The 56,773-nt window shown below is 55.6% G+C and carries 58 protein-coding genes and 2 tRNA genes (1 of these 60 cut by a window edge); 16 read left to right on the forward strand and 44 right to left on the reverse strand.

Annotated elements, in window-relative coordinates:
* Positions 1 to 335: 335 nt before the first annotated feature.
* From INF37_RS03700 to dndB, 5 genes are read right to left on the reverse strand one after another with little or no spacing between them, the layout of a single operon-like run.
* Positions 336 to 1,472 carry a cysteine desulfurase family protein gene (locus INF37_RS03700; RefSeq protein ID WP_193536495.1) on the reverse strand — a complete coding sequence of 379 codons (1,137 nt, stop codon included), beginning with the start codon at positions 1,470 to 1,472 and terminating at the stop codon, positions 336 to 338.
* Entirely contained in the window at positions 1,472 to 1,861 is a 390-nt protein-coding gene (gene dndE, locus INF37_RS03705; protein ID WP_087216842.1) for a DNA sulfur modification protein DndE, read from the reverse strand. Before dndE ends, INF37_RS03700 begins: the two co-directional genes overlap by 1 nt.
* A 4-nt stretch (positions 1,862 to 1,865) precedes the next feature.
* Positions 1,866 to 3,848: a DNA sulfur modification protein DndD gene (gene dndD / locus INF37_RS03710; protein ID WP_193536497.1), complete on the reverse strand. Its 1,983-nt coding sequence runs from the start codon at positions 3,846 to 3,848 to the stop codon at positions 1,866 to 1,868.
* Positions 3,849 to 3,860: 12 nt separating this feature from the next.
* Positions 3,861 to 5,333 carry a DNA phosphorothioation system sulfurtransferase DndC gene (dndC, locus tag INF37_RS03715; protein ID WP_193536499.1) on the reverse strand — a complete coding sequence of 491 codons (1,473 nt, stop codon included), beginning with the start codon at positions 5,331 to 5,333 and terminating at the stop codon, positions 3,861 to 3,863.
* 1 nt (position 5,334) lies between these two features.
* Complete coding sequence (gene dndB / locus INF37_RS03720; protein WP_193536501.1) at positions 5,335 to 6,369, reverse strand: DNA sulfur modification protein DndB; 1,035 nt, start codon at positions 6,367 to 6,369, stop codon at positions 5,335 to 5,337.
* 278 nt (positions 6,370 to 6,647) lie between these two features.
* Between dndB and INF37_RS03725 the strand changes: the two genes are divergently transcribed.
* The 6 genes from INF37_RS03725 (at position 6,648) to INF37_RS03750 (ending at position 10,231) form a co-directional block, all read left to right on the forward strand.
* A complete protein-coding gene (locus tag INF37_RS03725; protein WP_193536503.1) occupies positions 6,648 to 7,043 on the forward strand; it encodes a (deoxy)nucleoside triphosphate pyrophosphohydrolase in 396 nt (131 codons plus the stop codon).
* 60 nt (positions 7,044 to 7,103) lie between these two features.
* Positions 7,104 to 7,637, forward strand: coding sequence for a GDSL-type esterase/lipase family protein (locus tag INF37_RS03730; RefSeq protein WP_193536505.1), 534 nt, complete (start codon positions 7,104 to 7,106; stop codon positions 7,635 to 7,637).
* Positions 7,634 to 8,014, forward strand: coding sequence for a rhodanese-like domain-containing protein (locus INF37_RS03735; protein ID WP_193536507.1), 381 nt, complete (start codon positions 7,634 to 7,636; stop codon positions 8,012 to 8,014). Before INF37_RS03730 ends, INF37_RS03735 begins: the two co-directional genes overlap by 4 nt.
* A 169-nt stretch (positions 8,015 to 8,183) precedes the next feature.
* A complete protein-coding gene (locus tag INF37_RS03740) occupies positions 8,184 to 8,894 on the forward strand; it encodes a tyrosine-type recombinase/integrase (protein ID WP_193536509.1) in 711 nt (236 codons plus the stop codon).
* A complete protein-coding gene (locus tag INF37_RS03745) occupies positions 8,891 to 9,859 on the forward strand; it encodes a tyrosine-type recombinase/integrase (protein WP_193536511.1) in 969 nt (322 codons plus the stop codon). The genes INF37_RS03740 and INF37_RS03745 overlap by 4 nt, the downstream gene beginning before the upstream one ends.
* Positions 9,860 to 9,913: 54 nt before the next feature.
* Positions 9,914 to 10,231, forward strand: a complete 318-nt coding sequence (locus tag INF37_RS03750) for a DUF6809 family protein (RefSeq protein WP_235964195.1) — start codon at positions 9,914 to 9,916, stop codon at positions 10,229 to 10,231.
* A gap of 199 nt (positions 10,232 to 10,430) precedes the next feature.
* Here INF37_RS03750 and INF37_RS03755 read toward each other — a convergent pair whose 3' ends face one another.
* Together INF37_RS03755 and INF37_RS03760 are read right to left on the reverse strand one after the other, a co-directional pair.
* Positions 10,431 to 11,300: a hypothetical protein gene (locus INF37_RS03755; RefSeq protein WP_193536513.1), complete on the reverse strand. Its 870-nt coding sequence runs from the start codon at positions 11,298 to 11,300 to the stop codon at positions 10,431 to 10,433.
* Positions 11,290 to 14,367 carry an RNA dependent RNA polymerase gene (locus INF37_RS03760; protein WP_235964196.1) on the reverse strand — a complete coding sequence of 1,026 codons (3,078 nt, stop codon included), beginning with the start codon at positions 14,365 to 14,367 and terminating at the stop codon, positions 11,290 to 11,292. The genes INF37_RS03755 and INF37_RS03760 overlap by 11 nt, the downstream gene beginning before the upstream one ends.
* A 215-nt stretch (positions 14,368 to 14,582) precedes the next feature.
* Here INF37_RS03760 and INF37_RS03765 point away from each other — a divergent pair, with 215 nt between their 5' ends.
* From INF37_RS03765 to INF37_RS03785, 5 genes are all read left to right on the forward strand, one after another.
* Entirely contained in the window at positions 14,583 to 15,170 is a 588-nt protein-coding gene (locus tag INF37_RS03765) for a helix-turn-helix domain-containing protein (RefSeq protein ID WP_235964198.1), read from the forward strand.
* Between the two features lie 180 nt (positions 15,171 to 15,350).
* Complete coding sequence (locus INF37_RS03770) at positions 15,351 to 15,785, forward strand: hypothetical protein (protein WP_193536515.1); 435 nt, start codon at positions 15,351 to 15,353, stop codon at positions 15,783 to 15,785.
* On the forward strand, positions 15,773 to 17,713 hold the full coding sequence (mobP3, locus tag INF37_RS03775; protein ID WP_193536517.1) for a MobP3 family relaxase: 1,941 nt from the start codon (positions 15,773 to 15,775) through the stop codon (positions 17,711 to 17,713). Before INF37_RS03770 ends, mobP3 begins: the two co-directional genes overlap by 13 nt.
* Before the next feature lie 69 nt (positions 17,714 to 17,782).
* A complete protein-coding gene (locus INF37_RS03780; protein WP_087188798.1) occupies positions 17,783 to 18,001 on the forward strand; it encodes a helix-turn-helix domain-containing protein in 219 nt (72 codons plus the stop codon).
* A gap of 119 nt (positions 18,002 to 18,120) precedes the next feature.
* Positions 18,121 to 19,350 carry a tyrosine-type recombinase/integrase gene (locus tag INF37_RS03785; protein WP_193536519.1) on the forward strand — a complete coding sequence of 410 codons (1,230 nt, stop codon included), beginning with the start codon at positions 18,121 to 18,123 and terminating at the stop codon, positions 19,348 to 19,350.
* 76 nt (positions 19,351 to 19,426) lie between these two features.
* Here INF37_RS03785 and INF37_RS03790 read toward each other — a convergent pair whose 3' ends face one another.
* Complete coding sequence (locus INF37_RS03790; protein WP_193536521.1) at positions 19,427 to 20,014, reverse strand: helix-turn-helix domain-containing protein; 588 nt, start codon at positions 20,012 to 20,014, stop codon at positions 19,427 to 19,429.
* A gap of 271 nt (positions 20,015 to 20,285) precedes the next feature.
* Between INF37_RS03790 and INF37_RS03795 the strand changes: the two genes are divergently transcribed.
* Positions 20,286 to 20,927 carry a hypothetical protein gene (locus INF37_RS03795; protein WP_193536523.1) on the forward strand — a complete coding sequence of 214 codons (642 nt, stop codon included), beginning with the start codon at positions 20,286 to 20,288 and terminating at the stop codon, positions 20,925 to 20,927.
* A 361-nt stretch (positions 20,928 to 21,288) separates the two neighbouring features.
* Here INF37_RS03795 and INF37_RS15970 read toward each other — a convergent pair whose 3' ends face one another.
* From INF37_RS15970 to INF37_RS03960, 34 genes are all read right to left on the reverse strand, one after another.
* Positions 21,289 to 21,627 (reverse strand): helix-turn-helix domain-containing protein, encoded by a 339-nt coding sequence (locus INF37_RS15970; protein WP_347559163.1) that lies wholly within the window; start codon positions 21,625 to 21,627, stop codon positions 21,289 to 21,291.
* A gap of 1,006 nt (positions 21,628 to 22,633) precedes the next feature.
* Positions 22,634 to 22,709 (reverse strand) — tRNA-Pro (locus INF37_RS03805).
* Between the two features lie 310 nt (positions 22,710 to 23,019).
* Positions 23,020 to 23,265 carry a leucine-rich repeat domain-containing protein gene (locus INF37_RS15975; RefSeq protein ID WP_193536831.1) on the reverse strand — a complete coding sequence of 82 codons (246 nt, stop codon included), beginning with the start codon at positions 23,263 to 23,265 and terminating at the stop codon, positions 23,020 to 23,022.
* A gap of 288 nt (positions 23,266 to 23,553) precedes the next feature.
* Entirely contained in the window at positions 23,554 to 23,751 is a 198-nt protein-coding gene (locus INF37_RS03815) for a hypothetical protein (protein WP_193536525.1), read from the reverse strand.
* 56 nt (positions 23,752 to 23,807) lie between these two features.
* Positions 23,808 to 24,098 carry a nucleoside phosphorylase-I family protein gene (locus tag INF37_RS03820; protein ID WP_193536527.1) on the reverse strand — a complete coding sequence of 97 codons (291 nt, stop codon included), beginning with the start codon at positions 24,096 to 24,098 and terminating at the stop codon, positions 23,808 to 23,810.
* Positions 24,088 to 24,312, reverse strand: coding sequence for a hypothetical protein (locus INF37_RS15645; RefSeq protein ID WP_235964200.1), 225 nt, complete (start codon positions 24,310 to 24,312; stop codon positions 24,088 to 24,090). The genes INF37_RS03820 and INF37_RS15645 overlap by 11 nt, the downstream gene beginning before the upstream one ends.
* Before the next feature lie 73 nt (positions 24,313 to 24,385).
* Entirely contained in the window at positions 24,386 to 24,658 is a 273-nt protein-coding gene (locus tag INF37_RS15650) for a hypothetical protein (RefSeq protein WP_235964201.1), read from the reverse strand.
* A 188-nt stretch (positions 24,659 to 24,846) separates the two neighbouring features.
* Positions 24,847 to 25,956, reverse strand: coding sequence for a hypothetical protein (locus INF37_RS03830; RefSeq protein WP_193536529.1), 1,110 nt, complete (start codon positions 25,954 to 25,956; stop codon positions 24,847 to 24,849).
* A gap of 19 nt (positions 25,957 to 25,975) precedes the next feature.
* Positions 25,976 to 26,839 carry a CbrC family protein gene (locus INF37_RS03835; protein WP_193536532.1) on the reverse strand — a complete coding sequence of 288 codons (864 nt, stop codon included), beginning with the start codon at positions 26,837 to 26,839 and terminating at the stop codon, positions 25,976 to 25,978.
* Between the two features lie 15 nt (positions 26,840 to 26,854).
* Positions 26,855 to 32,017 carry an immunity protein Imm33 domain-containing protein gene (locus INF37_RS03840; RefSeq protein ID WP_193536534.1) on the reverse strand — a complete coding sequence of 1,721 codons (5,163 nt, stop codon included), beginning with the start codon at positions 32,015 to 32,017 and terminating at the stop codon, positions 26,855 to 26,857.
* Positions 32,018 to 32,153: 136 nt separating this feature from the next.
* Entirely contained in the window at positions 32,154 to 32,612 is a 459-nt protein-coding gene (locus tag INF37_RS03845) for a C-GCAxxG-C-C family (seleno)protein (RefSeq protein ID WP_235964203.1), read from the reverse strand.
* Positions 32,600 to 33,469: an NADAR family protein gene (locus INF37_RS03850; protein ID WP_193536536.1), complete on the reverse strand. Its 870-nt coding sequence runs from the start codon at positions 33,467 to 33,469 to the stop codon at positions 32,600 to 32,602. The genes INF37_RS03845 and INF37_RS03850 overlap by 13 nt, the downstream gene beginning before the upstream one ends.
* Complete coding sequence (locus INF37_RS03855) at positions 33,453 to 33,731, reverse strand: hypothetical protein (protein ID WP_193536538.1); 279 nt, start codon at positions 33,729 to 33,731, stop codon at positions 33,453 to 33,455. Before INF37_RS03855 ends, INF37_RS03850 begins: the two co-directional genes overlap by 17 nt.
* Before the next feature lie 12 nt (positions 33,732 to 33,743).
* On the reverse strand, positions 33,744 to 35,225 hold the full coding sequence (locus INF37_RS03860) for a hypothetical protein (protein WP_193536540.1): 1,482 nt from the start codon (positions 35,223 to 35,225) through the stop codon (positions 33,744 to 33,746).
* A gap of 22 nt (positions 35,226 to 35,247) precedes the next feature.
* Positions 35,248 to 36,207 (reverse strand): NTF2 fold immunity protein, encoded by a 960-nt coding sequence (locus INF37_RS03865; RefSeq protein WP_193536542.1) that lies wholly within the window; start codon positions 36,205 to 36,207, stop codon positions 35,248 to 35,250.
* Between the two features lie 14 nt (positions 36,208 to 36,221).
* Positions 36,222 to 36,953, reverse strand: coding sequence for a DUF4241 domain-containing protein (locus INF37_RS03870; protein WP_193536544.1), 732 nt, complete (start codon positions 36,951 to 36,953; stop codon positions 36,222 to 36,224).
* Positions 36,954 to 37,163: 210 nt separating this feature from the next.
* Positions 37,164 to 37,490, reverse strand: coding sequence for a DUF5713 family protein (locus INF37_RS03875; protein ID WP_193536546.1), 327 nt, complete (start codon positions 37,488 to 37,490; stop codon positions 37,164 to 37,166).
* Between the two features lie 36 nt (positions 37,491 to 37,526).
* A complete protein-coding gene (locus INF37_RS03880; protein ID WP_193536548.1) occupies positions 37,527 to 38,030 on the reverse strand; it encodes a DUF2004 domain-containing protein in 504 nt (167 codons plus the stop codon).
* Between the two features lie 12 nt (positions 38,031 to 38,042).
* Positions 38,043 to 38,882, reverse strand: coding sequence for a DUF2262 domain-containing protein (locus INF37_RS03885; RefSeq protein ID WP_193536550.1), 840 nt, complete (start codon positions 38,880 to 38,882; stop codon positions 38,043 to 38,045).
* A 13-nt stretch (positions 38,883 to 38,895) separates the two neighbouring features.
* Entirely contained in the window at positions 38,896 to 39,489 is a 594-nt protein-coding gene (locus INF37_RS03890; RefSeq protein ID WP_193536553.1) for a hypothetical protein, read from the reverse strand.
* Between the two features lie 181 nt (positions 39,490 to 39,670).
* On the reverse strand, positions 39,671 to 40,750 hold the full coding sequence (locus tag INF37_RS03895; RefSeq protein ID WP_193536555.1) for an ankyrin repeat domain-containing protein: 1,080 nt from the start codon (positions 40,748 to 40,750) through the stop codon (positions 39,671 to 39,673).
* A 16-nt stretch (positions 40,751 to 40,766) separates the two neighbouring features.
* Positions 40,767 to 41,354, reverse strand: a complete 588-nt coding sequence (locus INF37_RS03900) for a hypothetical protein (RefSeq protein ID WP_193536557.1) — start codon at positions 41,352 to 41,354, stop codon at positions 40,767 to 40,769.
* Complete coding sequence (locus tag INF37_RS03905; protein ID WP_193536559.1) at positions 41,345 to 41,740, reverse strand: hypothetical protein; 396 nt, start codon at positions 41,738 to 41,740, stop codon at positions 41,345 to 41,347. The genes INF37_RS03900 and INF37_RS03905 overlap by 10 nt, the downstream gene beginning before the upstream one ends.
* Positions 41,737 to 41,949 (reverse strand): hypothetical protein, encoded by a 213-nt coding sequence (locus tag INF37_RS03910; RefSeq protein ID WP_193536561.1) that lies wholly within the window; start codon positions 41,947 to 41,949, stop codon positions 41,737 to 41,739. Before INF37_RS03910 ends, INF37_RS03905 begins: the two co-directional genes overlap by 4 nt.
* A gap of 13 nt (positions 41,950 to 41,962) precedes the next feature.
* Positions 41,963 to 42,196 carry an immunity 17 family protein gene (locus tag INF37_RS03915; protein ID WP_193536563.1) on the reverse strand — a complete coding sequence of 78 codons (234 nt, stop codon included), beginning with the start codon at positions 42,194 to 42,196 and terminating at the stop codon, positions 41,963 to 41,965.
* Between the two features lie 18 nt (positions 42,197 to 42,214).
* The gene (locus INF37_RS03920) at positions 42,215 to 43,057 is read right to left on the reverse strand and encodes a DUF2262 domain-containing protein (RefSeq protein WP_193536565.1); all 843 of its coding nucleotides are present in this window, start codon (positions 43,055 to 43,057) and stop codon (positions 42,215 to 42,217) included.
* Positions 43,058 to 43,067: 10 nt separating this feature from the next.
* A complete protein-coding gene (locus tag INF37_RS03925) occupies positions 43,068 to 44,450 on the reverse strand; it encodes a DUF6138 family protein (RefSeq protein WP_193536567.1) in 1,383 nt (460 codons plus the stop codon).
* 14 nt (positions 44,451 to 44,464) lie between these two features.
* The gene (locus INF37_RS03930; RefSeq protein WP_193536569.1) at positions 44,465 to 45,580 is read right to left on the reverse strand and encodes a hypothetical protein; all 1,116 of its coding nucleotides are present in this window, start codon (positions 45,578 to 45,580) and stop codon (positions 44,465 to 44,467) included.
* A 673-nt stretch (positions 45,581 to 46,253) separates the two neighbouring features.
* Positions 46,254 to 46,808 carry a cupin domain-containing protein gene (locus INF37_RS03935; protein WP_101693005.1) on the reverse strand — a complete coding sequence of 185 codons (555 nt, stop codon included), beginning with the start codon at positions 46,806 to 46,808 and terminating at the stop codon, positions 46,254 to 46,256.
* 123 nt (positions 46,809 to 46,931) lie between these two features.
* Entirely contained in the window at positions 46,932 to 48,254 is a 1,323-nt protein-coding gene (locus INF37_RS03940; RefSeq protein WP_328821019.1) for a GntP family permease, read from the reverse strand.
* Positions 48,255 to 48,288: 34 nt separating this feature from the next.
* On the reverse strand, positions 48,289 to 49,629 hold the full coding sequence (dsdA, locus tag INF37_RS03945; protein ID WP_193536571.1) for a D-serine ammonia-lyase: 1,341 nt from the start codon (positions 49,627 to 49,629) through the stop codon (positions 48,289 to 48,291).
* Positions 49,630 to 49,979: 350 nt separating this feature from the next.
* A tRNA-Thr gene (locus tag INF37_RS03950) sits at positions 49,980 to 50,055 on the reverse strand.
* Positions 50,056 to 50,184: 129 nt separating this feature from the next.
* The gene (locus INF37_RS03955) at positions 50,185 to 51,129 is read right to left on the reverse strand and encodes an L-lactate dehydrogenase (protein ID WP_101693008.1); all 945 of its coding nucleotides are present in this window, start codon (positions 51,127 to 51,129) and stop codon (positions 50,185 to 50,187) included.
* Between the two features lie 103 nt (positions 51,130 to 51,232).
* Positions 51,233 to 52,846, reverse strand: a complete 1,614-nt coding sequence (locus INF37_RS03960) for a potassium/proton antiporter (protein WP_101693009.1) — start codon at positions 52,844 to 52,846, stop codon at positions 51,233 to 51,235.
* A gap of 183 nt (positions 52,847 to 53,029) precedes the next feature.
* Between INF37_RS03960 and INF37_RS03965 the strand changes: the two genes are divergently transcribed.
* The 3 genes from INF37_RS03965 (at position 53,030) to trxA (ending at position 54,571) form a co-directional block, all read left to right on the forward strand.
* Complete coding sequence (locus INF37_RS03965; RefSeq protein ID WP_101693010.1) at positions 53,030 to 53,332, forward strand: ArsR/SmtB family transcription factor; 303 nt, start codon at positions 53,030 to 53,032, stop codon at positions 53,330 to 53,332.
* Complete coding sequence (locus INF37_RS03970; RefSeq protein ID WP_193536573.1) at positions 53,322 to 54,191, forward strand: NAD(P)/FAD-dependent oxidoreductase; 870 nt, start codon at positions 53,322 to 53,324, stop codon at positions 54,189 to 54,191. The genes INF37_RS03965 and INF37_RS03970 overlap by 11 nt, the downstream gene beginning before the upstream one ends.
* Positions 54,192 to 54,253: 62 nt before the next feature.
* Positions 54,254 to 54,571: a thioredoxin gene (gene trxA / locus INF37_RS03975; protein WP_101693012.1), complete on the forward strand. Its 318-nt coding sequence runs from the start codon at positions 54,254 to 54,256 to the stop codon at positions 54,569 to 54,571.
* Between the two features lie 57 nt (positions 54,572 to 54,628).
* On the opposite strand, the gene INF37_RS03980 is transcribed toward trxA, so the two are convergent.
* On the reverse strand, positions 54,629 to 54,958 hold the full coding sequence (locus INF37_RS03980) for a DUF4363 family protein (protein WP_328821020.1): 330 nt from the start codon (positions 54,956 to 54,958) through the stop codon (positions 54,629 to 54,631).
* Between the two features lie 42 nt (positions 54,959 to 55,000).
* Positions 55,001 to 55,684: a DUF421 domain-containing protein gene (locus tag INF37_RS03985; protein ID WP_101693014.1), complete on the reverse strand. Its 684-nt coding sequence runs from the start codon at positions 55,682 to 55,684 to the stop codon at positions 55,001 to 55,003.
* A 195-nt stretch (positions 55,685 to 55,879) separates the two neighbouring features.
* Between INF37_RS03985 and guaA the strand changes: the two genes are divergently transcribed.
* Positions 55,880 to 56,773: the 5' portion of a glutamine-hydrolyzing GMP synthase gene (gene guaA, locus INF37_RS03990; RefSeq protein WP_101693015.1), read on the forward strand. 648 nt of this gene lie beyond the right edge of the window; only the first 894 of its 1,542 coding nucleotides appear in the window; the start codon lies at positions 55,880 to 55,882; its stop codon lies beyond the right edge, outside the window.

Below are 56,773 nucleotides of genomic sequence, written 5' to 3' on the forward strand. Positions count from 1 at the left end.
TAGCTGTACAATCTTCTCGGACATGGTTTGCTGTCTCCTTTCGAATGGTGGTGTCGCAACTTCATTCTACCAGAGATCTGCAAACCATGTCTTTTTTTGTTTTTGCGAAACTTATTCTACCTGACCCAGAGATCTGCAAACCATGTCTTTTTTTGTTTTTGCGAAACTTATTCTACCTGACCGACCATGTGCCATTATAACTACTCAAAGAAGGATCTTGCAAAATATAAATATGACGGTAACAGAAAAAACGGTCCCCAAAAGCAACTCAAACTTTCTTTGGGACCGTTTTTGGTATATTTTTTTAAGAGGCTATTTTGCAACAGCCTTTTTAATTATAAATCAATTATAGACTTTACATAGTCCGTAAGGGCAGAGAAGTCAACCTTTGTATTATGGTTCCAGGAAAGACGGATAGCCTCACTTACTTGTGATTCATCCAGTCCCATGGACGTTAGTACATAGCTTGGAGCATGGCTGCCAGAGTTACAGGCTGAACCATTGGAGAACGCATAATCCTCCTTTACAGCAAGGAAGATACCCTCTGCATCAACACCGTGGAAACTAATGTTTACAGTGGACGGCAAACAGTATTCCTGGTCTCCGTTCAAAGTATAGTTCAGACCTTCCACAGCCTCCATGAATCTTTGCTTGATTGCTCTACAGCTTTCCATGTGGGCGGCAGATTCCTTGTCACTTAGCTGCGCTGCGAGAGCAAATCCTGCAACCAGGGCCACCGGTGTGGTTCCTGGACGATATCCGCGTTCCTGCTGACCACCGTACATGAGCGGTTTAACAGGCGGCCGCTTATATGTGCGGTCACGCTGCATGATAAATGCACCAATTCCCTGGGGACCGCTGATCTTGTGGGCGGTAATACTGAGCATATCATACTTTGTATTTCGCAAACTGTCGTTCAGCTTGCCAAAACCTTGTGTGGCATCAACATGAAAATAGGTTTTCGTTGCTGCCAATGCTGTACCAACTTCTTCAATAGGCTGTATCACGCCGGTTTCGCTGTTGACCTGCATCATGGAAACAAGCAGAGTTTTGTCCGTGACGAGGCTTAGAATTTGCTCCGGTTTGATTCGGCCAGACACATCGGGAGAAACAAAATCCACGACACAACCTTTTTCTTGCAGGTGTTTCATTGCTTCCAAAACAGACTTGTGCTCGATGGATGTGGTAATGAAGTGATTACGGCCACTCTCAAGAGCATAGTCGAGCAGTCCAAGAATCGCCATGTTATTACTCTCGGTGGAACCGCTGGTAAAGAAAACATCCGTACTATCCACGGCCAAGATCTCCGCAATGGATTTTCTTGCAGAGGAAACAATTTCTTTGGCTTCTGTGCCAAAGATGTGGGTTCTACTATCTGCGTTGCCATAGTGAGAGCGATATACTTCAATCATTCTCTCCAGAACCCTTTCATCTATTGGAGCAGAAGCGTTGTAGTCGAGATAAACAGCCATTATGCTTTCTCCTTCGGAAGAGCAGATTCGAGTAAATCTGAGCAGCTTTTCAAAACGTCTCTGGTGCTGTAATGGTTAATGCCACGATAAAGATGAAGTCGGAAGTACCGGATTAAAGTGTTAGGGTCATCTCCCAATCCATCATTCAAACAGCGCTGGCGTATAATTGCTTCATAGATTTCTGCATATTCGCCGGCAAAAGTGGTCCAATCCATTTCAACGTTACTGTCTGACTGTGGATCAATACTGCCTGGAATGGTAGGCTCTGAAAGCGACCAACATAATGCCCAACGGCAAAGAATATTCCAGTTTTGAACACCTGTCTTTGCTTTGATTCGAATGAGGCGCTCCTTCTCTGGCTGTGACAGTTTAAAATGCTTAATAATCATACTATCACACCCCCTCAAAATAGCCGTTGATGATAGAGGTGCATTGCTCACCTTCACGATAATGTAGAGTAAAGTAATTTACAACATTTTCTCGAATCATATCAAGATATCTGCCATAGATCTCTTCATCTGTGGAAAGAACCATAACCTGGGAGCTTGCAGACGGTAGATAGCTGGTAACAAAATTTGCCCGGTGGGAGGAGTCTAAGCGAGCCATGGGGGTATCAATGACTACGGGGGCCTTATACCCAGAGGTTCTGGCCAGTGCCCACACAATGGAAATAGCAAACATCTGCTGCTCTCCTGCGGAGAGTTGGTTCTTTAACAGCTCATGCCCATCTGGATCAAGTATGGTTACATCTAAGCTGTCCGTATCAATATGTATTTTACTCACAAGGGAATCTTTTTCAACCAGAGTCTGGAAGCATTCTGTGGCAGTGGCAGAAAGCTTGTCTATCTTTTCGCGCTGCAAACGAACTTTAAATTCATTAAGAACTTCGATAGACATCACAGAATATTTGATAATGCGGGAGTTATCATCATTCGTATTCTCTTTTTCTGCGATAGTCTTGATTAACTGCAAACGCTTAGAATGGAGAGCTTCTTTCTGGCGTTCCAAACTCTCGATTAAGCCCTGCTGCTTTTGATATTGGTCGTCAGCCAAAGCTTTTTTGCGCTCATGCTCTTTGAGCGTTTCATAGAGTTTCATGGCCATCGTCTTTTCGTCTGACTCACCAAGGTGTGCGTCCAAGCTCATTAGCTCATTTTCTTGCGCATCGACATGACTGATTAAGGTTTCAATTTTTTGATCAAGGGAATGGAATATCGTGACAATTAATTTGTCAAAGAGGAGCATGGTCGTGTGGGACATGTTAATGTGTTCCGCACCCTCGCCTGTTGAAGTGAATTTTCTGATCTCTTGTTTGACAATATCAGTAATGATTCTGAGCGTTCTGTCATCAAAATTACCCTGATTAAATCGCTCCAAAATATTTTTCTGAATACTTTCGACAATTGGGTCGGAAAGCTTCAGAGCCGCTTTTTTCTGTTCCTCAATCTCTGCATCATAAGCTTGTGTAACTAATTTGCGGCACATGAAGAGCGGAGTTGCTGGATCAGATACACGCAGCATAATTTCGTCACGAACTTCTTGCACATATGCCTTGATTTTCTCTTTTTCTTGTCTAATGGCCTCTCGGCTGAGTGTTAAGTCACCACCAGAAGCCCAAAACGCTTTTTCTTTGGTTTCTATAGCAATTGCAATACTCTCACAATTTGCCTTTAAGACGTCAGCCTCTCGATGAGCTGCTTCGATTTTGGAGTTGATCTCTTTGAGCTGCGCCTCTACCTCTTGGTAACCTTGGTTGACTTCGCTCTTTTCAAAGGCTTGCAGAGCATCTTTTTTTCGGCGAATTACTTCATCAATATGAGTAATTGCTTTTTCAATTGTAGAAACACCAATTGCCGATTTAATAGAAGTTTTAATTTGCTCAAATGAAGCGTCATCAGCCAGTTGAGCGATTTTTTCGTTATCAAAGAAGAAGAATCTTGCTATTCCAAAAGGTAAGATTTCTTCAATATAGTAACTCCAACTTTCGCCAAGGTACTTATCTATAGTTCCGTTTTTCTCAACGACAATCGCTTCATCGACTTTCTTGCCTTTTAACTTCCACTTCCGGCAGACACGCAAAGCGGTTCCATCATCCAAACCGAGTGATACAGCGACATAAGTAAGATCATCCGTCGCGTGCTTATTAATGTGCTCTATGAGCAACCGTTCATAGGAACGCGCGTTTTCCTGAACATACTTTAATGCTTGCTTTCCATATAATGCAAGCAAAATAGCATCAAGAAAGGTCGTCTTTCCGCGACCATTCAATCCACCGATGAGGGTAACATTGCGGTTGCCGATTTGGTCCGAAAGACACATTTCGTGATGGCCTTTGTAGATGCCAAAATTATGCAATTCGATTTTTGTAAAATACATGTTCTTGGCACCTCACTCCGTCCAATTTCCATCGTCAAAGGATTCTTGCATTCCTGTTATTTTTTTTGCACGTTCTTCTGCAATAAGGGCTGCATCATCCTTATCACGATAAAATGCTTTTTTTATCTCATGCTCAAAATTTTGAATTACATTTCTCTTGTTAGAGATGGCGGCTGCTTTAGCTTCTACATCTAATAGAGAGCGTTGCATTTCGTACATCAAAGTCTCATCTGGGCATACCGCTTGGCAAGCCTCGCGAAGAATTCTGGCTTCCGCTGGACCAAAATACTTATTTTTGCTAATAGATCCATCTTCATAGCGTTTTCCGGTAACAGATTCGTAGATTTCGGGCAACAAATCTTCAAACTCGTGTTTTTCATCTAACCATATTTGACGGATAAATCGAAGTTCGTCCATGGTAATCAAGGGAACATCCTTAATTTCCTCTGGTCCGATCTCATGCACAAGTTTCTCAACCTCTAACAGACGAGTTAAAAAGTACTTGCGGGTTTCCTGTGTATATGGTCCGTGTACCAGTCGCTCGTTATGCCACGTTAGGCGCCCATCCATACGGCGAAAATCTCTACGCTTTCTATCAATATCCCAAGTACCGGCAATTTCATTTCTGAATTCAAGCATGGGAAGCATCCACGCTTTCTCTTCGTCATTCTGGATCATGGCTGCCATGGACTTATCCTCGGAAACCATAGTACATACCCAACAACCGAAACGACTGTTGCCGCAACTGGGTGTAGATGTATCAAGCACCAACGGACACTCGCCATCCGCAGAGGCACCACTATACATTGCCAACAAGTCCTTATTTGAATGTCCCCAGGGGTTGGGGTATTGTACAAGATATTGCCAGACGTTGTCGTTGCTCCAGTTTTCAATAGGAGTAAAAACATAGGAGTTTGGAAACGAGCCATTGGGGCTAAGATGATCTCGGTATCGCTTTTTCTCATAACCTTCCATGACGGCTTTGCGGGTGGCACTCTCGGCTTTGCGTGTTCCAAGGACCAGGATTGCTTCGCTCTCTGCATCCAGAATTTTTTTAACAAAGCGATTTGAAGGGTCGATTTTCATACGGTCAGTACACCAACGAAAATCACGCCGAGGATATGGATAGCCCCGCCCTATGAGATTTACCCAGAAGGTGTTGGTGACCTCTGGAACAAGCCTATGTGGAATAATAGGTAATTTGTGTTCGGGGTTATTTGCAGCCTCTTTCATGTGCGCAATAGAGCGAGTGGCCCATAGTGCAACAACTGGGGATTCAACCAGAGTGTCTGTGCTAATAACATGAACGGGTTTGTGTAATTTATCCTTTGGAAGCTGGGAAAGTGCGATCCAAACAAGTTGTACGACGGCAGTGGAATCTTTGCCGCCACTGTATCCACAAATCCAGGGTATCTTATCTGCTAAATACACTTCCTGTATAGTGTTAAGTACAATACGAATATCTTCTTTTGTTAAATTAGCCATTTTATCCACCAATTTCTTCTGTCATAATATTCTCTATATATGTAGCCATGGCTCTTTGTGAAGCACGATTTGTAGTAACTTTTCCGTGAATAAAGACGAGATTTTCCCACACTGGGTTGGTTTTGCTCCAATCAATATGCGCCAGATGGCAAAGATGCCTCTCCCATGTATCTGGATATCTTTGAATAATTTGATTACCTCCAGCCCCGATGGCATTAAGGGTGATACTTAAGGTACAAATTGTGTTTTTTCGCACATCAGAGGACTTGGCCTGACCGTTCTTTACTGCTTTCCAAAAAGGAATGTACTGAGATACTTGTTCCCAAAAATGAATTGCTAAATTGCATTTCTCCTCCAAACCTAAGTCCAGATCTTTTAATAAGGCTTCCGTGCCGCTACAGATCGCACTCAATGTAAACAGTGCTTTAGAGCGATTGGATATGGAGGTATGTTCTTTTTCAGTAATATCCTGAAAAACATTAACCGTATTAATAACCCGCTTTGCAACAATGGAGGACTCTTCTCGCGAGTTAAAAAGAATGTTGATTGATTTTGTAGGACGAATTGCATAGCGGTTAAGATCCGAAAACATTTGCTGTGAATGGGCGAGACCTTCATCGCGATAGAAAACAACTGAGATATGCTCATTCTTTAGCTCGGGGTTCTTTTTTATTGCTTCCGCAATAGCGGCTTGCCGATGCTGCCCGTCATTTATGAGAAACTTGGCACTCATAGAAATTGTAATGTGACCGAGAAGGGGCTCGTCTTCATTTAATGGAATAAACTCCATGCCACCATCAACGGAAACTGTTATCGAAGAAAACACATAGTCATCGGGGTTCTCTAAAATGTAATCTCGAATTTCTGGAATCCTGGCACGGTTGAGAATACGCTGTGCCCGAATTTCTGGTGGTAGTTGTTCGTCAACAAACTGAAAGATTTTCGGGATCACCTCTAATGGAACCATCGAGGTAAAGTATTCCCTCTTTGCTTGGATACCCTTGACGGCAGGAAACACAAAAGAAGCGGAACTCAAGAATGGCACCCTCTCTATAACGTAATAGTTAACTATAGTACACAGCAAGCCCTGCTGAGGAGCGGTCATAACATATCACATTATAAAGCATCGCGGAAGTCATGTAAAGAGAGTGGAAGTCTCTTGTTTGTTTGTTTGTTCATTGCAAGATACAAACAACAACGAAAAAAGTTATACTTGTAGAGAATAGAGAAGGTCGCTATACTTGGTACATGGATTACTTATACCAACGATTATCCATGCGCAAATATCTATCAATCTGTAAAATGGGTGAGTAAATGACCGAAGTAGTTGCGGCCCTGATTTGGAATCAGGACAAGTTTATGATCTGTCAGCGCCCGGCCCACAAAGCCAGAGGGATGTTGTGGGAGTTTGTGGGCGGCAAGGTAGAGCCAGGCGAAACCAGGGAACAGGCGCTCATTCGGGAATGTCAGGAAGAATTGTCTATTACCCTGGATGTAGGAGAAGTGTTCATGGATGTGATTCATGAATACCCCGATCTGACGGTCCATCTGACACTGTTTCATGCCACTATCCGGGAGGGCGTCCCCCAGAAACTGGAGCATAATGACATCCGTTGGATCACAGTGGATGAGATTGATCAATTTGCGTTCTGTCCGGCGGATGAGGAGATTCTAATAAGGCTAAAGCAATCGAAGGGACGGAAAGATTAGGCAAAAGCTTCTTTCTCTACTTTGGAGAATGCGAACATACAGAGAAAGGAAATGCATAGCATGAACGTCATCTGCTTCGGCGACTCTAACACCTACGGCTATGATCCCCGGGGCTATTTCGGCGGGCGCTATGACGCGGACTGCCGGTGGGTGGATATTCTGGCTGCCGAAACTGGCTGGGATATCTCCAACATGGGACAGAACGGCCGGGAGATCCCCGTCGCAGCCCCGGCCGTTCCCGTTGACACCGACCTGCTGATCGTCATGCTTGGAACCAACGACCTGCTCCAGGGGCGAAGTCCAGAGCAGGCCGCCGAGCGGCTGGAGAGGTTTCTCTCCGGCATTTCCCTGAACTGCAACAAGATCCTGCTGATCGCACCGCCGCCAATGGCTATGGGCGAGTGGGTGCCCAACCCGCAGCTCATTGAGGACTCCCGCACCTTCGCCCGGCTCTGCCGGGCACTGGCAGAGCGCCTGAACATCCGCTTTGCCGACGCCGGGAAGTGGGACATCCCCCTGGCCTACGACGGCGTACACTTTACGGAGCAGGGCCACAAGGCCTTTGCTGCCGGACTTTTGGAGGAACTCAAATGAAACGAATGATCCCTTTCCTGCTTGCCCTTTTCCTGCTGACCGGGTGCGGTGGGACTGCCGCAGACGGCTCCTACCAGCAGATCACCCAAGAAGAGGCGAAAGAGATGATGGATACCCAGGAGGTCATCATCCTGGATGTGCGCGAGCAGGACGAGTACGACAGCGGCCACATCCCCGACGCAGTGCTGCTGCCGGTGGGTACCATTGACGAAACGACCGCCGCCGAGGTGATCCCTGAGAAGGATTCCACGGTGCTGGTCTACTGCCGCAGCGGAAACCGCAGTAAGACCGCCTCTTCCACGCTGGCCGAGTTGGGCTACACCAACATCTACGAATTCGGCGGCATCAACACCTGGCCCTATGAAACAGAGCCGTAAGACAGGCAGAGAACGCAAGCAGCACAAAATATGCGCCGCCTAAACAAGGAATACGGGACTGGCCGGTTCCGCAGCTTATAGGGATAGATATGACCTCTGCCGGGCGATAAAGTAGTAGCTATTTCCCTCTTTCTGTGGTATTGTTCGGTTGCCGAAAGGAGGCGACGATATGCAGAAAGAAAACAGCTGCACCGTGGGCCTATGGTGCGATCACTGGTTCTGCGAGAACCAGCGCAGATGGAGCGGCAGCACCGTGGGTGGATACCGCAACCTGATCTACCGCCACATTCTGCCCGGAATCGGGAGCATTCCGCTGGCGGAGCTGTCGGAAAACACTGTTGCTGGCTTTTATGACAGCCTGCGGAGCCAGGGGCTCAGCGCCAGAAGCGTCTGGTGCGTCCATCTGCTCCTGCGGCGCTGTATGGACGAAGCGGCCCGTGACCAGCTGATCCCCTATAACCCGGTGCGGCTCTGCCAGGAGCCGCAGGCAGAGGAATATAAAACGGCCCCCTTGCGCCTGGGGCAGCTCCAGCGGTATCTGAATGCAGCGGAACAGCTTGGTGTACTCCCGCTCATCTACACAGGACTCTCCAGCGGCCTGCGGCAATGTGAACTCATCACCTTGTCGTGGGCCGATTTTCATATCCGCTGCCGGTATATCCTCAAGGGACAGCGCCTGCTGGCCCTTAACCGCAAGGCGGAGCATCTTCTGGAAGGCATACCGAAAACCGACCGCCATGTGTTCCTCAACCCCAAGACCGGAGCGCCGTATCAGCTCCACGAGTTCTATTACCTCCACAAGCGGATACTCAAACAGGCGGGGCTTCCATGGGTGGCCTTCCGGAATCTGCAGCGCCAATGCATGGAGGTGGGGATATGACGCTGAAAGAGTATATCCTCCACTGGCAGGAGGTCTACGACAAGAACCAGAGCCGCCCGACTACCTACGCGGCCCATGGGTATCTCTTCAAGAACCACATCCTTCCCGGATTGGGCGAGATTCCGCTGGAGGAGCTGACTGTGGAGCAAGTGGGCGATTTTCTGGAGGAGCGAAAGCGGTTTGGCGGCCACCGCCCGGAAAGCCCCGAATATCCAGGATTGGGCGAACACACCATGCGGCACATCCACCGCCTGCTCCAGCAATGTCTGGACCAAGCCATTCGGGACGGCCTGATAACGGATAATCCCGCCCGTGCATTCCGCTATCCAAAGCCCAAGAAGGTCAGCGCCAATGTGCTGACGCCAACAGAGGTGGAGGACTATCTGGACGCAGCCGAGCGGCTGGGCTGCGTCCCCATGTTCCTGCTGGCGCTGACGGCGGGGCTTCGGCAAGGAGAGTTGATCGCACTGAAATGGAGCGACCTGGATGTTAAGATGCGGATGCTGACCATCTCGGAGAGCCGTTCGGTGGAGCGGCGGGAGCTGGTGGAGTACAAAGGCGGCACCAGGACCGTCAGCCTGACGGAGGAAGTCGTCGAGCTCCTGCGCACGGAACACGCCAGGCACCCCAGCAGTCCGCTCATGTTCATGCACCCGGCCACACAGAGGCCCTACTCGCCCCAGATGGTGCGCCGGATACACAATGAGATCATCAAGGAAGCTGGTCTGGACCACATCCGATTTGCAGACCTCCGGCACACCTGCGCCGTCCTCGCCCTGCAAAATGGGATGGACACCGGAGAGGTATCGCAGATGCTGGGCCATTTCCGCACTTCCATGACGTGGCAGAACTACGCCCCCTACCTGGCAGGCCCCGCCGCCAAAAGCGAAAGCACTCCCGGAGAAGCCTCCCAGGAGGAATTGCGGCAAGCGGCGGATCTTCTGGGAAACCTTCTGAAATTCTGATAGCTATTGTGCGGAAGGTGTGGTATGTGTTTGTGTCGCAAGGAGATGATGACGATGGAAAACAAACTGCTCAAAGAGCTGTATGATCACTTTTATGTCCGCCCAGAGCTGGACGAACAGGAGAATGAAGTGGAGGAGTGCCACAAAGCGTTAATCGCGGCCTTGGAAAAACCGGAGCGCAAGCTGGTGCTGCGGATTATCGACGCCCAGGACTCCATCAGAGAACAGACCTCCCTCGACAGCTTTATCGCCGGATTTGAGCTGGCGTGGAGGCTTTCGGCGGAAGTACACAACGACGAAAACGAGCGCTCATTCTCCTGTCGAGCCAGGAGAGCGGGCGCTCGTTTCGTATCTGATGAGGGATCAGAATGAAAAATAAATTGCCATAGAGGAGTTCTCTGATTCGGATCGTTATCGCTACTAAAAAAGAAAGTAGTGATAACGGCGGCAAAAAAGCCAATCAGAAAAATGCTTAATTGACAGAAACACATGATTTCATGACATTGCTTATTAATTCTCTTCCGTCTCCATACGTCGTCACGGGACTGGCCGCACTGGCCAGTCCCGTCGCTTATTTCGGCAGGTATTCCTCCCTGACCCGGTAGCGGCTGATGCCGAAACTGTTGTTTCGCTCGATGACCTCTTGGGGAAGCTGGTTCAGATATTTCCGGCCAAAGTTGGTGTTGCCGAAGTAACAGTCGAAGTTGGTCACAGGGAGCACCACCCAGTCGCTGTCCTCCGGGCGGTTGGCCAGATAGTAGGCCACCAGGGTGGGCAGGATATTGGAAGGCATTTTCTCAGGGCGTACCTGCTCAAGCCGTTCTGCCAGCTCCGCCGGCAGCTCCGGCTCCGTGCAGCGCAGGGGGCCAAGCTCCAGGGCGTCGGCGATCATATCGTCAAAGCGGATCGTCCACGCGCCCTCTGTCAGGGTGGAGAGGCTCTCCGTCTGATACTGAAGCACTTTGCTGCGCCACTCCTGGTCAAACAGCTTGTCCAGCTTCCCGGCGGATGCTGCATAGTTCTTATGCACCAAGTCCGGGTGCGCCAGAGCAAACCGCATGGCCCTGTGAAAGTGGCGGCTGAACCAGCCCCAGCCTTCCTCGTCCACCAGCTTTGGGAACTGCTCGTGGAGCGGCGCAAAATCGGTGCGGTGCTGCCACTCCTCATGGGGCGCACCGCGGCGCTCGGGAATACTGCACCAGGCGCACAGGCCGTCGTAAGCAAAACTGATCCGCTCCCTCGGATCGCCGGGCAACAGGGTGCCGTCCGGAGCGTGAAATAAAAGGCCGCGGGCCAGGATGGTCAGGATGCGGTTCATGCCGCTGAAGTCCCGCAGGGCCTCAAAGGTGAACCGCCCCAGCCAGGCGGTGTCCTTTTTGCCGGAAGCCTGGTACGCTACCGGCTCCGTATAGTCCAAAAACTCCTGCCATTCATTCAGCATGGCGCACCTCCAATACATTGGGCTCGAGTGCATCCAGCAGCAGATCCCACAGCAGGTTCCGCTTGCCCAGGGCTTCCACATAGCGCACCGCAGTCTGCGAACGAACGATCCTGTTCATCAGCTGGCGACACCGGGCGGATACCGCCTCCCGGTAATGCTGGGAATTCCGCTTGCTGAGATACGCATCCATCAGCTCATCAAATGTCGCCGAGTCTCCGGGGCGGTGCAGCTGCCGCTTTTTCTGCTGTTCATTCTCCTGCTGAATATCAAAGAGCAGGTCGCTCAAAACCCGATATCCACCACTACGGAAATCAGAAAACAGGTCGAAGAGCGATTCAAACTCCGGCAGCCAGGTGAGGAGGAACTGCATCCGTTCATCTTCCCGCAGAAACTGCCATCTGGCCTCATTCAGCGCCGTCCAGATCTCCGCCACCCGTTCGGGAGGCAGGCTTCCCAGCTGGGCGTACAGCTCATCCGTGTCCCAAAGCTCCTCCTGCCCCCGGGCAAAAAGGATGCGGGCGATGTCGCTCTTTCGTTTCTTTTCGCTGGGCTCCACCCGGTAGGCGCGGATGCGGGACAGGCAGGCTTCATAGTCCCGCAGCAGGGCAGAGATCTGCGCTAAAATTTCCCCGTCGAGATGTTCCTTCCAATCGGGCTGCTGGGCAAAGGTGAAGATCTCGTGATCCCTGGCGGGCCTGGTTCTGGCGGCCGGCGTGTGCTTTTTCAGCTGAAGCGCCAAATAGGGCAGGCGCTCCAGATTGGAGTCTACCTTGTCCCAGTCGATTTTTTTGAAAAAGGCTTTGATGCGCTGCTGGTGGGTCTCCTCATACCAGGCCCGGCGTGTCTCCTCAGCGTCATCCACCAGATTTTTATACTGGAGAAAAGGCGTCCGCCGCACCCGCCGCGTTTTCAGATACTCATCCAGATCCGGGCGGATGCCGCTCTTGGCCGAGTCGATCTCCAGCCCGGTCAGAATGGCCAGCACTTCGGTCTCGTCCTGAAGGCGTTTGCGCTCCTCTGCGTCTGAGTTTTCGTTGTAGGCGATGATGCTGCGATCCAGAGCGGCGTTGCAGATCTGCCCCACCCGGGAGGAGAAGGTACCGCGCACCACCTCAAACCGAGCTTCCCAATCCTCTGCGCTGCGGATCAGGGGTGTTGCGGATGGGATCATCAGCAGCGGGATGTTGGCCTCGTTGGAAAGCGCGTCGTCCGCGATACCGCGCGATGCCTCGTAGTTTCGGCGGACGCACTCGTTCAAAATGGGGTCGGCGATGGTCTTGACCATATCCCCGTCATAGTCCGCGCCGCCCAGCCGCTCCGCCGCCAGCATGGTGGAGTCCACCATGACCAGATCGGTGAGATGCCGGAAATAGAAATGCCGCATCTGCCGCTTTTCTTTCTTGGCATCGTAGGAGGAGAGCTGCAGTTCCTCATTTCTCGCAATATGGGGATTGCGCAGCAGGGTGCAGGTGTCTCCGTGCTGATAGGCCGCACCGGGAGCGTAGAAGGCGCTGGTTTTGAAGCGTAAACTTTTGGTCACATCATAAAAAGCCTTGTTCCGCTTCTTCTGTGGAAGCGTCTCCAGCAGATAGCTTAAAAAATCCATCAGATCGCCGGAGAGATAGCGGTTGTCCCCGGCTACGATCAGCCGCCCCAGCGAGTAGTTCTTCAAAATCTGTTTTGCCCTGCCGGCCAGCTCCTGCTGGTAGATCGGTTCGCCGATCATGCGCGGATTTTTGCGCAGGATCTCTCCCAGCAGATGCTCCCGGTTTTTGCGAAAGGGCAGAATGCCCCAGCGGTTCATCCGCTGCAGAAAGTATTCCTGCTGGAAGGTCTTGTTGGCGCAAAAATTGTAGTAGGCTACCTCGGTCTGCTTGGTGAGCCAGTTCCGCTCGTCCTCCTCCGGACTGTGATCCCAGCCGTCGGGCAGATTCCGGGGACGGAACTCCTCCTCCCGGATGGATACCGTGTTCAAAAACTGGTAGTTCAGTTCGGTGTGGGTCTCCGGTTTCACCTTGCTCACATTGGTGATGTACAAAGCGTGGCGGTAGCGCCGAAACGCGTCCCAATAGTCCGCCCAGGTCATCCCGCTGTCCTTCAGCCAGCCAAACCCCTTGAACATACTCTTGGTGAGAATGATGTCCACGTCCTTGACATGGTGCTCCTGCCCCCAGCTGTCCCGGATCACGGTCTGGCCGCACAGGTCCAGGATCTCCTGGAAGTCCACCTGATGCACCATCCCTTTGATGTAGGGCAGACGGATCTGAAAGGAAGTGTGGACGACAGCGCCGCAGAGCGCCCGGTCGATGACCTTGGCGTACTGCTTGGAGATGAGTCCTTCTCCGTCAAAGCAGGTGATGGGAATGTCCATCCGGCGCTCCACCCGGTGATACTTCCGGGTGCTGTTCTGGGTGCCGTCGTCTTCCACCGTGACGACCGGGACGCCCCTGGTCATCACCACCGGGTTATCCACCACGATGACGCGGTGGGGCTTGTCGATGTCGATCCCGTCCAGCCGTGTACCGCTGGAAAGCATCAGGCCGTTGTAGGCGTAGAGCTTGCTGAGCTGACAGTCGCCGATGGTCATGTCCATCTGGATGCGGCGGCGCACCTGGTCGTACACATCCTCCCGGAGAAAGGACAGCTTGCTCTGGCGGCTCATGCTGCCCGAGCGCTCGAAGGCGAGATAGCGGTGCATCCCCGATCCCAGATCCAGGCACACGCCCTCGGGGCGGAACATATCCCGGGCCTTCTCCTGACGGATCTGCTGGCGGGGCAGTGTGCTGCTGCGGTCAAAGATCCCGGAGAAGTCCATGTAAAAAATCACATCGGATAATCCTTCGATGGGCCGGTCGTCTGTCGGCTCGGAAAAGTCATCTCCCTGCACGACGCACATGATCTGAAAGAACAGCGCGTTGCCGTCCTGCTCATGAAGGGCGGAAACCCGCTTGCACTTTTCCGTCGCCGCCCGGTCAAGGGCAAAGTGCCACTGTTCGTTTTCCTGCGCGGCATAACTCATCACCGCCCGGGCGGACAGTTCAAAAATACGGTATTTGCTCTGGCCCATCTTCTCACCTCCGGATGGTCTCATTCTATCACAGAGAAGTGAAAAAAGAAATATAGACACTGCTCCCACAAATTTTGCGGGAGCGTTTTATTTTGTGTGAGAAAGGAGGATGGAAGCAATGAACACTTGAAGCTGTGTCGCTCTGCCGCTGCTCCACGCGGCGGCGCGCAAAGAGAAATCAGTTCCGCAGAGATGAAAAAGAAAGGTGGTGCAAAATGAAGTTTCAACAGTGGCCCAAACGCGATCCCCGCAAAAACTATTTTCTGGTTCCCAACGAAGTGTTTCACATCGGTCTCAATCACCCGGAGATCTCGATCTACTGCTACCTGCTGAGCATCGAGAACAGAAAAACCTATCAGTGCTGGCCCAGCTACAAGACCATCGGCAAAGCGCTGGGCATGTGCGAAAACACGGTCAGCAAATATGTGCGCAGCCTGGAGGAGAAAGGTCTCATCCACACCGAGCCGACCATGATACGAAGCAAGGACGGCAGGCCGCTCAATGGAAACCTGCTCTACACCATCTGCCCCATCCAGGCGGCGGTGGAATCGTTCTATGAGCGGCAGTTGCGGCAGCTGGAGGAGGATGCCGCCCGTCAGAGGGCGGCGGAGCGTCTGGCGGAATCCGCCCGCAGAAGCCCCCAGAACGCCCTGTGTGCGCCTTTGGGGGAGCCTGCGGGGCTGGATACCCCCTCGGGCGTGGAGAGCGGATTTGGGCCGCTTTCGGGGGCTTTTCCAGAGTTGCCGCCTGAATCGCTTCCGGGGGTGGAGGAAAAAGCGGGGACGAAGGAAAAAGCAGGATAAAACCCTGGCGCCGCAAGCGCCGCCCGGTCGGCCACTTCTGCCCGCAGTGCGGGCAGTTTCGGGGGTGCGAAAGCTGGCGTCTTTGACGGACAGAAAAAGGGCCGCTGGCGTCAGCTTTCCCACAAAGCCCTGTGTTGCAGGCTTTTTGCCGATGTCTGTTTGGATGAAAGGAGGATTTTTATGGGTAACGAAACAAAAGAGCGGCTCCCGCTGCGGATGAAGCCGGAGACCAGTCGCAGGCTGGAGCAGTGGTACGCCGCGGACAACTGCCGGAGCAAAAACGAGTTCGTGGAAAAGGCCGTCAACTTTTATGTGGACTATCTGGAGATGCAGGATGCGCAGTCTCTGCTGCCCACGGCGCTCCTGGCCGTGCTGGACGGCAGGCTGGGCCGGCTGGAGGATCTCATCGCCAGGCGGGAGTACACCCGGGAGGTGGAACTGGATATGGTCATCGGGATCATTGCGGATGCGATGGAGATTGACCGGGACGATCTGAAACGCAGACGTGCAGAGAGCGTCCACAACGTGAAAGCCACCAACGGTCTTATCTCGCTGGAGAAGCGGGCGCGCGCCGCCGAGGAGCCGAACTGGGATGGTGACCCATGGCAAGACTGATCTTGAAAAGCCCCTATATCAAAAGCACCGGCGGCGCGGCCGGGTACCTTCGCTACATCGCAACCCGGGAGCGGGTAGAAATTCTTCCGGATGACCGCCCGCCCACCCGCAAGCAGGAGCAGCTTATCGCCAAGCTGGTGAAGGACTTCCCGGACACCAAGACCCTCTATGAGTATGCGAGCTACCAGGCCAAGCCCACCAAGGCGGCGGCCTCTGCCTTCCTCACCCTGGCGCTGGAATCCAACTGGGACGCGCTCCGTCAGTCGGAGCAGTATCTGAAGTATATCGCCACCCGGCCCCGGGCGGAGCGGCTGGGTTCCCACGGTCTGTTCGGGGACAGCGACGGCGTGTCGCTGGAAAAAGCGATGGAGGAACTGGAGCAGTACACCGGAAATGTGTGGACGCACATCCTCTCCCTCAAGCGGGAGGACGCGGCGCGGCTGGGCTTCGACAACGCCGCGGCGTGGAGAAATCTCATCCGCGCCCACCGCAACGAGATCGCGGCGGCGATGAAAATACCGCCCGCAGACTTCCGCTGGTACGCAGCCTTCCACGACGAGGGGGAGCATCCGCACGTCCACATGATGGCCTGGTCGGCCAAACCTGGACAAGCCTATCTCACCAAAGAGGGCATCCGACAGATCAAGTCCAGGCTGACCAACGACATCTTCCGGGACGAGATGCTCCACCTCTACGAGCAGAAGTCGGCGTCCCGGGACGAACTGGTGCGGCAGGCGCGGCGGGCCATGCTGGAGCTGGTGCAGGCGATGCAGGGCGGTCTGTGCGACCACCCGGAGGCCGAGCGGCTCATGCAGGAGCTGGCAATGCAGCTGGGGACGGTCAAGGGCAAGAAGTCCTACGGCTACCTTCCCAAGCGGCTCAAAGGGCTGGTGGACGAGATCGTGGATCAGATGGAGCGGCTTCCCATCGTGCGCCAGTGCTATGATCAGTGGCTCCTGCTCCAGGGAAAGGTGGATGGCTACTACCACGACACGCCCCGGGAACGGCTCCCGTTCTCCAAAGAAAAGGAGTTCCGGCAGATCAAAAACGCCGTCATCCGGGAAGCGGAGCGGCTGCGGCTGGGACAAGTCACCTTCGAGGACCGGGACATGGGCCGGCGGGACGAGCCGGAGCAGTTCCAAAATGCGTCCTATGCGTACTGGACGTTGCAGGAGGTCATCCGGAATGAAGAACTGACGCTGGAGGAACGGAGCGGCGCGGTATCGGAACTGGAGATGCTGGCGAAAGGCGGCGACCGCTACTCCCAATACCTGCTGGGCAAGCTCTGGCGGGACGGCCCTCTGCTGATCCCCGATGGGGTGAACGCCCGGTATTGGTTCGAGCAGGCCGCCCGGCAGGGGCATCTGGCGGCGCAGTACGCGCTCGCCAAACTGTACCTCTCAGATGATCTGGAGGTGCGGGACACCGCGCGGGGCATAGACTGGCTGCGCACCGCTGCGGAAGGCGGAAACCGCTGTGCCATGTACCGCCTGGGCAAAGAGCTGCTCAAGGGACAGAACACGAAACAGGATGCGGCGGGCGCGGTGAAGTGGTTCACCCGCTCCGCCGAGAGCGGGAACCCCTACGCCCAGTACCTGCTGGGTAAGCTGTACCTCACGGGAAAGGAAGTGCCCCGGGATGAGGAGCAGGCCACTCTCTGGCTGACCCGGTCGGCGGAGCAGGGGAACGAATACGCCCGGTACCTTCTGGATCACAGGGAGGAACAGCGCCCGCCCGATGTGATGCTGGCGGTGACACGGCTGCTCTACCACATGAGCCGGGTGTTCCAGGACAACTCCCTGCCCGAGTCCCGCCCCGGCGGCATCCAGATCGACCGCAAGCGGCTCAGAAAGCTGCGGGAGAAGAAGATCGCCCAGGGCCACAAGCCGGACGACCATGAGGAACAGTGGCCGCAAATGACCATGTGAGCGGCGCAAGAAATGCGCCTCAAAACAAAGAATAAAATCCCTTCCGCAGGAAGGGTAGAAAGGAATCTGATGAAACGATCCAAGTATAACTCGTTCAACGAGCTTCCCCTGATGCTGACCGTGCAGGATGTGGCCGATGTGCTGGGCATCGGCCTGGCCCACGCCTACGAGGTGGCCCACCGGAAGGACTTCCCCACCATCACTCTGGGCAGCCGCATCATCGTCCCTCGGGATAAGTTCATGGCGTGGATCGAGGAGCAGGCGGCCCAAAAGACGGAAATATTTTAGTAGCTATTTCCGGGATTCTGTGGTATTTGTTTGTGTTGCCATAAGCGCCCGCAGGCGCAATGCATGCGAGCAACCGAGTGAAACGAGGCTCTTAGCGAGTCGCAAAGGAGGGATAACCAATGGCAAAGAAACGAGCAAACGGCGAGGGTAGCATCCGCAGAAAGCCCAACGGCCGCTGGGAGGGCAGATACACCCTGGGGATCGACCCCGCCACCGGCCGTGCCATCCAGAAAAGCGTGTCCGCCAAGACGCGGGCCGAGTGCAAGGAGAAGCTGGACCGGGCCATCCGGGACAACCGGGGCATCCCGATGGACCACAACGAGGATTACACCGTGGCGGAGTGGTGCAGGCTGTGGTTCGAGACCTACAGCAAGCCGGTGATCCGCCCCAACACCGCCAAGAACTACAAGAATATCATCGAGAACCACATCGTGCCGGCCATCGGGATGGTCAAGCTCAAGCGGCTCACCGCCATCCAGATCCAGCAGATGTACAACAATTCCAAGGCCAAGGGGCGGGTACAGCGGTTTGATACGCAGGCCAACGCGGCCCTGTCCGGCAGTACGGTGCGCCGCATCCACATGGTGCTCTCCTCGGCGCTCAAGCAGGCGGTCAAGGAGCGGATTATCCCCTACAACCCCTGCGACAACTGCCGCATCCCGCGCAAAGAGCATCGGGAGATGACCATCATCCCGCCGGAGAAGCTGGGGGTGTATCTCCGCGAGGCGGAGAAGTACGGCGTCCTGCCCATGTTCTTCCTGGAGCTGTCCAGCGGGCTGCGGCGAGGGGAGCTGCTGGCGCTCCTGTGGGATGACCTGAACGTGAAGGATCGCATCCTCTCGGTGAGCAAGCAGGTCACCCGCATCGACGGGGAGCTGGTGGTGACCGAGCCGAAGACCAAGAACTCCATCCGCAGGGTGGCGCTGTCCCAGCAGGCAGTGGACATCCTGGTGCGGGAGCACGAACAGCACCCCGACAACCCCATCCTGTTCCCGTCGCCCCGTACCGGAGGCTACTGGAGCCCGGACGCGGTGTCCAGGATCAACCGCAAGCTGCTGGAAATGGCCGGCATCGAGGAACACGTGCGCTTCCACGATCTCAGGCACACCTTCGCCACCATGGCCCTCTCCAGCGGCGTGGACGCGAAGACCCTGTCCAGCATGCTGGGCCACTTCAGCGCCGGGTTCACCCTCGACACCTATACGCACATCACCAACGAGATGCAGAGGGGCGCGGCGGAGAAGATCGGCGGCTTCATGGAAACGGTCACGGCCAAGCCGGAGCCCGAGCCGCCCGACCCGCCGGAGGAGAGCCGGTGCAAGGTAATCCCTTTCGAGAGAGTGGGGTAAAGGAGCTCTATATAAACAGACAGAGTGCATCCCTTGCGGATGCACTCTGTCTGTTCTTCGCGTTTATCATACCTGGTTATCGGATCTGCTTCACCATCAATCCATGGCGATTGCAGTAGCAGTACAGGTATCCTCGGCCTCGGAGGCGAAAACGGCACTCTGCGTTTCCTTCCGGGTACAGCTTGATCATCTGAAACTTTTCGGATGTCACATAGGCCAAAAAGGAAATGTAGTGGGATTTTGTCATGGGATGATGGACGGTGATGAAGTGCTCATCTTCTACCGGCTCAATCTGGATATCGTGGTGTTCATCCGGCGCTTCGGCCTCCAAAGCCGGAAGAGACAAACCGCAACAGCTGATGACCGTATCCCCCAGGGTGTGGATCACGTTGCCGCAGATGGGGCAGACATACAGCTTGGAGCGAAGCAGATTGGCGGATCTGTTTTGATTGATGACAGCATCGCCTTTCATGAGTTCCATGACGGAGACACCCAGGGCGGCGGAAAGCGGCTCGAGGAGCGAGATATCCGGCAGACCCTTGGCGGTCTCCCACTTGGAAATGGTCTTGCTGCTGACATCGATCTTATCTGCAAGTTCTGCCTGCGTCATCTTTTTCTGCTCCCGCAGCTGCTTGATGGTGTTGCCGGTGACATATAAGTTCATGCGTTTGATCTCCTGTACAAAGATTGTATCGAGATTATAACAGGAGGGGTGCGGCTTCACAACCTACGCAGCGTAGACATGCAGCCGGGAGCGGCAGAGAATGCCAGCGGCTTCGCGGAAATGGACACGGTCAAGCCGGAACCGCCTATAACACACGAAAAAGCAAACCTCGCCATATTCAACCAGCAGTTCAATGACAACTGATCAAGTTTGGAGTATGCTTGACCCATCAAATCGTTCCGCCGGGGAGTGACATAAGGAGGTATGATCCATGAATATGAAAGATGCGTTTCGATTCCAGAATAAACTGAAAGCTCTGATGTGTGAGGCCACTGCCATCCTTCAGGACCGGCGCAATATCGTCAAGGTCAAGACCACTCATCTTCGGAGCAAGGTCATGTCCGATACTCAGGATGCCGTAGTGGAGGAAGCTGCTCCCAGTGAGTATGCCGGCCACGCCAACGAGGTAGCCGCCTTCCTCATGTCCCTGCTGGAGGAGCGGGAGAAATTGTGCCGGGCTATCCACGCCGCCAAGAACGCATTGGATTTGGATATGGACAGCGAGGTGGGCCTGAACCGGCAGCGTCAGGAGTTGGCGGAGGTATTCCGCCACATGACTATGCTCCGTAACAGTGAAAAGACCATTGCCGGCGGAGGCTCCGGCTTCCGATTCAACGGCGAGGGAAACCAGGTCTCCTACCGCTGTGATGCCACGCAGGTCACCACCATCGACTTTGACCGGAACAAGATCCGAGGTATGGCCACGGCGCTCAGCAAGAGGGCCGACGAGATCTCCATGTCCCTGGACAAGTGTCTGGTCAACACCGAGGTATCCTATGAGCCGCCCTTTGACATGAATGACAGCTTTGAGGACATCCTCAGCGACTTTATCGAAAAGAGCACGGCCGCATAAATGCCATCACCACACCTTCAGGTGTGGTGGGCGTGGCAGAATGGATAGGCAGTGATGATCGGTTCAGGCGCAGATGAATTATGATGCTGCGCATCCCCCGGCAAAGAATGGACTGCATCTGATGAATGCAACATGAGCTCATAACTCATTGTGAAAGGCTCGTCAGTCGCCTCCATCCTCGTCCACCGAAATACTGCCATTTCTAACACACATCCATTGTCAAAAGCAGGATTCGACCTTACGCTTCTCTGATACTTGCCATAATGGCGTGATATTCTATTTATGAAGTCGCTTGTTCACCCAAGGGCTGCGGCCGTCCAGCAGGATCGCGGCAGGCCTATGGACACAGGCGGATAAGGATCTAAGCGGTTTTGAAATTCTGCCATGCCCACTGTACCTGAAGAAAGTTCCCCATAAAAAGACCTGAGCAGCAGGCGGCTGCCTGCTGCTCCCAAGAAACAATATGAGAAGTGGAGATGATGATCTCGTTCATTGGCACCTGGAGCAAAGCGCTCAGTGCATAGAGGTTATCTACACTGGGAAGGCTCTGGCCCCGTTGCCATTTGTAGATGGCTTGCGGCTCCTCAAATCCGAAATAGTGCTGGAGATCTCGGACTGTCAGGCCGCGATCCTTCCGGAGCCGGCAGATATTTGCCCCGGTAGCCACAGGATCGATGACAGGAAACTGAATCATGGACATATGGATCGCCTCCATTCATCAGGATGATCTCCGCCTCAGCGGAGTACCTTAGCATACCTGATATGTTCTGAAATAGCAAGCGATCTTTGCCATTTGTAATGAGATTGTTATAGAGGAGTCTGCGATTGGAACATCCACGGTGCCGTCCGTATATCAGCCAGCGATTGCTGTGCTGTGCCCTCTGGGGTGCTCATACCAAGACAAAAAGAAGGAGGTGATCAGCTGTGACGCAGTTGGTTCCATTGGACAAACGCAGTAAGAAAGCCTGGCGGGAATACCACGCGAAACAGCGTGGCTCCTGGCACGGGGTCAACCCAATCACCCGAACCGTACAGAGCAGGAAGACTTATGACAGAGCAAGAGTTAAACAAGCGGATCGCCGAGATCTTGGGATCTACTAAAAACGAGCCCGGATGCGGCCGACGTTCCGGCCGCCAATATCGCCGCACCCAGTGTGTCAGGCACTCAGACCATCTTCTGTTTTTGATTCAGCACAGCAGGTATGCACCAAACATGGGGTATATCAAGGGAGACTATGAGGGATCAAGAACATTACTTCATTCCGGACTGCACATTCAGTATATGAAGTCCAGCGATCGTCAACAGTACCTGAAGCGAAGATCCAATCGAAAGGTCCGTAAGTATTTCGGCCTATCGAAGAAGGGCAACCAGTATCGCAAAGTGTTTGAATACTGGTGGACGCTCTATTGAATTTAAGATAGGTCAAAGATTGACTTATAGCCAGAGAAATCCTGCTTCACAACCTACACAGCGTAGACATGCGATCAGGAGTGGCCGACAACGGCACCGATAGAAACGGAGAAAATGCGGAAGTTTCCCCGTTAGGGATGGGTTAGGGATTTGGCGGTTTTATTGGATATCTTCGTTCGTGTGTCCACCGCATTTCTGCTTCCGAAACCACCACAAAACAGCAATCATCAAAACCGCAAAAACTGAACTCAAAACGCAGAAAAACCGCCTAAATAGGCGGTTTTTCTAAGAAAGGTGGTCCGAGTGACAGGATTCGAACCTGCGGCATCCTGCTCCCAAAGCAGGCGCGCTACCAACTGCGCTACACCCGGATATGAAGTTGTGGGGTGGCCTGGGCGGATTCTCCCAAAGAGGTTCTTGGTATTTTTTTGTAGTTGTTTATAGTTGTTATGGCCATTCCCATTCCAAAGCAATTGCTTTTTAACGCTCTTGTTTCCGGTGTTTCCGTGTACTCCGACGCTGGCTGTGGTCTTACATGTGGTCAAAGAGCCCTTCTTGACCAGGTGCGCATAACTGCCGTAGCCTGTTCAGAAGGACTCTTTTCCATGTTCGGGGTTTGGGGTATTTTACCTCTGCGAAGTCTGATGGGCAAGTTTCGTATATCGGGCATATCAAATTTTATTATGCAATAGACAAAGAATAACCCGCTGAATGTAACATCCACTTAAGGGAATGAGAAACATTTTCTCCTATTTCAATTACATTATCTGGTATAGTAATGCTAGACAACCTTTTGCAGCAATAGAATGTCGAATCTCCTATGGATACGATACTTTCTGGTATCACGATGTGTGTCAAATTGATACAGAATTCAAACGCACAATTTCCGATAGATGTTACGCTTTGGGGGATTGTAACACTGACCAGTCTTCAAATGCCTTCTCACCTATGGTTGCTACTCCGTCAGGGATTACCACATCAGTTCCATGGCCGTTATCCTTAATACTTTACCAGTTTCCCTTCAGGAATAACAGTTGTCACCTCCCTTAATGCTGCAGTGATAGTTCTATCTGCAACTGCTCCACTGATACTCGAACTTATTTCCAACAGCCATCCTCTGTATCACAGCCCCGGAGAAGTGGAGCGTCGCTCTCCCAGCAAGCGAACCCGATATCGTCAAACTGGGTATCGTCCGGGTCAACGATGTGCCGCAGATCAAGCCAACGCTCCAGGGGGCTGGGGCTGGAGTGGGCAGAAAAAGTCCAACACAATAGTGGAGTAGGGACAGACCCCAATATAGCCGGTGACAGCCAGTAGACCAGCACCGGGGGCGTAGTCCACGCCGGTCCAGGTGAACACTTCCGTGGCTTTCTGCCCCTCCTTTGGGCGGACACAGGCAAGGACATAGTGCATCTTCTATCCGCTCTCTACCTCCAGGACGTTGTACGTATACAGTTTTGTGCGGAAGATTAGATAGTGCTTTCCGCTGCGGTGGCGAAACAGGAAGCAGAATTCATCATCCGTGTCCAGATTACGCCAAGCATACCGTACCTTGCCATCATTGTCCAGCAATTCACTTTCGCTGCCGAGAGATACAGATCGCCGTTATAGATGTAGGCTTTGGAGCAGATGGAATATCCATCCGTCAGCGGAAACTGCTCGTCTTGCTGAGGAAATCGGTTCTCCGGCGCAAACATGGCATCATACTGCGCCCACCAGTCCCGATAGCGTTTTTCATGGGCGATGTTTTCAGTGTTCATTGAGATACCTCGCCAATTTCTTCTCCAGCAGGTCTGTCATATCATTGCAGAGGCGCTTTACTTTGTCCTGCTCATGGATGTAGTACCAAATGGTTTCCTCTCCGGGGCGGAGCAGGAGCTGGTCGCCGTCTGCTTCTTTCCAGAACTCGCCCAGTACACAATACCGCTCTCCATGGATGGTCAGAGTAAACATCCCGGAAAGGGAAAGGATCACGCCTGTGGATGCCAGCGGTCAGCAGGAAGAACTCTCGCACCTGGGACAGGAGTGTGAAGTCCAGCACGCTTTCTTAATTCCCAATCTGCTCCTCCGTGGCGGCGGGTTGGATCTCATCAGAGGGATCCAGTACCTTTGCCAACGCCTTGGAGAACTTGGGGTATTCGCCAAACAACTCCGGGCTGTTGGGCTTGAATTCCTTTTGCTTTTCCCGCTGTACTCGCTCCTGCTCTTTGCAGAAAGCCTCCAGCTCGGCCAGATACCGCTCCTGGTAGAGATTGCTGGCCTCAAATGCTGTGCCGCTCTTTTCCAGAATGGCGATGGCTCCCTTTTGGCTGGTAAGCACCGGGACCCACGGGAAGTCATGCCGGCAGGGTTTCAGTTTCAGGAATTCACCTCGATTGAGCAAGGTTTCCAGTTCGGACTCATGCTCGTTCTACCAGCTCCGCCAAGTTTCGGGAGTTTCCCGCCCCTCGACTAAGTCCAGGAGTTTTACTGTTAATACTTCACTATCCATAAGGTCACTTCTCCGTTTCAGAGGTCGCAGGAATAGAGGCTCATGGCCCCGTAATCGGTGTGCAGGACAAGTCCGCTCTTGGTAAAGGCAAAATTCACCTGCCGCACCACAAAGGGGTCATCAATGGTGGCCAGCGGCTGGCCGCTGCTGGTATCCCACAGCTCTATGGGGGAGCTGCCACGATCCTGCTGAACGGCCATCAGGCTGCCCCTTGTCCGCACAATACATGTGTCTGAAAAACTCAGCCCATGCCGGACAGGGAAGGGGAGGGGAGGGGGCGTTTCCTCTCCGGTCTGGGTCATATAGAACTTGCCGCCCACCGAGAAGCACTGGTCATCCGGGGAGAAGAAGGGATGCCAGCCCTCATTGGGGATCACTACTTTTTGGGCGGATTTCAGATCGACCAGCACATACTCACCCTCAGTGACGCGGTAGGCCGCTTTGCTCTGCCGGGGAGAGAGCATCCCGAAGCAGTAATAGGCAAAATTCGAATTCTTAGACTTCTTGCATTTTACCGTTTCCCGCCACACCTCTGTGTTGCTGCCAAAGTCAAAGACGACGATCTCCTCGCCTGTGTACCACAGGGCCAGGTCGCCGCTGGCATCCAGCATGGTTTTCATGCTGTTTTTCTTGTTGGCAAAGGGTGTGATTTCATGGGTGCGGAGAGAGAACTGCTCCAAAAGATAGCTGTTGTTCAGCAGCAGGGTATCATTGGGGCAGAGGACCTGCTCATAGGTCATCCGCTTGGCACCCAGAGAGACCGTTTCAAGGATCTCCCCGCTGCCATCGAAGTGATAGAGGGTCTCATCCTCAAAATCTCCGACCACCCTCGTCAGAAAGAAGTCATCCTGTGTGAGGGCGGTAGCCAGCGGCATGAAGCCGTTGCTGTCCTTGCCGACAAACCGATGGCACCGCGCTTCTCCAACAACGGCGTCAGGATTCTGATAGAAAAATCCTTTCCGCATCTGGCCCATCATGGCGCTGGCCGCCTTGCTCTTGACCTGGAAGGCGGAGTCGCATAGGATCTCCTTGACCTTCCCGCCATTCAAGCAAGTTCGGATGGTATGTCCGTCAATTTCGATCCGCCACTGCTTATTTGTGACGGGGTTGAGGAAGGTTCTTTCCATTGGCGCAGACACCTCCTTCTCAATCAAAATCCATCCAGACCAGGTGTTTCCCGCAGTGGAGGCACTGGAACAGATAGCGTTGCAGATGCCCGCCATTGACGGATTCCTGAATCATTTCCTTCTGCTCATCGTCCCACATGGGATCGTCCAGCACATCCTCCAGCACACCCAGCGCCCGCAGTTCTCTGGCACCCACATGGCCAAGATAGGCGCAGTAGTCGCCGCAGTGGGCGCGCCAGTATTCCTGCTGCCAGCCACAGTAGCCAGGAGTTCGGTGGATGAGCTCGTCCAGCTTCTCCGGATCGTTTACGCCATCATCCAGTGCGAAATCGTCCTGAAAGCTACCGTCATATTTTCGGGCCGCCTCGCCGCTGGAAATACACTCCGGGCACAGATACTTAATATCCTCCACAGCGTAAAAGGGGCCTGTATAGAAAATATGGGTCGTCTTGCCGCAGCAGTCGCAGGCAACGCCATCCGCGGACTCCTCAAAAGCGCCGGTTTCCAGAGGGTTGGGGTGATACCGGAAGGTGGGCAGACCCAGCTGGGCCTGCCGCTCCTTCTCTTTCTGCTTTTCCTCCGGCGTTTTGGGATTGGGGAGAGCATAATGATTGCCCCATCTTTCTGCATAGTCCTTCAGCGTGCCCAGCCGCTTGAGTGTCTTTTTATCGGAACGATTTCCGATTTGGCAGAGCAGTTCGTAGGCATCCTTCTTAAAGTCCAGCAGATCATACACATCCACCAGCACTTCCTTGGCCTGCTTGTCTTCCGACAGCTCCAGTTTCTCCTTAAAAGTATAGAGAGCGCGGACACTGTCCGGATTTCCTTTTGTCTCCCGAAACTGTTTTTGGAGTTCAATATATCGCTTCCGATATTCGTTCATGGTCACAATCTCCCATCAATCCCACCAGAAATACCAGACGGTGGACTGCCGCAGCGCATCCGCCAAAGCACCTACGGTGGCGTCCTCCGGCCCTTGATCGATCACATCGGGACAGAAGCCGTACAGCTCCACTGCCGCATCCATGGCTTTCTCCTCAGGAACAGGGGAGGGAAGGGCAAATTCCAATTCGTCATGGGTTATGGCGGCGGGCACCGCGCCATACTGCTCGAACCAGTATTTGGCCGCAGCCATCAGCTCTGGTGTGTCGGGGCAGTCATTCCAGTTTCCGAAGGGCAGGTAGGCGAAGATCTCCCAGGGATTCTTCACCGGGATCTTGGCCAGAATAAGGGGATAGGTCATATCGTTGTCAGAATTCCAGTAGCAGGAGAAACGGTCATTATCATGGCCGCCCTCCATCTCGCCCAGGATCTCCTCATCCCAGTCCATATCGTCATCCTCGGCTTCTTCCTTGCGCTGGACGGTCAATTTCTCCATAACCGCCTTTCCGTCCTTAATGGGGGCGGAGAGCATCTTCTTCCGGTATTCGGCCACCTTGTCCGGGTCAAAGGCATAGTCATCCTCTCCATCGCTGTCCGGGTCGGAATTCATAATCAGGCACTCCCACAGGATTTCATCGTCCGCCTTGATGAGCACCGGCACAAAGCCTTCCTGGGCGCTGTCCCGCTTGGCATAGCTGTAAGCTGCCATGATGGGGTCATCGTCCTTCATAGTGGGGAAATAGGTGCATTCACAGTCCAGATACTCCATCAAAGCCTTGGCCAGTTCAGAAGGCTCCAACGTGTCCTCGTCGAAGTCCTGTCCCTGCCAGTTGGCAAAGCGTTCTTCGATCACCTCTGCCATGGCCTGATAGTAGTCCTCGTCAAAGGGGATAAACAGATAGGCTTCATCCTGGAACTCGCCGGAGTGATACTGCTCTGAGCCGAAATATTCCAAGGCATAGTTATCAATGTCACTGGGGAAGTATGGGCTGTCCGGCTCTCCATAGTAGTAGGAGGCAAACGCCCGGCCCTTTTGATTGAATAGAGAGCCAACCAGCTGCCCATCCAGCTCGTCCCGGAGAAAGGCCCGCAGGTCCACACTGGCAGGATCAACCTTGATTTTCTGTACCACCTCGCTGTATTCTGTGAGGAATTCTTCGCCCATCAGGTCATGCTCCATGCACCAGCGCAGGTAAATGGCCATGTGGTTATAGGCGGTGATCTCATCCACCGGCAGTTCCTTTTCCTGAATGGATTCCAGGTGCCAGTCCGCATCGTCCATTTCCACCACATAGTCGTCCTCATCATCCCCGCTGCAAAGGGGGCCTCTGGTGATGACATCCTGACGATCAGGCTCCACTACAAAGCTGACGCCGTCCATTTTGCCCAGCAGGGCTTCCGCATCATGGGTCAGTTTATATTCCAGCTCGTCTCGGTAGAGGGGGACCACCTGATAAAAGTTGACCTCCTCGCCGCCCGGCAGGATGCAGACTTCGCTGCCATCTTCCGTGTCCTGAGGACCGGTCAGAATGGCGGCGCAGAGCTTTGTATTTTCCGCAAAGTCCTCCTCATTGTCCATGGTGTGGCCGAAGCCCAGCCAGGTATCGCTGGCAATGGGCAGGCGGGCCAGGGTTTTCAGCAGACGGATGGGCCAGTACCACCGCTCATTCTGCAGATCCTCATGCTCCAGCTTCCAGTCCTTCGGCAGAGCGATGGCCAGCTCCGCCCGCTCCAATTTATATTCGGCCAGTTCCTCCGGTACATTCATCCGGTGGGTAGCCATGCCCATCGTAACCAGCGTGTAGTAGTCCCTTTCCTCCGAAGGCGGAACAACGCAGATGTCCACATGGATGTCCGGGGAGACTAGCTCGTGGAACACATTCTCGAATTTGCCGAAATACTGCTGGATGTGCCCCTCGACGCCTTCCATCTCCTCCTCAGTGTAGACCTCGGGAACACCGAATTCCTCATCCTGGGACTCTCTGTCCTCATCGCCGCCATCCGGGTTGCCATCCGATGACGCCCAGGAGATTTTCAGGGTCATCTGTTCCTCCGGCAGTCCGACACCAGGGCTGCGGGTGATGGTGTGCTTATCATCCTCCGCAAAACCGATGGTCTCTCCGTCATGAAGTTCCACATCATTCTCCAGCACATAGGACACAAGGCTGGCCAGGAAGTCCCGGAGACTGTTCGGGTCGGCATCGACGCCCAACACCTCTATCTCGTCTTTGCCGAACACATCCATGCCGTAGGTGTAGCCATTCATGCCATGCTCATCCCGCCAGAGACCAAACCAGATCCAGTTGAAGATGGGCAGTTCGTCCTCCCGCATCATGTCGGCAAAGCCCTCATAGAACCGGGGTTCAAACACCACACCGCTGGTGTAGATGCCGGTGGCATATTTCTGGCGGCAGCAGGCGGCCACCATCTTGGTGAACAGCTTACCCTTTTCCAGCAGATCCTCCTCTTTGCCCAGCACTGCTACCATCAGGTGGGCGCTGTGCTCCTTGGCAACCTTGACCGCATCCTTCCACATATAGTTGTTTTCCGCGTTGGCCTCGGCCTCGCCGCCGGGGATGGGATAGCTATTCAGGCTGACGGCGGCGAGTATATCGCCTACTTCAAAGACCAGCGCGTCGTCGTCCTTCTCCTCGCTGGCGTCGTATTCCTCCACGGCGACGTCCCACTTTTCCTTCATGTCCCGGATGAACTGCTCTTTGTCCCATTCTCCCTTGGACAGCAGCACAAAGCCAGTGAAGACGTCTGTGTGATCCGTGTCACTCTCGCCCTCATCTGCCGGGTCCAGCTCGCTGACTCGCTCCTCGTCATCCGACTCTTCCACGGGCGGCGTTTTCAGGTTTACTGTGCCTGCCTCCCGGCGGAAGGTATGGAAAGTGGCCCAGGGGAGGTCGCTGTCCTCGAAGAACTTCTTTGCCATCTGGAGCGCCGTACGGATGTCCCAGGCGATGAAGTCTACATAGCCGCAAAAGAGGCCGGTGGCTCCGCCGGTGAGGGTGAGCACCTCCGGGCCGTCACCGGTGGTGAACAATTCTTCCAGCTTGTCCCGGAAGTCAAAGATCTTCTCCGTTCCTTCCTCCTCCCGCAAGGTATCCAGGGGATAGCAGAAGAAGCCCGCTACCGCTCCGTCGGCATGAAGAGCGTCCATGAAGTCATTGTCGGCATTCAGATAGCCGTTGATCAGGGGCGCACAGCAAGTGGAGCCCACTATGGTATCCAGCCGCCAGTCGGCGTCCGGGTCTTCATTGGGTTTCATTTCGTAGCCAAGGTAGCTCTCCAGATAGGATTCCGGGGCGGTGGAGAGTTCCAGACCCCGCTCCTTCAGCTTGTCCGGCAGTTGGGACATGGAGATGGAGGGCTCTGCCTTGGGCTCCTCCAGCACATCGAAATCGTCAATGTACCGCATGTGGGAGATCTCGCCCAGCACTTGGTCGGTGAGGGTGGTGAGCATCCACCAGACTCGGCCTTCCGCCTCCCGGAGCATGGGCAGAAGCTTTTCGCAGTAGGCGGAAATGGCAAAGCTGTTTTCGCCCTGTTCCTCCAACCAGATCTGCACATCCTCCCCTGAAACCTCATAGCCATCATCAGTCCGAAGACCGATGTTCTGGATGGACTGACGGCCCACCAGGATGTTCCAGTGCTCCAGCACCTCCTTGGGGGCGTGCTTCTGGAAGTAGATCAGCTCAAACAGCTTGACCTTGTCACCCTCCGGGGTGAGGATCAGCTCGTACTTCTCGCCGTTGAAGCCCATCTCGAAAGAGATTTCATCAAAAACCAGATTCAACGTTTCCTGCATTTGGGCCACGAGTTCTGCGCCGCGGGTGTGATCTTTGTCCTCGTCCATCATCTGGCGCAATTCTGCTTCCATCTCGGCAAAGGTTTCACACCAGTCCTTTGTCCTTTCCCGGAAGCACTCCGAGAACTGTGGCAGAGAAATCCCCTTCTTGCACCAGTCGATCAGCTGCATGGTATCCTCGTCACCAGGGCGGGCCTCCAATGCCTTTTCAAAATACCGCAGGGCACGTCCCTCCTGATCCAGGTAAAAGTAAGCGTAACCCATGCGGAAGTTCCAGCAGTGGTCGCCCTCAAAGTATTCCTCATGGGGCTTGAGAAGAGAGATGGCCTTTTTGAGCATATCTCTGCCGCCTGCTTTGTATGGATCTGCCAGATTGTTATAGGCCCGGGCCAGCTCACTGTCCATCTCCGGGGTGCATTCCTGGGCAGGGATGGCCTCCAGCGCATCAAGGATCTTCTGGTACTCGTTGTTTTCATTCCACTTCTGGCACTGCTCCAAAATGTCCATATCCGATTCCTCCTCGTCCTCATCCGGTTTCCAGTCTTTGATCTGCTGGAACACGCCATTTTCATCTCGCTCAAAGACGCAGGGGGCGGGCGTATGCAGCAGCGGGATAATGTCGGGGTCGTCGTTGCAGATGGTGTTGAGGCCGTAGATTCCAGCGTTGTTTGGGTCGTCCATGTACTCGTCGCTCTCGTCACCGGCGGTGAAGCGCCAGCCGCTGTCCCAGTCGCCGTCCGGCTCCTCCCGGTAGCAGTATCCGACTTTGCAGCCCTCCACCGTGATGCGGTTGGTGGCGATACAACCATTGGCTTCCTCCCAGTCTGGGAGCAGAATCTTCATGTCCTCTGCTTTCACATGGAAGCTGCGGTTGCGGCCGGCGGCCTCGTACAGCTCCTTCCGCAGCGCCTCTACATCCCAAGCCATCTCTTGGATTTCCTCGTCGTCCATCATTTCATGGAGGTCATAGGACAGGGGATCATGGGCAAAATCCGCCAGGGCCTTGTTCATGGCGTCGTGTTCCTCTGGCGTGGCGGTGATGCGGATGCGGCGGGAGGGGGTGTTGTACTCGTCCAGATCCTGGAGGTTCACACTGCCGCTGACACTGCACTCCAGCAGGATGGCGGCCAGGTCGGTGACCACATCAATGGCGAAGTGAAAGTCCATCTCCACGCCATTGGAGTGGGTGAACTCCAGATACTCCACAGTTTGGTGGAAGTCCCAGTTTTGTTTGTCCAGTCCGATCTTGGTAAAAATCTCGCTGAGGGGGATTTCTTCTTTCTTTTGGTCTTCCAAAAACGCCACAAGGTTCAGACTGTCATCCGAGCCTCCAATAAAATTGCCCCAGTATTTTTTGGTATACATCTGTCACGCCTCCTTTTATTCCGGCCAATCGCTCATGGCCGGGGTCCACTTCGTATAGGAGGCCGCCGGTTCTCCCTCCGGTGCGCCCTCCCAAAAGAGCTTGATATACTCCATCCTGATACCACTCCTTGAGATTTCATGAACCAAGCTGTCCCGCATTTACTGGGTGGAAGATCCTGCGGCCTGCCAGCACCTCCTCCAGCTTTTTGGCCAGCGCCTCCACAATGGCGTGGCAGGGATTTTCGTAGCCAACGATCTCCAGCTTTTGCAGCTCGACGCAGTGGAGCGTTCCATAGAAGCCCAGCATGAAGTCCGTCAATTCAGCAATCATCTGGTAGCCTTCCATGTTGCTCACATCCGTCTGACCTTCTTTTGCGGTCATCAGCCCAATGATCCCCACCGCCACGGTAAAGGCACCGCAGCAGGAATGCTCGGTCTGCATCCCAAGGCCCATGACGGAGAACATTTTCCGGGTCTCCTCGGACAAATTCAGATGGTAATATTCATTGCAGGCCATGAACATGGCCTCAGCGCAGGTCAGTTCCGTGCCGATGTGGTAGTGGTTGACCAGTTCATAGAGTTTCATTGTTGCCATACTGTACTCCAATCGCAAAGCATTTCGTTCTCTGTCACCCGGCGTAGCTCGTCCCGCACCTCCATCAGCGCAAAGCCCAGCAGGTTTTGTCCACGCCACTTCGTGGGGTCCTGAGCCTCCGGGGAGCTGGCCGCGAGGCGGATGCCCCAGATGTTGTCATAGGGGCTGGCCTCCACCAGTACGCTGTCCCCGGTGGAAAGGAGAAACTCCCGCAGTTCGCGGTTCTGGCTGAATTTGTGCCAGTTGCCAAGCAGCACAATGGCGTACTTGAACTTGTCCCATACCTTCTGCTCAAAGCCCCGCACCTTGCGGCCCAGGGCCTTGATCTGCTTTTGGTCGCTGCATTTCAAAATCTGGTCCCGGATCTCTTTGTCGCCGAACAGTTCGGCCTTAGCAGCCATCATATACTGCTCCATGCAGAGGTAGGAGTCAGCCGTCGTATAGAAGTCCTCCATCCACCACTGGCTGAGGCAGCTTTTTGTCAGCTGGCCGTCCTCGGATGGCTGATGGCCCCAGAACAGGCACAGCTCTCGCGTTCTCCCCGCAGCAAACTCCTGCTGGAGCCACTGGCGGGTGTACTTGGGCTGGCCCTCCGGCTGCCACGCATCCACCAAGAAGTCACCATGCTCCAGCACCTCGCTGCTGTCCTCGTCATCCCACCAGCCCTTCCAGGTCACTGGCTCGGGAAAGAGAGTGCGGTATTCCGTCCGCTCCTCCGGGGAGAGGGTGTCCAGCCAATCGCCAAATCGGTCTATGTAATCCTCCCCATAGCCCATGCGCCAGCCAATGGAGTATCGCTCGATCTCCCGGTGGGCCAGCCAAGGGGGAGGCATGATTTTCTTATCTTGTAGTGCCATAGGGTTTATCCTTTCCTGTTAGATACTGCCGCAGTTCTTCTTTCACATCCAGTGGAACGCCGTCCAGGGATGTGATCTGTGCCAGTTCCGTTTCAGTCAGATTTTTCAGAAAAATGCAGTATTCATCCGGGTGGCCTCCTACAAACTCCATTTTAGGCCTCCCGATCTGCTTCGGGTTGGTGATCCATAGGCAAGGTTCTTCCGTCGCCCAAAACCGCGTCAGAGTAAGAATTTGGCCATTGTAAACTACTGCCTGGTCCATCCTCACCCCTCCTCAAAAATCACGAAGCTCATCAAACTTCTCAATCAGGGCATCTTTCTGGAGCATATCGCCCGGCAGGGCATCCAGAATACCCCGCAGGGCCATGTAGATTTCATCCCGTTCCTCGGTTTCGATAAAGCCCATCTTGTTGAAGGTCTGGGTATAGGCTGTCACCGCATCCAGCGCCTGGGCCTGGGCGTCCTCGCCCGGTTCAGCGGCCAACTTCATCAGCTGGGAACGGGTCTTGCGGTATTGATTGGCTGCCTTTTTCGCAGCGGCGGCAGGAATATGCTCCGCACCGTCCCAGCCCCGGAAGGGATTGTCCAGGTTTTGCGCCAGCCACTCCGGTTTCCGGGGTTTGGTGAGGCGCAGATCCATGCCCAGCTTGCCTTTCCAGAGCTGCTTTGCCGCTTTTGCCGCCGTCTCCGGCAGGCTGGTCATCCAGAACCAGCGAAGCTCCGGCATCTGCTCCGGGGTGGGGATGTCAGCTGCGCCGAAGCCGAACAGGTCAAAGGTGGAGAGATTCGTCAGTTCCCGGAACCCTCGCACAGCGGAGAAGTTCCCCAGGTTTCCCGGCGCGCCCCAGAGCCTTAGCTCCTTCAGGTGGGGATGAATAGCAGCCAGTCCGGTCAGATCAAAGTCCTTCAGCTGGATGCCATGCAGCCCCCGTAGGTTCGGCAGTTCCGTGTGCGGGCGGTATTCCCCGATAAATTGGAGGGTCAGACCGCCGCCATCTTCGGGGGCATGGATGGTACAGGCGTCCGGCCCCTTGTTCTGGAACAGGAGCAGCTCCGTCACCTCATACAGCCACAGTTCTTCCAGCCCGGTCATATCCAGCATCAGCTTTCTGATGCTGGTGCCCCGCAGATCAAGTATCCTCTGACCGTGGTTCAGCAAAGTCACTTCATTAACAAAGGGGGTTTCCCGCAAAAACTCCAGCAGATCCGGGTGCCACCGCTCGCAGATGAGGGTGGAGAGGCAAGGCAGCGCCTTTAGTTCCAGCGCCGAATCGAATGGTTCGTACTGATCCGTCACCCGATGGCTGCTGACCTTCATCGGGATACCGCCGATCTCCGTTTCCTCGTCGCTCTCCATGGCCTCCTTGAAGGCCCGCCGCCGTTCCTGCGGGATGGCCTGCCACCGGATCTGGAGGTACACATCATAGCCGTCACTCCAGCCGCCGTAGGAGCGGCAGGGCTGGTCGGTGAAGGGCGGAAGTGTGCCCACCAACTTATACTGGGGTGGAACCTCCATCGGCACCCGCAGCAGATGAAGGTCACGGGACCAGTACATGAAGTCCTTGTAGAGTGGGCGGAGATGGGGCAGTTCCTCCGCGGTCAAAGGGGCGTCGCCCACCCAATCCAGAGAGAGGATCACCGCCCAAGACTCTTTGCTCACCGTGTCCGGCGGCGCAATATAGGCCACCTGACAGGCGGTGTAGCGTTTCAGATATTGGTTGTAGACCGTATAGACCTCTCCGGCTTGTGCTCTCATACCTGCGCCTCCCTCTGATACCTTATAGTCCTGTTCGCTGCCAGCCGTCCAGCCGCTCCTGCACCGCGTCGATCATCCAGCCCTCGCCCACACGCTTCATGAGGAAGCGGCGGTCAAAGCCCGTGTTTTTCTCTCTGGTGTAGATGTAGAGCTTGTTCTTGGTGATCTGCTCCGCGTCAAGGAATTCTTCCCCGCTGTATGTACCCTGGGCACTGCATGAGAGGCCCAGAGGCCGATAGCCCGGACGGGGCTTTTCGCTCACATACTTTTCCCAGATCGCCAGCAGGCGGGGCACAGCCTCGGCATCCTCAAACCCGGCCTGCTCCATGTACTGCTCCCATTCTGTCATTTCCGCAAAGAAAGTGGACAACACCCTGCGGCATTCCGCCGCAGCCTGTTCATCCAGCTGGACGGGCTTTTTGGCCTTTTCCCGCTGGAGCTGGGAGAAGTTTTCCATCTGCTCCTTGGTGAATTGTACATGGGACACCGGCTCAATCCGATTGTTGCCGGCGACGGCCAGCAGTCCCTCGTAAGTAACAGCAGTGTGGTCGATCCAGATATGGGAGAGCTTGGGGATGGAGGCTGCTTGGAGCAGCCCGGTATCATCCAGCCCGGTGTGGTCAAGGGCCAACAGGTCTAGCTTACCGCTTCGCAGGGCGGACAGGCCACTTCCGTCGATCCCGGCGTTCCCGGTCAGCAGCAGGATGCGCAACTTGGGCATAGAGGAAAAAACGGGGAAACAGGCATCGGTGAGCGCACCGTTCTCCACGCCGAAGTTGGCCATGCTTTTGTGTCCGGCAAAAGGGGAGAGCAGGTCATCGGTTACCGGATAGCCTTTTACATGAAAACCCACCAGGGTGTAGCCGGACAGCTGCTCCATGATCTCTGCGGTCAGTTCCGGGATCTCAAATTTCTTCTCTCCATCCAAAGTCAGGATACCGTTTTCCCAGTCCGCTGTCCGCGCCCGTTTTGGCCATTCCATCGCTGCTTCCCTCCTTACGCCTGCTCCTGGTAGCTGGCTTCAATGTCGATGAAGCGCACATACACGGCGCAGATTTCACCCTTTGCATCATAGCCGAAGTAGACCGGATAGTAGCCGTCACCCCAGCCGGAAGCGAAGATGGGCAGATTGCAGTCCGTGTCTGGCACCGTCCAGTTGAGCCAGTCGCCGTAGTCCCCCTGATATTTGGGGTTGGCTTGGGCGTTTTCCTCCAGCAAGTCGCAGAACAGGTCGTTGTAGGGGTCAATGTCCGGATCTTCCTCCAGCCGCTTGGCCCAGTATATCTTGAAAGCCGTCTGGGTCTGGATGTCCGCAACGCAGCCCATCCCAGCATCTACGCCAAAGCCAAAATAATCGTCCTCGCCCAGTTCCTCGTCCAGATCCTCTTTGCCGGTCATGCCCAGCTCATAGCGGACAGGCTTTTCCCGGCTGACCTCAACCTTGACGCAGGCGTAGCGGTCCCCGTATTTTTCACTGGGTACCACGCAGATCTTCACGGGATAAGTTCCAGCGGGAATTGTCTGAAGAAAGGACGGCGTATCCTCCAGCTCTACCAGAGGATCGCAGGCGAAAATTGTTCCGGTAGGGAAGTGGACGGCACCAATGTCCAGCACATCCACGCCCATATTCCCAATCGCTTTCTCAGTGAAATGGGCGTCCAGGTCTGTTTTGCAGGAGAGTTTGTCCTTAATGGATTCGTATTTGTTCAGCCACTCAGCAGTCGGCATGGTAGTTTCCTCCTGTTAATTTTGTTTTTTGATGTACTCACTCTTTGAGCCGTCCCAATAGCAGTTCACACACCGGCCATTCTGAAAATGATGGGGACAATTTGGATAGCTATAGAGGAAATGGGCACAGTCCCATCATCTGTGAGGAGTATTTGAAAAACAGGCTGCCGCACTCATCACAAACGACCACTTCTTTTTCTGCCATGGGGTTCACCAGTCCCTTTCCCGAATAGCCTCCTCGGTGTCAATGGGGATGTTGAACCACTCCAGAATGTAGGCCACCGCTGCCGCAATGCATTCCCGTGCCACCGTTTCGATCTCGCTGTCATTCTCGTCAAATTCCTCCTGGAGATCATTGATGCCGCAGACCACCTCGTCCAGCGTTTCCTGTACCACTTCGGTATCGGTTTTGCCGCTCTCCAGCAGGTCGATGACCTTCTGGAGCTCGTCCTTTACCTTGTCCACCAGAAAAGCAGGATAGTAATCATCCTGATACATCTCATCTAGCAGTTTGTAATTTGGATCAAATGCTTTCATAGGGATCGCTCCTTTCTTCGTTCCTGTTAGTCATGCTCAGCTCTCATGGGTAATGCAGAAAATCTCCTTGTTCATATCAAAGTAGAGCACCATCAGCTCATCAGTAATTTCCGGGTTAAAAGAAAGGTCCAGAATAAAGACTTGCTGGTCGGTTTCACTATCCACCAGACTGCCGAACCGCTTGAGCTTCAAAAAGTCCACCATCTCGGCAAAGGACCGCTTGGATGGGTCGGTTTCCGGAAAAAGTTCCGCCGCAATATCCGGGCCTACATCGTCCCGGTGGAACTCCATGAAAAATGTCACAGCGTCGTGGTAGGGGTCACCTTCGTCCGCCAGCGCCGCTTTGATGGCGGCTTTGGCCTTCTCCGCCAATTTCTCCACCTCATCCAGCATTTCTCCCACCACATCCATGGCAGCAGGATCAGCAGTCAGTTCTTCCTCTACATCGAAGAGAAAGGGCAGTCCCGATTCTTCGGGAAAGGTGAAAATTTCCTCGCCGGGCGTATATTTAAAATCGATGCGTTTACAGTTCAGTTTCATCTCTGCGCTTCCTTATCCCTCAATATTGGCAGCTTTGAGGCCCTTTTTCAAGGAGCCGTGGACCGTCACCGCATGGTCGGTGAACATCTCGTCGCAGTCAAACCAGGCGGTAAAACTGCCGCCGGAGGTGACGGACAGGCTCGTCATGCTGATCCGTCGGGACAGTTCTTCCTCTGTGATGGGGTCTGTTTCCGGATTGCGGGGGTTTTCCTCATCCTGGGAGAGCCAGTTGTTGGCCAGCTCGGTCAGGTTCTTGGCTGCAAGCTCCCGCATGGCTTTGTTCCAGGTTTCACAGTCGGCCAGCAGCTTCTTGGCGGCACTGCGGGCGCGGGTCCAGGAGGGCTTGCTCTCGGCATTGACCTCCAGAGAAAGGCTCACATTCTTTCCGCACCACTGGATTTCGCCCTCGAAGGTATCATAGTCCCTGTCCAGTGTCAGTTCTCCCAGCACCTGGTCCTGGATCACCACCGGCTTGTGGTACTCGTCCAGAACGACCTGAAGCTCCGGGCAGTCCTCATGGGCTTTGACCGCCTGGGAGATACACCAGGGCCGCGCTACCAGATCTTTTGCCCATTCTTCTTTCATCCGACGAATCTTCAGGCGGCAGATCTGCTCGCTTTGAAAGCGCCCCCAGCCTTTGTCACTATTGCGTTCTTCATCGGTGACCGGCCAATCCAGCCGCTCCTCTTTGGTGGTGACCTTGCCGGTGTCACAGAACACCATGCCCAGTGTCACAACGGTCATTTCCCAAAAACTGCCTTTCCAGTTATATCCGCCCCCAATGCAGCGATTGATCAGAGCGACCACTTCCTGCTCCTCGGGCTCGTACATCTCATAGAATTCTTCAAACATTGCGTATCCTCCGTTATAGCCTTTCCAGAACTGCCGCGATCTTGGGACCAAACTCCGTGGAAACTTCCCGCTCCAGTACACCTCGATAGGCCAGCACCGCCTGCCAGGAGTAGTAATAGAAGCTGTAGAACTCTTCTGCAGAGAAGACCTCGTCCTCCTCGTAGCGCATCTCATCTTCTTCCTCGTCGTATTCCTCCGACCACAGGTATTCTTCCTTCAGCAAATCGGAGAAGCAGGGGAGGGGAGAGGCATGTTCCATCTCGTCTCCATCGTGAAAGCACTGGAGGATGCAGGCAAAGAAGTCCAGCAGTTCCCCGGCCAGGAAATAGGCTGCGGGGTTCTGCCCGCTCTCCGCGAGGGCCTTGTCCAGAATCCGGCTCAGGAACACCATGCCGTAGGGGGTGGCGTGCCACAGGGTACTCTGGTGCTCCATGTTGGTGGTGAGCTCGTAGAGGGATTCTTTGACGGACGCCAAATCACGCATCTGCTCCAGCACAGTCAGGTGGGCGGGAAACTCCGTACCCCGGCCATAGGCGGTGGTGAGCCGGTGCCACGGGACATCCGTGACCTTGAGATGGGTGATGTAGGTCCTGTTTTCTTCTGTCATGTTGTCGCCCCCTTATCCCGTTATCTGGCTGCGGTACTCCTTCTCCAGCGCGGTGTACCACCGTTTCAGTACAGCATATAATTCTTGGACTTGGCCCGAGAATAGGAAAGGTTGTATTCCTGCGAGTCCAGGCTTTTATGTACCTTGTTCAGAAAGTCTATGGATGTCATGGCTGTGCTCCTTATTCCTCAAACTCGCCCACGATTATCCCGTTCAGATACCGGCCGGGATCTGCGATGAAGTCATCCCATTTGGCCAGAGGGTGAAATTCCTCATGTTCGATGTCCAGATACCATAGCTTTTTGTCCCTGGGGCTCCACAGCAGCAGATAGTCGCTGTAGTTGTCCATCTGCACCATCAGGGAGAGCAGCTTCTTCCGTTTCCAGGTCATCTCCTGCACATCCATGTAGGAATACAACTCTGCCCATTTCACCCATTTTTGCTCCGGGAACTCCAGCCGCAGGGGGCCGGTCTTCAAGTGTTCCACCAGCTTGGCGGGTAGCTTATAGGGCATGAGCTGCCGGATCTTTTCCTGCTCGTTGTGCCATTCCTCTGGCTCCAGCGCCTTTAGGTAGTCGGCCATCTCCTGATTCTTGTTCTGAACTGCCACACTGTAGGGACGGTCGCCGTATTTGTCAACAAGGGTGATGTTCGCCCCATGTTCCACCAGCCAGCGCACCATGGGAAAATTGTTTGAGCGAGCGGCCTCGGTGACGGGGCTGGAGGCATAAGGGAACACCATGTCTGGTTTGTGGTAATTGATGTCTGCCCCTTTTTCCAGAAGCAGTCGGGCAAGTTTGGTATTGCCCTCGGACACAGCGGCCCGGAATGCCTCGCCGCCAAACTTGTCCACTGTGATCCCAGCTTGCTCCAGCACCTGGATATTCTCCAGGCGCTTGCCCCAGCGCACTTCCTGGAAGGCCCGCACTTTCTGCTTCGGGCTGAGTTTTGCGGCCTGTCCAGCAAAGAGCGCCACCACCTCCGGCCCACAACAGCGGGCAGCGGTGACCAGCAGGGGCTGTTCCTCTGCCAGACCGGGATCAGCTCCATGCTCCAGTAGGAAGTGGATCATGGGCACATCATTCCGAAAAACCGCGATCTCCAATGGCATCAGCTTGATGTATTCGCTGAGCTGGATGGGAACATCTAAATCCAGACCGCCCTGGAGCAGCGCCTCCAACTTGGGAGTGTCGTGGTCACAGATGGCGGCAGCCGTTTCCGGAAGAGTTTCCCAACGGCCAATATATGCAATTTGGTACATAAGGCACCTGCTTTCTCTATCCCACAATGGTGGTTTCCTTGACAGCCAGATTGTCATAATCCATGGCGATCAGCTTCTCGGCGGCCTCCGGGGTACACATGAACCAGGTGCTCACGCCCCAGGCGTCCACCCTTGTGACGGTGAAGAAGTCGGTTTGGGCAGAAGCAGGTTCTCTTGCGTCAATATAGTAGTCGGAGTAGAGATACACCAGATCCACCTCTCGCTCCGGCAGCCACTTGGCCCGGCGCGCACGCGGTTTGCCGTTTTTCAGAGCCTTTTCTCTGGGGTTCTCAAACCACGCCAGTTCCTTGAGTTTCAGACCGGTGAAGGTATCCATGAGCTGCTGGGCAATCTCCCGGTGGGTAAATACCCCGCAGTTCCAGGAGCCCATCAGCCATGTCTGTATAAAGTCGCCCACCTTGCTGCCGGGGGCAGGCGGCCCATAGACACTCTCATCCGCCCACATGACCTCCATTTTCTCGCACTGATCCGGCCGGGGACAGGGCTGCTTGTTGCCGTATCGGTACATGATATTCACATAACCGAAGTCCTTGCCGGTTCGGTCGTGACCGACGGCTTCCACTTTATAGGCAGTTATGGACATTGCAGTTCCACCTCCTGAGCCAGTACAAATCCGCACAGCCCAAGGCAAGAGTCAATGATAAATACCCGGATGTGCTCCCGATCCATGCGCTCCCGCAGTTCCTCGATGCTGCAACAGGCGGGAAAGCCGTAAGAGATGGTCCCGTCCAGCAGGTCTTTGTACTGTTCAAAAAAACCGTCCACAGTGATTTCGTCCATGCCAAAGAGGATATTGTCCTGAATCACATTCTCAAACCAGTGGGCCAGCAGGCCGGTGAAGCGAACGGATACTTTCTCTCCGGCCTCGGTCCGGGTATCCATGTGCAGGGTATGGGCATCAAAGTCAGCGCAGTAGCGCAGGACTCTGTTGTCGTGCAGACCATCAAAAGAGCAAATCAGCGTACTCACAGGGATTCCTCCCCGTCCATGAGCTGCTCCTGGACCTCTTTGGGCAGGTCGTTCCATAAAATGTCGTATGTAAAATCCCGAATCTCCGGGTAACACTCCCGCGCAGTCTTTTCTGCCGTCTCCCGATCCAGGTAGTGCATCTCTTGGTGGAAAAACCAGTTGAGCTTTTCCATCAGCCGATAGAGGCGGATCTGTTCTTCTTGGGTCATGGGACACAGCCTCCTAATTCAGTGCCATTACAAGGCTCCAGATGCTGACCACGATCAGCACGATTCCCAGTAGGAAGAAGATCCCCCGCCTGGAGCCGCGGCCATAGCGGTGAGAGTCCGGTTTGCCGGTGGGGTCACAGAGCCAGTTCCAGTTCATGATTGCCCCGATCAGCAGGACAGCGCCGATGATCAGGGTCACCCAGTTCCAATGTTCCTGTAAAAAAGCCGTGATCTGCTCGCTGTTCATTTAGGTTTCCTCCTCTCCTTATCCCTGTATATCGGCGTCAACGGGGCCTTTTTTCAGTGTTCCATCCACAGTGATCATATGGCCCCAGAACATATCGTCATCCTCATACCAGGCGGTAAACCGCCCACCAGGAGATACTGTAAACTCGGTGAGCAGGATGCGGCGGGCGAACTCATCCTCAGTGATGGGGTCTTTCTCCGGGTCCCGGTCGGCCTGATCATTGTCCGCCAGCCATTCGTTGGCCTGATCGGTGAGCTTCTGGGCTGCCATCGCTCGCAGGGACTTGTCCCAGACTTCCTGATCTGCCACCAGTTTCTTCATCACATTGGTGACGCGAGTCCAGGACGCTTTCTTTTCAATCTCCACATCCAGTGAGATCTGGATGTCTTTTCCCATCCACCGGCAAGTCCCGTTGAACATACTCATTTCACGATCCAGTGTGAGGGTGCCCAGCACTTCGTCCTTCAGAAGAATCGGCTTTGTGTACTCCGCCCAGATATCCTCCAGTGCCGGACAGGGTACGCCTTCCTCCAGTACCTCCATGACATACCACTGAGGTTCGCTGAGGGAATCACCTTTCCAGCCGCGGGCTTTGATCCGATAGATCTGGCCCGTGGCAAACCGCTTGGAATAGTCGCCGGCATCCCGCTCCTTGTCTGTCAACGGCCAGCTCAGGTAGCATCGACCGGAGATCACCTCTCCGGTCTGGACATCCGCCATGGCGAGGGCATAGGTATGCGCCGCCCAGAAGGTATCCAGAAAGGTTTTGTCCGCGCTGATACCGCTCTGGATCAGTACCAGCTTTTCCTCATCTTCCGGGACATACAGGGCAATAAAGTCCTTGACCGTTCTCTTTTTCATGGCGCTCTCCTTACGTAAATACTTGCTGGTATTTCTCTTTCAGCTCCTTCGGCGCCGACTTAATGATTTTTCTGCCGCCGTTTTCGGAGGACGGGCCCCAGATGGCCCAGAGCAGACTTTGCCAAGCGATGGCCCGGAATTTCGGGTCTTTGTCCTCTTCCGGCAGGAGATAATCGGAAATGCGGCGCTTGACTGTCAGCAGTGCATCCAGGCTTTCCGCATTGGCGATCAGAGTGCGGAATTCCTTAGCAGGCTTCAGCCACTGCATAGACAATGCGCCCCGTACCAATACCCCCAGTGTCCATGGTTGGAAACCAAACTTCCGGATAAAGGCATGAAGGAACTTCTCTTGCAGTGAGGAGTGCTCGTCGTCGCAGAGATCCAGATACTCCGCCACCAGCGGCGCCCACTGTTCTCCCTCCATCCCTAGAGCGAACACAGCAAAAGAGCCAGGCATTGCACAGGCTTCGTCCGCAAGGTTTTGGTACCACTCAAACTCCCGCATAGCCAGACGAGCGTATCGCTCCATAGATGGATGCAGATTGGGGTGCTGCACAGCGCAGGCAAAGAGCTGATTGACTCCCTTCTTGGGCAAGCCGGGAATGGGCAGATAGATTTTCTCCTTTCCTCTGAACTCCACTGAGTAACTGCAGGGGAATTTCTCCTGCTCCAGCACCGCACACAGGTAGTCCAGGATTTCAGCATAGCACTCCTCCGTGGAGTCCCTGGCGGTGATGCGGATAGTGGCAAACGCATCATTGGCCGATGCGTTGAAATGCTCCGTCTTACGCTGCTGGATGTCCTTTGGTAATTTGCCGCTGCCGGCTGTTTTCAGTTGCTTCACCATATCTGGGCGAAGCTGGGAGACCAGGCCGAGGATGTGCTCGGTGGTGAGGGATTCAAAACTCTGCCCGTACACCGTATGGCAGACCGCCACATAGCAGGCAAAGCGCAGCAGACCTTCATCCACATCCTCTGGGCGCAATTCTGGCCGCACCGTGCAGGGCGGAAAGACGGTAAACCCATCTTCCCGCTCTCCCACAAGGAAGTAGCGTTCCTGCACCTGCTTTTCTATGTACTTCTCCAACTTATAGCGGATTTCTTGCCAGCCCACCAGCCGCCGCATGGCATCGCAGAGAGAGACAGCATCCTCATAGGGAAATCCTTTCAACGGCAGCCCGGTCAGATACCGCTCCAGCAGCTGATCCGGAAGAAAGGGTGTCCCGTTGTGGTTTCGCACCACGGTCGGGTAGGCGGAGTGATTTTCACGAGCGGTGCCGTTCAGCACATCCTGAATGCAGAGATCCGCCTCCGCCAGCACCTCCGGGGAAGTGTCCGGCTTGTGGATCAGATAGTAGCGGTTATGCACGCCATCACGCTTTGGCAAACTCATGGCAAGGTCTCCTCTCAGGTCTGCTGATGCTGCATGGATACGATATGGCAGTCCGGACAGAATTCCACATAGAGCGTGCCCTCCGCACAGTCAAACACCGTATCCCACTGGATCTGCGCCAGATATTTCATTGGTTTCCCGCAGTGGGGGCAGATGGTATATTCCGCGTCCTGCACCCAGTTGGCAAAGCCGCCGATGGTGTTCACATCCTGGCAGGCTGCGCCATAGAACAGGGGCACTGGCACCTTACCCAGCACAAAGGGATTTTCGGTGAGAGCCTTGTAGTCCTCGGGACTGACATAGCAATCCGTCTTCTCCGCCCCGTCAAAGAGTTCGGAGGGAAAGACCTCCACGCCGCCATCCAGGGTGAACCGGTTGAAGGCGGGGCCTTTGAGAAATCCCACACAGCTGGGGCAGCAGGTGGCGGTCAGGATGCCGTCCAGTCCCAGGAACCGGAGTCGCTCATCCAGGCCGTCCAATACCAGCATGTCCACCATGCGCCCGCCACAGTGGGGGCATGTGTCCTCCCTTGCCCGGCCAATGCGGACGGGAGATTTCTCACCGGCGGTTCCTTTGACCATAGGATAGCAGGTGTCGAAGTTGAGTTGGATTTTCTGGCCCTCCTTGTTAAAGGTCCAGCCTCCGATTTGCGCATAGCTGGATGGGTCCACATAGAGGCCCTTGCGCCAGGGCCGGGGATTTCGCTCCAGCTCCAGCAGAGTCTTCATTGCCTTGTCATCTCCCTGCATAGCAAGGCAACTCATCAGGTTGGAGGCCTCACTGGAATATTCCGCGGACAACAGCGCATGAATCAGACCATCCCGCACATCGGCGGGAGCATGATAATAGATCTCACAGGGCCAGAACACCTCTGCGGCCAGTGCCGCCCGCTGGATCTCCGGGTCGATGGCATCCCGGTACCCCAGCAGCTGCCAAAAGTCGGTGAACTCCGGGTCCTCCATCTCCGCCAGCCGCTGGATGTTCTGAATCAGGTTTCTCTGCTTCGCTGTGATTTGTTCCGGTGTCCAGGCAAGAGCAGCCTTCCGCTCCTGTTCAGATTTGCATTTCCAGCACAATCCCTCATAGCCCAAAGAGGTCCCACAGCCGGGGCAGATGTAGTTTAGACTCATATTTCTTAACTCCTTTCCAAAGGTAGAAAAACGCCCCGCGACAGCCTGTCACTTGGACAGGCTGACGCAGGGCGTGAAAAGGCCGCAAGAAAGAAGCCACATCTGCCCCCCAGATGTGGTTTCCTCCACAGGCAAAATCCATTTTTTATATAGAATCAAAGTTATCTTTAACTGATTGGTGTACATCTCCCAAAAACTTCCGCCTACATCACGCATGATTCCATGCGTACAGTGTAAGTTGCTTGTGATACTTTTATATATGGCTAGTTGCTTCTTTCAAATCATAAGGTCGGATGGTTCCTTTCCATCATACCTAATTACATGGAAATTATCAACTAAAACTTGCATCAATAAATCCCAGAAACGGTTCTCTGTAGGAAAACGCATAGGTGATAGCTGACAAAGGGGGTACCAATCTTTGGGAGCGTTATCCTCGCTTTAGAATCTTATTGGTCATCTTTTTACAATTATTCGTTTCTGCTGCCTGAAACGATTCAAAGCAGGCGCGCTACCAACTGCGCTACACCCGGAAAAAAGACAACCCACAAACAGGGGAGCGGGGGACTTGGATAAAAAATACCCATGCGGGGGCTCCGGAGAAAGAGACGCTGAAAGCCGCCGCGTAAGATTTCACGCGGCGGCTCTGAACGGATCGGTTGTCCCGCAAGACAACTCAAAAACTTGGCGGTGTAATGGCAAACACCGCTTTGAAATCAGAGTCGTAGCAGTTGACCCAGCGGTGGGGACTCATGGGAGGGATCCGGACAGAATCTCCGCTCTCCAGATGGTGCACGGTCCCGCTCAGGTGCAGATCAATCTCTCCGCTGATGATGTAGGCGACCTCTTCGCCGGTGTGCTCCCGGGGCACATCGGAGGAGGACACACCAGCCGGAATCTCCATCAGGCAGAATTCGATGGCGCCGCTGATGTCCGGCGTGAGGAGCTTATACATGACCTCTTCGCCGATGCGTCCGATGATGCGGTTCTCGCCCTTGCGCACGATGAGACGGTCGGCCTGCACATCGTCCTTAAAAAATTGGAACAGGGGCACATGGAGCGCCTCTGCAATATTCTTCAGGGCATTGATCGAGGGATTGACCGTATTGCTCTCGATCTGGCTGAGCATGGAGGGGGATAGTTCCGCCTGTGCTGCCAGCTCACGCAGGCTCATTCCGCTCTTTTTCCGGAATTCCTGCACTTTGATGCCAATATTGATCTCTTCCGCCATAAGTCGTTCCGTCCTATCGTGTGTTTATTTGCGATCGTTCCACGCGTAGATACCATTATAACACAAACGGGCCCGGTATAAAACCGGGCCCGTAAAATTTCCCGCCGGACGCAGGACAGGCAATCAATGCAGGAAGATCAGGCTCAGGAGGAACACACACACGAGCGCAGTCAGGGATTGCAGGACACTGATGAGAGGAATGGTCTTATAGGCGACCGAGGTATCCATCTCAGAGGTCGTGGCGGTGACCCAGAAAAAGTCGTCGTTCCCGTGGAATACCATCAGGCCGCCGGCAGCGCAGGCCAGCATGGCGATGATGCGGCCCATGGGGGAGGCAAAGCCCAGGATATCCAGCAGAGGCACGATCATGGTGGCCGCAGTCACCATGGCGATGGTGGCGGAGCCGACGCAGGTGCGGAACAGGAAGCCGATCAGGAAGGGAGCCAGGATGCCGATGGCCAGACCGGAGAAGGTCTCGGTCAGGATGTCCTGGAGGGGGGAAGCCTTCAGCACGCCGGAGAATGCGCCGCCGGCGCCCACGATCAGGACGATCTGGCCGGCGGTGCGCAGAGCCTCGGCAAAGACACCGTCGAAACCCCAGGCGGTCTTGTCCTCGGGGAAGATCTCATGGTAGCCAATAGCGGCAATGATCAGGCCGACCAGCAGGGCCACAGCGGGGGTTCCCAGGATGTCCATGACGCCCATGACGGCTTCAGGCCAGGTGCACATGTCGCCGATGGTCTTGATCAGCATGAGGGCAATGGGGGCCAGGATGGGGAGGAAGGCCATGACCGGGCTGGGCAGCTTCTGCTGCTCCTGGGTCTCGCCCACCTCTTTGGGCAGATAGTAGTACTTCTTGCCGGCCAGCTGGGCGCCGAAGTAGCCTACCAGCATGACCGGAATGGAGACCAGAGCGCCGAAGAGGATGACCTGACCCAGATCGGCGCTGAGGATACCGGAGACGGCCAGGGGACCGGGCGTGGGGGGAACAAACATGTGCGTCGCGTGCAGGCCCATGCACATGGCGATGGCCATGGTGGTCATGGAGATCCGGGTGTCCTTGCTCAGACGCTTGGCAATGGGGCTGAGGAGCACGAAGGCCGAGTCACAGAACACCGGGATGGAGACAAAGTAGCCGGTGATGGCCAGGCCGAGGGCGGCATGCTTCTCGCCGGTGATCTTCAGGATGGTCTTGGCCATGGTCTCGGCAGCACCGGACTTCTCCAGGAGCGCGCCGGTGACGGTGCCCAGGGCGATGACCAGACCGATGTCCGCCACGGTGCCGCCCATGCCGCTGGTGAAGGCGGAGAGCATTTCCTCCATCCCCATGCCGGAGACCACGGCAAAGGTGACGGTGGTGGCGATCAGGGCGAAAAACGGATGGATCTTGAGCTTCACGGTACACAGGACCAGGACGACGACGGACAGGACGAGTCCGAGTATCACAAGTACATTCGGTGACATATCCCATATCCCCCCATCAATCCATGTGCGTGCTGAGATACTGATCCCAGATCTCGGCGGGCACCAGCCGTCCGCCGGTGGCCCAGGCGATCTGCACGCTGTTGGCCAGCTTCTCCTGGGTCAGGCCATGCCGGGCGCAGTAGTCCTTGGAACCTTCCAGTTCCAGCAGACCGCAGGGACCAGCGAAGGCGGCGCAGCTGGAGGGCTCGATGCGCTTATGCTCGGAGCGGTCCAGCAGGCGGAGATAGTCGTACAGCTTGCCGTCCTTCACAGTAAAATCGCCGGAGAGCAGATTGCCCAGGATGCGGGTGACAAAGCTGGAGGGGCTGGCACAGGCCAGGCCGTCCGCCTCGGTGATGCCGGAGATACCGAAGTCATGGACGTTAGCCTTTTCATACTCCTTGGTGGCCATGCCCAGGAGCACAGAGGGGCAGAGGGTGGGCTCCACCAGGAAGCAGTGCACCGCGTCCTTGAACAGCCGCTTCAGGCCGTAGGATACGCCGCCGGGGGCGCCGCCTACGCCGGTGGGGATATAGACGATGAGGGGATGCTCCTCATCCACCGTGATGCCCAGTTCATCCAGCTGGTGCTTCAGCCGCTTGGCGGCCACCGCGTAGCCCAGGAAAAGGTCCACCGACTTCTCATCGTCCACGAAATAGCTCATGGGATCGGCGTCGGAGCGCTTCCGGCCCTCTTCCACCGCCTTGGAGTAATCGTCGGCGTACTCGATGACTTCCACGCCCTTGCTGCGCAGCAGGTCCTTTTTCCACTGCTTGGCATCGGCGGACATGTGGACCTTAACGCAGAAGCCCAGGGCCGCGCTCATGATCCCGATGGACATACCCAGGTTTCCGGTGGAACCAACCTGGACGGTGTACTGGCTGAAAAAGCGCTTCATGTCCTCATCGGCCAGCTTGGCGTAGTTGTCCTCCACGGAGAGCTTACCGGCGGCCATGGCCAGCTCCTCCGCATGCTTGAGCACCTCGTAGATGCCGCCCCGCGCCTTGACGGAACCGGCGATGGCGAGATGGCTGTCCATCTTCAGCATCAGCCGGCCGGGAATGGCGCAGCCGTAAGTCTCCTCCAGGGCCTTCTGCATCTGGGGAATGTCGGCCAGGGGAGACTCGATCAGGCCCTGGGTCTCCTCAGTCTCGGGGAAGCAGCGCTGGATGAAGGGCGCAAAGCGGGCCAAGCGCGCTTCCGCGTCAGCAATGTCCGCATCCGCGACCACCAGCTGGCACAGCCCGTCGGTGACGGCGAAGGGGAGATAGTCCGGGTTGATCCAAACGGTCTCCTTCTGCTCCGCGACCGCTCGGACGGTAGGGTCTGCCTGAATGTATTTCTGTGCGTCTACCATGTTCATTTCCTCCCGTTGTTCAGTATTATTTAACGCCTGTTCAACTGTGCGTTAAGTATATATTAACACCTGTTCATTGTCAAGCGGTAACTGTAATATCTGTTACAATATACACGAACAGAGCTGGTTTTTTGTCTAACTCATACAAGAGGATGGAGCGCCCGGGGAGGAGAACGGGCGCTTAGACTTGATTCAAAAGCAAAAAACGCGGGAGCGCAGGCCCATAGTTTCGGGCAGCGCTCCCGCGTTTGCTTGCGGTTCCATGTTACGAAGATTCCCCCAAAATCTCCGGAAGGGGCGGGGGAGAAGAAAAAAGAAAGCCTCAGAACCATTGCGGCTCTGAGGCTTTCTGGAGCTGGAAACGTGACTTGAACACGCGACCTGCTGATTACGAATCAGCTGCTCTACCGACTGAGCTATTCCAGCATTGCGAAGAAAGAAATATGTCCTTGACGAATAGAAATAATACCATATATTTTCCATCCCGTCAACTGTTTTCCTCCGCATTTTCAAAGAAAAGTCTGCCCGGGGCACACCCGGGCAGACAGGACTGGATCAGAGGGGAAGGCGCTGCACGATGTCGCGCAGCTGTCCGGCGGAATTGGTGAGAGCCATGCGCTCGCTGCTGTTCAGAGGAATCTCCAGCACCTGTTCCACACCATTTGAGCCGAGAATGGCGGGAATGCTGAGGGAGAGTTCCTCCAGGCCATACTCACCGTGGAGGACCACCGAGACCGGGAGGACCGCGTGCTCATCTTTCACGATACACTCCGCAATGCGGCTGACCGCCATGGCGATGCCGTAGTAAGTGGCCCCTTTGCGCCGGATGATCTCATAGGCGCTGTTCCGCACCGTCTCATAGAGCGCCTGCATGGCGGCGGGGTCGTTCTGCATACCCCGCAGGCGGCAGAAGTCATCCAGGTTCAGCCCGGAGACATTGGAACCGCTCCACACGGCCAGCTCACTGTCGCCGTGCTCTCCGATGATAAAGGCGTGGACGTTGCGGCTGTCCACCTGGAGGTGCTGCCCCAGCAGCTGCTTGAGGCGGGCGGTGTCCAGCACGGTCCCCGAGCCGATGACCCGCTGGGCGGGCAGGCCGGAGAGCCGCCAGGCGGCATAGGTGAGCACGTCCACGGGGTTGGTGACCACCAGCAGGATGCCATCGAATTTCCGCGCCCGGATCTGGGGCACGATGGACTGGAGGATCTGGATGTTGCGGCTGATGAGGTCCAGCCGGGTCTCGCCCGGCTTCTGGTTGACGCCGGCGGTGAGGACGATGAGGGCACAGTCGGTCACATCGTCGTAGGTTCCGGCGTAAATATCCATAGATGCGGCATAGGGGAGACCATCGCTCAGGTCCATGGCCTCGCCCTCTGCTTTGGCCTGGTCCACATCCAGCAGGACCATTTCAGAAAACAGGCCGCGCTGCATCAGCGCAAAGGCGATGGATGCGCCGACAAAACCACAGCCGATCACGGCTACTTTGCGGGGGTTCAACATGGGAATGCTCCTTTCCAAAGGTGAGAATGGATCTCGCTTCGAGACAGCGGCGGGGGATCACTGCTCTTAGCATATCCAAAGAAAGGAGCCTTTAGTAAAAAAGTTAAAAAGACGGTCCGGGGAGGGGATCATCCGCCAGCACCAGCAGGTCCCCGGATTGCAGGACCAGGTCGCCGGTGGGGATCAGGGTCTCCTCGCCCCGCAGGACCAGCAGAACGGAGGAGCCGCCCCAGTCCACCGCGGAGATGGGCTGGCCGGTCCAGTCGTGCTCCGGACTGAGGATGACCTCCGAGAGGGAGAGCTGGGCGGTCTCCGCATAGGCTAGGGCACTGAGAACCAGAATATCGCCGCTCTCCAGGGCGGTATCCCCCCGGGGAAGGATGCGCTCGCCCTGCCGCAGGACCATGGCGGCCCGGGTATCGGGGGGAAGAGGGGCCTCCCGCAGGGGGATGCCCTTCCAGGGGTGCTCCGCACCAATGGAGAGCTGAATAAACTGGATGGGGGTATCTTCACTGTAATCGCTGAAGGTCTTGAGGACGTCCTCCCGGTCGTCGATCATGTCCAGCCGCTTGGCGCACCAGGGTAGGAGGGTGCCCTGGACGCCAATGGAGAGGAGCACCACACAGAATACGATGTGGAACAGGTCCCGGGAGAGGCTGGCCTGGTCCATGACGGCCAGAATGGCAAAGACGATGGAGGTGGCCCCCCGCAGGCCGGACCAGGCCACCAGCATCTGCTGGCGGAAGGGCGCCCGGAAGGGAGCGAGGAGCAGGGCCACCGCAGCGGGCCGGGCCAGAAGAGTCAGGAAGAGAGTGACGGCAAGGGCGGTGGGCAGCACGGCGGGCAGGCGGGAGGGGAAGGAGAGCAGGCCCAGCAGGAAGAAGAGGGTGAGCTGCATCAGGCTGGTCACGCCGTCCAGAAAGTGCACCAGTTCCTTTTTCTCCGGCCACTTCTCGCCGCCCAGGATGATACCCACCAAGTAGGCGCTGAGATAGCCGTTCCCGCCGATGGCGGTGGGGAGGGCGTAGGAGAAGAGGGCGATCCCCACAATGACCAGAGGGCCGTACCCGGAGGTGCCCCGGGGGAGGCGGCGGAGGAACCAGACCGAGAGAGCCGCCAGTCCTGCGCCGCAGGCCAGGCCGAAGAGGATCTGACCGGCGGCGAGGCGGAACGCCATGCCCGGAGTGAGACCGCCGCCCAGGAGGGCCAGCGCCAGACAGGTCAGCGTGTAGGAGAAGGGGTCGTTACTGCCGCTCTCCAGCTCCAGCATGGAGGCGGTGTGGAAGCGCAGGCTCAAGCGCTTGGAGCGCAGAATGGAGAAGACCGAGGCGGCATCGGTGGAGCTGAGCACCGCGCCCAGAAGGAAGCTCTCCTGCCACGGAAAACGCAGCACCAGGGCGCAGAACAGGGCGGTCAGACCGGCAGTCAGCAGTACGCCCAGGGTGGAGAGCAGGATAGAGGGCAGGGCGACCCGGCGGGCGGCCTTCCAATTGGTTCCGAAGCCCCCGTAAAAAATAATGGAGAGCAGGGCCACGGTGCTGATCTGATTGGCAAAATCATAGTTTTCAAAGGAGATCTGTGCCAGGCCATCCGAGCCGAACAGCATACCCAGGAACAGGAAGGCCAGCAGTACCGGTATGCCTACGTGAGTCGAGAGCTTGCTCAGCAGCACACTGAGCAGAAGAATGGTGGCGATGAAGAGTAAAAGCAGCGTCAAAACGGGCTCCTTTCTTGGAATATGAGGTGGAAGGTATGGATATTCTACCATAGAGACCGGAACGGGGGCAAGGGTGCGGCAGGGGGGAGAGCACCTCCTGCTGGGGGGACGGAAAAAAGTCTTGACAAATTTGAATATTAGAATATAATAATATTATAATTAACCGAGGGGGAGGAAAGACGAATGAGCGAATGTCCATTTGAGGAGCGGGCGGAACTGCTCAAGGCCCTGGCGCATCCCCTGCGGCTGAAGCTGGTGCGGGGACTGCTGAAGTGCGGCTGCCGGAACGTGCGCTGCATGGAGGAAAAGACGGGGCAGTCCCAGTCCTGCATTTCCCAGCATCTGGCCAAGCTGAAGGCGGCCGGTGTGGTGCGCGCGGTGCGCAGCGGGAACGAGGTCTATTACGAAGTGGCTGATCCCAGGGCGGCGGCCGTGGTGGCCGCCCTCCTGGACGACTGTAAGGAGGAATATCACCTTGCGTTATGATATCATCGTCATCGGCGGGGGACCGGCGGGACTCTCCGCCGCGCTCCAGGCCAGGACCCGAAACAAGCGTGTGCTGGTGGTGGGTGCCCGGACGGAGGACATTCCCCTCTGGAAGGCCGGACAGGTCGACAACTATCTGGGTATGCCGGGGGTCTCCGGCCGGGAGCTGCTGGAGCGGTTCGAGGCCCACGCCGCGGCGCTGGGCATGGAGCGGATGTACGGCCGGGCCCTCAACGCCATGCCGGTAGAGGATGGGTTCCTGGTCTCCGTGGGCAGCGAGGTGGTGGAGGGGGACGCCCTCATCCTGGCCACCGGTACGGCCCATGGGGCAAAGTATCCCGGCGAGGCCGAGCACTTGGGCATGGGCGTGAGCTACTGCGCCACCTGTGACGGCATGTTCTACCGAGGACGGGATGTGGTCGTGGTGGGCCAGTCGGCCGAGGCGCCCGAGGAGGCCAACTACCTCCACGGCCTGGGCTGCAAGGTCACCTATGTGGCCAAAACCCGGCCGGATACCCTGGACGAGGCCATCCCCTTCCGCCGTGGCGTCAAGCTGGAGGTCGTAGGGGAGGGCAATGTGTCCGCCTTGCGGGTGGACGGGGAGGAGATCCCCTGTGCCTGCGTGTTCCTGCTGCGTCCCTCCGTAGCGCCCGGGGAGCTGCTGCCCGGTCTGGAGTTCCGGGACGGGTACATCGCGGTGGACCGAAACATGGCAACCTCCATCCCGGGGGTATTTGCGGCGGGAGACTGCACCGGGCTTCCCCTCCAGATCTCCAAAGCGGTGGGGGAAGGCCTCATCGCAGGCCACCGGGCGGCGGAATATCTGGACCGGACCCGGGAAGCGGGCCGCAACGTGTGAGATTATTTGAAACAATAGAACGATAGAACGATTTATCCACAGGAAGAAAGGAAGTAAGAGATATGGCACTCTATCATTTCAATCAGCAGGGACTGGAAAAGGCGGTCAGCTCTGGAGAGCTGGTCATGGTAGATATGTGGGCGCCCTGGTGCGGCCCCTGCCGGATGCTGGGCCCCACCATTGAGAAGCTGGCTGAGCAGTACGACGGGAAGGCGATCATCGGAAAGCTGAATACCGACGAAAACCAGCAGCTGGCCATGCAGCTGGGGATCATGAGCATTCCCTGTGTCATCTTCTTCAAGAACGGCAAGGAGATCGACCGGAAGGTGGGCCTCATGCCCGCCCAGGCCTATACTGCCGTGCTGGACGCCAACCTGTAATAAGGAAAACAAGGACGCCCTCCGACTGATACCCGGTCGGAGGGCGCCCGTTTGCCGTTAAAAGAGATTTTCCAGCGTGAGCTGCTCGGCCTCGGTGAGGAGCTTCAGGTCAGCCATGAGATGGGCGCTGGCGGCGGCGTATTCGCCCAGCTCCCCGGTGCGCAGAAGCTGAAGGGCCTCGTCAAAGCCGATCTGGATCTGATCGGTGTCCCCGTGCCGGAGGGTCACGTGGAGGTAGGTATTCTGGGCCAGCCACTGCTCTCTGGCCTGCCGGATCAACTCCTCGGCCCGGCGGTTCTCCCCGGAGAGGGCGAGCGTTTCGGCCTGGGCCAGCTGGTCGGCCAGTGCGGAGGGCCTCCAGGTGGTGGGAGTGCCACAGGGAGGCACCCAGGGTCAGCGAGAGCAGGGCCGCTGCGATCCAAAGCCGTTTCAAGAACTGCGCGCCTCCTTTGCCAGGAAATAGACCCCTCCCGCCTCGTCCACCGAGAGGAGGAAGACGTCCTGCACCCGGGTGATGTTGTGCTCGGCCATCTGGCGTGTGAGCCACTCCCGGCTCAGGCCACGGGCCTGCAGATTGCGCTCCATGATCCGCCCGTCGTTGATGATGGGGAGGGGGAGTCCGGCGTCCTCCGGCTGCTGTCCCATCTGCCTGGGCGTGAGGGGGAGCTCCTCGGCCCGCAGGAGGACCGAGAGCTGTCCGTTGGTCTCCAAAATGGCATAGCGGATGGTGCTGAGGTCGGTGACCCCCTGGAGGCGCAGCTCTTCCATCAGCTCATCCAGGGTAAAGCGGTTGCGGCGCAGTTCGTGCTCCACGATCACGCCGTCCTCCACCACGATGCTGGGACGTCCGCAGAGCAGGGCCCGGAACCGGATGCTGCGCAGATTGAGCATGGAGATCACCATGGTGAGGGAGAGCAGGGTCAGGATGGGCACGATCCCCGCCAGGAGCGGGATGCCCAGATCCTGCATGGGGACGGCCGCCAGGTCGGCAATGATGAGCGCCAGGACCAGCTCCGAGGGTTCCAGCTCGCCCACCTGGCGCTTTCCCATCAGGCGGATGCCGATGATGATGAGCAGATATAGGATAATGGTACGCAGAAAGGTAATGACCAAAGCGCATCCTCCTCTCCTGAAATCCCTATCAGTATGACCGAGTGGTGTACTTTATATCCCTGTGCGCTTTGCACAAGCACACAAAAATGGGCCAGCCGAGGAGAAAGACAAGCCGAAGAACTTGTCAGGACGGCGGATATGAGGTAAAATAAAACGTAAATGCTTCAAAACTTATATCCAGAAAGGGAAGTGCGTATGTCCCATCAGCTTGTCATCGTACTGGATTTCGGCGGCCAGTACAATCAGCTCATTGCCCGCCGTGTCCGTGAGTGCGGCGTGTACTGCGAGGTAAAGCCCTACACCACGCCGCTGGAAGAGCTCAAGGCCCAGCAGCCCATCGGATTCATCTTTACCGGCGGCCCCAACTCGGTCTATGAGGAGAAGGCACCCCATGTGGACCCTGCCATCTTTGAGATGGGGGTGCCCGTGCTGGGCATCTGCTACGGCTGCCAGCTCATGGCCCATACTCTGGGTGGACGGGTGACCGCCGCTCAGGACGACTCGGCCCGCGAGTACGGCAAGACGGAGACCTACTATGACACGTCCTGCAAGCTCTTCCAGGGCCTCCCCGAGCGGGGCATCTCCTGGATGAGCCACGGGGACTATATGGAAAAGGTGCCCGAGGGATTTGCTCTGGTGGCCCATTCCGACAACTGCCCCAACGTGGCCATCGCGGACGAGAAGCGGGGCTTCTACGGCGTGCAGTACCACCCCGAGGTCAACCACTCCGAGAACGGCGTGAAGATGATCCGCAACTTCCTCTATGAGGTGTGCGGTGCGGTGGGCGACTGGACCATGGATGACTATAAGCGCACCGCCATCACCCAGATCCGGGAGAAGGTGGGCAGCGGCAAGGTCCTGCTGGCCCTCTCCGGCGGCGTGGACTCCTCCGTGTGCGCGGCCCTGCTGGCCGAGGCGGTGGGGGAGCAGCTCACCTGCGTGTTCGTGGACCACGGCCTGATGCGCAAGAACGAGGGCGACGAGGTGGAGGCCGCTTTCTCCAAGTGGGCCATGAACTTCGTGCGGGTGGATGCCGAGGCCCGCTTCCTGGAGAAGCTGGCCGGTGTGGATGAGCCCGAGCGCAAGCGC

The organism is Pseudoflavonifractor gallinarum, assembly GCF_014982855.1.
GTDB classification, from domain to species: domain Bacteria; phylum Bacillota; class Clostridia; order Oscillospirales; family Oscillospiraceae; genus Pseudoflavonifractor_A; species Pseudoflavonifractor_A gallinarum.

Bases quoted from the DNA above. Each gene is read 5' to 3' on its own strand.
- INF37_RS03700 (WP_193536495.1), bottom strand. From the start codon at position 1,472: ATGGCTGTTTATCTCGACTACAACGCTTCTGCTCCAATAGATGAAAGG.
- dndE (WP_087216842.1), bottom strand. From the start codon at position 1,861: ATGATTATTAAGCATTTTAAACTGTCACAGCCAGAGAAGGAGCGCCTC.
- dndD (WP_193536497.1), bottom strand. From the start codon at position 3,848: ATGTATTTTACAAAAATCGAATTGCATAATTTTGGCATCTACAAAGGC.
- dndC (WP_193536499.1), bottom strand. From the start codon at position 5,333: ATGGCTAATTTAACAAAAGAAGATATTCGTATTGTACTTAACACTATA.
- INF37_RS03725 (WP_193536503.1), top strand. From the start codon at position 6,648: ATGACCGAAGTAGTTGCGGCCCTGATTTGGAATCAGGACAAGTTTATG.
- INF37_RS03730 (WP_193536505.1), top strand. From the start codon at position 7,104: ATGAACGTCATCTGCTTCGGCGACTCTAACACCTACGGCTATGATCCC.
- INF37_RS03735 (WP_193536507.1), top strand. From the start codon at position 7,634: ATGAAACGAATGATCCCTTTCCTGCTTGCCCTTTTCCTGCTGACCGGG.
- INF37_RS03740 (WP_193536509.1), top strand. From the start codon at position 8,184: ATGCAGAAAGAAAACAGCTGCACCGTGGGCCTATGGTGCGATCACTGG.
- INF37_RS03745 (WP_193536511.1), top strand. From the start codon at position 8,891: ATGACGCTGAAAGAGTATATCCTCCACTGGCAGGAGGTCTACGACAAG.
- INF37_RS03750 (WP_235964195.1), top strand. From the start codon at position 9,914: ATGGAAAACAAACTGCTCAAAGAGCTGTATGATCACTTTTATGTCCGC.
- INF37_RS03755 (WP_193536513.1), bottom strand. From the start codon at position 11,300: ATGCTGAATGAATGGCAGGAGTTTTTGGACTATACGGAGCCGGTAGCG.
- INF37_RS03760 (WP_235964196.1), bottom strand. From the start codon at position 14,367: ATGGGCCAGAGCAAATACCGTATTTTTGAACTGTCCGCCCGGGCGGTG.
- INF37_RS03765 (WP_235964198.1), top strand. From the start codon at position 14,583: ATGAAGTTTCAACAGTGGCCCAAACGCGATCCCCGCAAAAACTATTTT.
- INF37_RS03770 (WP_193536515.1), top strand. From the start codon at position 15,351: ATGGGTAACGAAACAAAAGAGCGGCTCCCGCTGCGGATGAAGCCGGAG.
- mobP3 (WP_193536517.1), top strand. From the start codon at position 15,773: ATGGCAAGACTGATCTTGAAAAGCCCCTATATCAAAAGCACCGGCGGC.
- INF37_RS03780 (WP_087188798.1), top strand. From the start codon at position 17,783: ATGAAACGATCCAAGTATAACTCGTTCAACGAGCTTCCCCTGATGCTG.
- INF37_RS03785 (WP_193536519.1), top strand. From the start codon at position 18,121: ATGGCAAAGAAACGAGCAAACGGCGAGGGTAGCATCCGCAGAAAGCCC.
- INF37_RS03790 (WP_193536521.1), bottom strand. From the start codon at position 20,014: ATGAACTTATATGTCACCGGCAACACCATCAAGCAGCTGCGGGAGCAG.
- INF37_RS03795 (WP_193536523.1), top strand. From the start codon at position 20,286: ATGAATATGAAAGATGCGTTTCGATTCCAGAATAAACTGAAAGCTCTG.
- INF37_RS15970 (WP_347559163.1), bottom strand. From the start codon at position 21,627: ATGTCCATGATTCAGTTTCCTGTCATCGATCCTGTGGCTACCGGGGCA.
- INF37_RS03815 (WP_193536525.1), bottom strand. From the start codon at position 23,751: ATGCACTATGTCCTTGCCTGTGTCCGCCCAAAGGAGGGGCAGAAAGCC.
- INF37_RS03820 (WP_193536527.1), bottom strand. From the start codon at position 24,098: ATGAACACTGAAAACATCGCCCATGAAAAACGCTATCGGGACTGGTGG.
- INF37_RS03830 (WP_193536529.1), bottom strand. From the start codon at position 25,956: ATGGAAAGAACCTTCCTCAACCCCGTCACAAATAAGCAGTGGCGGATC.
- INF37_RS03835 (WP_193536532.1), bottom strand. From the start codon at position 26,839: ATGAACGAATATCGGAAGCGATATATTGAACTCCAAAAACAGTTTCGG.
- INF37_RS03840 (WP_193536534.1), bottom strand. From the start codon at position 32,017: ATGTATACCAAAAAATACTGGGGCAATTTTATTGGAGGCTCGGATGAC.
- INF37_RS03845 (WP_235964203.1), bottom strand. From the start codon at position 32,612: ATGGCAACAATGAAACTCTATGAACTGGTCAACCACTACCACATCGGC.
- INF37_RS03850 (WP_193536536.1), bottom strand. From the start codon at position 33,469: ATGGCACTACAAGATAAGAAAATCATGCCTCCCCCTTGGCTGGCCCAC.
- INF37_RS03855 (WP_193536538.1), bottom strand. From the start codon at position 33,731: ATGGACCAGGCAGTAGTTTACAATGGCCAAATTCTTACTCTGACGCGG.
- INF37_RS03860 (WP_193536540.1), bottom strand. From the start codon at position 35,225: ATGAGAGCACAAGCCGGAGAGGTCTATACGGTCTACAACCAATATCTG.
- INF37_RS03865 (WP_193536542.1), bottom strand. From the start codon at position 36,207: ATGGAATGGCCAAAACGGGCGCGGACAGCGGACTGGGAAAACGGTATC.
- INF37_RS03870 (WP_193536544.1), bottom strand. From the start codon at position 36,953: ATGCCGACTGCTGAGTGGCTGAACAAATACGAATCCATTAAGGACAAA.
- INF37_RS03875 (WP_193536546.1), bottom strand. From the start codon at position 37,490: ATGAAAGCATTTGATCCAAATTACAAACTGCTAGATGAGATGTATCAG.
- INF37_RS03880 (WP_193536548.1), bottom strand. From the start codon at position 38,030: ATGAAACTGAACTGTAAACGCATCGATTTTAAATATACGCCCGGCGAG.
- INF37_RS03885 (WP_193536550.1), bottom strand. From the start codon at position 38,882: ATGTTTGAAGAATTCTATGAGATGTACGAGCCCGAGGAGCAGGAAGTG.
- INF37_RS03890 (WP_193536553.1), bottom strand. From the start codon at position 39,489: ATGACAGAAGAAAACAGGACCTACATCACCCATCTCAAGGTCACGGAT.
- INF37_RS03895 (WP_193536555.1), bottom strand. From the start codon at position 40,750: ATGTACCAAATTGCATATATTGGCCGTTGGGAAACTCTTCCGGAAACG.
- INF37_RS03900 (WP_193536557.1), bottom strand. From the start codon at position 41,354: ATGTCCATAACTGCCTATAAAGTGGAAGCCGTCGGTCACGACCGAACC.
- INF37_RS03910 (WP_193536561.1), bottom strand. From the start codon at position 41,949: ATGACCCAAGAAGAACAGATCCGCCTCTATCGGCTGATGGAAAAGCTC.
- INF37_RS03915 (WP_193536563.1), bottom strand. From the start codon at position 42,196: ATGAACAGCGAGCAGATCACGGCTTTTTTACAGGAACATTGGAACTGG.
- INF37_RS03920 (WP_193536565.1), bottom strand. From the start codon at position 43,057: ATGAAAAAGAGAACGGTCAAGGACTTTATTGCCCTGTATGTCCCGGAA.
- INF37_RS03925 (WP_193536567.1), bottom strand. From the start codon at position 44,450: ATGAGTTTGCCAAAGCGTGATGGCGTGCATAACCGCTACTATCTGATC.
- INF37_RS03930 (WP_193536569.1), bottom strand. From the start codon at position 45,580: ATGAGTCTAAACTACATCTGCCCCGGCTGTGGGACCTCTTTGGGCTAT.
- INF37_RS03935 (WP_101693005.1), bottom strand. From the start codon at position 46,808: ATGGCGGAAGAGATCAATATTGGCATCAAAGTGCAGGAATTCCGGAAA.
- dsdA (WP_193536571.1), bottom strand. From the start codon at position 49,629: ATGGTAGACGCACAGAAATACATTCAGGCAGACCCTACCGTCCGAGCG.
- INF37_RS03955 (WP_101693008.1), bottom strand. From the start codon at position 51,129: ATGTTGAACCCCCGCAAAGTAGCCGTGATCGGCTGTGGTTTTGTCGGC.
- INF37_RS03965 (WP_101693010.1), top strand. From the start codon at position 53,030: ATGAGCGAATGTCCATTTGAGGAGCGGGCGGAACTGCTCAAGGCCCTG.
- trxA (WP_101693012.1), top strand. From the start codon at position 54,254: ATGGCACTCTATCATTTCAATCAGCAGGGACTGGAAAAGGCGGTCAGC.